Origin of the sequence: Pseudoalteromonas luteoviolacea CPMOR-1, from assembly GCF_001625685.1 — a bacterium.
GTDB lineage: Bacteria > Pseudomonadota > Gammaproteobacteria > Enterobacterales > Alteromonadaceae > Pseudoalteromonas > Pseudoalteromonas luteoviolacea_K.
This window is the reverse complement of record NZ_AUYC01000037.1, coordinates 1-46,533: the sequence shown is the minus strand read 5'-3', so window position 1 is coordinate 46,533 and position 46,533 is coordinate 1. Positions and strand designations below refer to the sequence as shown.

29 protein-coding genes are annotated in these 46,533 nt (G+C 42.3%); 9 read left to right on the top strand and 20 right to left on the bottom strand.

All coding sequences use genetic code 11. The features are described from left to right. Nucleotides 1-378: 378 nt before the first annotated feature. Together N473_RS16470 and N473_RS16465 are read right to left on the bottom strand one after the other, a co-directional pair. A complete protein-coding gene (locus tag N473_RS16470; protein WP_063368882.1) occupies nt 379-11,010 on the bottom strand; it encodes a tlde1 domain-containing protein in 10,632 nt (3,543 codons plus the stop codon). Continuing rightward, on the bottom strand, nt 11,003-12,499 hold the full coding sequence (locus N473_RS16465) for a hypothetical protein (RefSeq protein ID WP_063368881.1): 1,497 nt from the start codon (nt 12,497-12,499) through the stop codon (nt 11,003-11,005). The genes N473_RS16470 and N473_RS16465 overlap by 8 nt, the downstream gene beginning before the upstream one ends. A gap of 1,106 nt (nt 12,500-13,605) precedes the next feature. Here N473_RS16465 and N473_RS16460 point away from each other — a divergent pair. From N473_RS16460 to N473_RS16450, 3 genes are read left to right on the top strand one after another with little or no spacing between them, the layout of a single operon-like run. After that, nucleotides 13,606-14,367 (top strand): metalloregulator ArsR/SmtB family transcription factor, encoded by a 762-nt coding sequence (locus tag N473_RS16460; protein WP_063368880.1) that lies wholly within the window; start codon nt 13,606-13,608, stop codon nt 14,365-14,367. An 11-nt stretch (nt 14,368-14,378) separates the two neighbouring features. Beyond that, entirely contained in the window at nt 14,379-15,410 is a 1,032-nt protein-coding gene (gene arsB / locus N473_RS16455; protein ID WP_063368879.1) for an ACR3 family arsenite efflux transporter, read from the top strand. A gap of 9 nt (nt 15,411-15,419) precedes the next feature. Continuing rightward, nucleotides 15,420-15,908 (top strand): dual specificity protein phosphatase family protein, encoded by a 489-nt coding sequence (locus N473_RS16450; protein ID WP_063368878.1) that lies wholly within the window; start codon nt 15,420-15,422, stop codon nt 15,906-15,908. Nucleotides 15,909-16,038: 130 nt separating this feature from the next. On the opposite strand, the gene N473_RS16445 is transcribed toward N473_RS16450, so the two are convergent. Further along, a complete protein-coding gene (locus tag N473_RS16445) occupies nt 16,039-17,373 on the bottom strand; it encodes a fibrinogen-like YCDxxxxGGGW domain-containing protein (protein ID WP_063368877.1) in 1,335 nt (444 codons plus the stop codon). Between the two features lie 308 nt (nt 17,374-17,681). Continuing rightward, nucleotides 17,682-18,125 (bottom strand): helix-turn-helix domain-containing protein, encoded by a 444-nt coding sequence (locus tag N473_RS16440; RefSeq protein WP_063368876.1) that lies wholly within the window; start codon nt 18,123-18,125, stop codon nt 17,682-17,684. Between the two features lie 248 nt (nt 18,126-18,373). Here N473_RS16440 and N473_RS16435 point away from each other — a divergent pair, with 248 nt between their 5' ends. Then, complete coding sequence (locus N473_RS16435) at nt 18,374-19,537, top strand: DUF819 domain-containing protein (RefSeq protein WP_063368875.1); 1,164 nt, start codon at nt 18,374-18,376, stop codon at nt 19,535-19,537. A 190-nt stretch (nt 19,538-19,727) separates the two neighbouring features. Here N473_RS16435 and N473_RS16430 read toward each other — a convergent pair whose 3' ends face one another. From N473_RS16430 to N473_RS16410, 5 genes are all read right to left on the bottom strand, one after another. Then, on the bottom strand, nt 19,728-21,008 hold the full coding sequence (locus N473_RS16430; RefSeq protein ID WP_063368874.1) for a hypothetical protein: 1,281 nt from the start codon (nt 21,006-21,008) through the stop codon (nt 19,728-19,730). A gap of 310 nt (nt 21,009-21,318) precedes the next feature. Beyond that, nucleotides 21,319-22,290 carry a glutathione S-transferase family protein gene (locus N473_RS16425; RefSeq protein ID WP_063368873.1) on the bottom strand — a complete coding sequence of 324 codons (972 nt, stop codon included), beginning with the start codon at nt 22,288-22,290 and terminating at the stop codon, nt 21,319-21,321. 87 nt (nt 22,291-22,377) lie between these two features. Further along, a complete protein-coding gene (locus N473_RS16420; protein WP_063368872.1) occupies nt 22,378-22,797 on the bottom strand; it encodes a DoxX family protein in 420 nt (139 codons plus the stop codon). Nucleotides 22,798-23,039: 242 nt separating this feature from the next. Beyond that, a complete protein-coding gene (locus tag N473_RS16415; RefSeq protein ID WP_063368871.1) occupies nt 23,040-23,759 on the bottom strand; it encodes a DUF4397 domain-containing protein in 720 nt (239 codons plus the stop codon). Nucleotides 23,760-23,906: 147 nt separating this feature from the next. Next, nucleotides 23,907-24,191 (bottom strand): putative quinol monooxygenase, encoded by a 285-nt coding sequence (locus N473_RS16410; protein ID WP_063368870.1) that lies wholly within the window; start codon nt 24,189-24,191, stop codon nt 23,907-23,909. A 102-nt stretch (nt 24,192-24,293) separates the two neighbouring features. On the opposite strand from N473_RS16410, the gene N473_RS16405 reads away from it, so the two are divergent. Then, the gene (locus N473_RS16405; RefSeq protein ID WP_063368869.1) at nt 24,294-25,172 is read left to right on the top strand and encodes a LysR family transcriptional regulator; all 879 of its coding nucleotides are present in this window, start codon (nt 24,294-24,296) and stop codon (nt 25,170-25,172) included. On the opposite strand, the gene N473_RS16400 is transcribed toward N473_RS16405, so the two are convergent. Further along, on the bottom strand, nt 25,169-26,089 hold the full coding sequence (locus tag N473_RS16400; RefSeq protein ID WP_063368868.1) for a hydrogen peroxide-inducible genes activator: 921 nt from the start codon (nt 26,087-26,089) through the stop codon (nt 25,169-25,171). The genes N473_RS16405 and N473_RS16400 overlap by 4 nt on opposite strands. Nucleotides 26,090-26,386: 297 nt before the next feature. Here N473_RS16400 and katG point away from each other — a divergent pair, with 297 nt between their 5' ends. Beyond that, a complete protein-coding gene (gene katG / locus N473_RS16395; RefSeq protein ID WP_063368867.1) occupies nt 26,387-28,600 on the top strand; it encodes a catalase/peroxidase HPI in 2,214 nt (737 codons plus the stop codon). A gap of 63 nt (nt 28,601-28,663) precedes the next feature. Here katG and N473_RS16390 read toward each other — a convergent pair whose 3' ends face one another. Then, on the bottom strand, nt 28,664-29,167 hold the full coding sequence (locus N473_RS16390; protein ID WP_063368866.1) for an RNA methyltransferase: 504 nt from the start codon (nt 29,165-29,167) through the stop codon (nt 28,664-28,666). Nucleotides 29,168-29,554: 387 nt separating this feature from the next. On the opposite strand from N473_RS16390, the gene N473_RS26315 reads away from it, so the two are divergent. Continuing rightward, nucleotides 29,555-29,722 carry a hypothetical protein gene (locus N473_RS26315; protein WP_155735641.1) on the top strand — a complete coding sequence of 56 codons (168 nt, stop codon included), beginning with the start codon at nt 29,555-29,557 and terminating at the stop codon, nt 29,720-29,722. Nucleotides 29,723-29,879: 157 nt separating this feature from the next. Here N473_RS26315 and N473_RS16385 read toward each other — a convergent pair whose 3' ends face one another. From N473_RS16385 to N473_RS16370, 4 genes are read right to left on the bottom strand one after another with little or no spacing between them, the layout of a single operon-like run. After that, nucleotides 29,880-30,395 carry a GNAT family N-acetyltransferase gene (locus N473_RS16385; protein ID WP_063368865.1) on the bottom strand — a complete coding sequence of 172 codons (516 nt, stop codon included), beginning with the start codon at nt 30,393-30,395 and terminating at the stop codon, nt 29,880-29,882. A 45-nt stretch (nt 30,396-30,440) separates the two neighbouring features. Then, nucleotides 30,441-30,887, bottom strand: coding sequence for a methyltransferase family protein (locus N473_RS16380; protein ID WP_063368864.1), 447 nt, complete (start codon nt 30,885-30,887; stop codon nt 30,441-30,443). A gap of 55 nt (nt 30,888-30,942) precedes the next feature. Continuing rightward, entirely contained in the window at nt 30,943-31,536 is a 594-nt protein-coding gene (locus N473_RS16375) for a Crp/Fnr family transcriptional regulator (protein WP_063368863.1), read from the bottom strand. Next, the gene (locus N473_RS16370; RefSeq protein ID WP_196766426.1) at nt 31,537-32,001 is read right to left on the bottom strand and encodes a GNAT family N-acetyltransferase; all 465 of its coding nucleotides are present in this window, start codon (nt 31,999-32,001) and stop codon (nt 31,537-31,539) included. 310 nt (nt 32,002-32,311) lie between these two features. Between N473_RS16370 and N473_RS16365 the strand changes: the two genes are divergently transcribed. Then, nucleotides 32,312-35,683 carry a methyl-accepting chemotaxis protein gene (locus N473_RS16365; protein WP_063368862.1) on the top strand — a complete coding sequence of 1,124 codons (3,372 nt, stop codon included), beginning with the start codon at nt 32,312-32,314 and terminating at the stop codon, nt 35,681-35,683. Nucleotides 35,684-35,824: 141 nt separating this feature from the next. Then, nucleotides 35,825-36,994, top strand: coding sequence for a MerR family transcriptional regulator (locus tag N473_RS16360; protein ID WP_063368861.1), 1,170 nt, complete (start codon nt 35,825-35,827; stop codon nt 36,992-36,994). Nucleotides 36,995-37,034: 40 nt separating this feature from the next. Here the strand turns inward: N473_RS16360 and N473_RS16355 are convergent, their stop codons facing one another. The 5 genes from N473_RS16355 to N473_RS16335 form a co-directional block, all read right to left on the bottom strand. Beyond that, nucleotides 37,035-37,442 (bottom strand): ASCH domain-containing protein, encoded by a 408-nt coding sequence (locus N473_RS16355; protein ID WP_063368860.1) that lies wholly within the window; start codon nt 37,440-37,442, stop codon nt 37,035-37,037. A 388-nt stretch (nt 37,443-37,830) separates the two neighbouring features. Then, nucleotides 37,831-38,448, bottom strand: a complete 618-nt coding sequence (locus tag N473_RS16350; protein ID WP_063368859.1) for a DsbA family protein — start codon at nt 38,446-38,448, stop codon at nt 37,831-37,833. A 186-nt stretch (nt 38,449-38,634) separates the two neighbouring features. Further along, nucleotides 38,635-41,637 (bottom strand): FAD-binding and (Fe-S)-binding domain-containing protein, encoded by a 3,003-nt coding sequence (locus N473_RS16345; protein ID WP_063368858.1) that lies wholly within the window; start codon nt 41,635-41,637, stop codon nt 38,635-38,637. Nucleotides 41,638-41,799: 162 nt separating this feature from the next. Further along, nucleotides 41,800-44,730 (bottom strand): chondroitinase family polysaccharide lyase, encoded by a 2,931-nt coding sequence (locus N473_RS16340; RefSeq protein WP_081221229.1) that lies wholly within the window; start codon nt 44,728-44,730, stop codon nt 41,800-41,802. 431 nt (nt 44,731-45,161) lie between these two features. Beyond that, a complete protein-coding gene (locus tag N473_RS16335; protein WP_063368857.1) occupies nt 45,162-46,394 on the bottom strand; it encodes an aspartyl protease family protein in 1,233 nt (410 codons plus the stop codon). Between the last annotated feature and the right edge of the window lie 139 nt (nt 46,395-46,533).

Genomic DNA, 46,533 nt, shown 5'->3' with positions numbered 1-46,533 from the left:
GATGGGTGTCATGTTTATTTTTGTTTATTTTCATGTTTATTTCTATGTTTATTTCTACGGAATTAGTTGACCACAACAAAGTGACCATAAATAGAAAAGCCCCAGCAAGTGTACTGGGGGCTTTGGAACAGGTGCCTTTTATATTTTACTTATAATTTTCTTAAAAAAAGAATATGGTATTAATAGTATTATAAGAGTTACTATAAACATCTCTATCTCTTTAAGGGTATAATATCGTTCACCATCACTCAACATAAAATAAGCTAAAACATCTGGTGGACCAGTAAACCCTTCATACATCCAAGAACGCCACCATATAAGAGAAATTATATGTGATATCAGCACCAGCAAAACTAAATAAAAAAATTTTTTCATTTATTACTCCACCGTTAAAGTTCCAAAGTACGTTATATCAAGCCCTGGGATTGCACTATTAGGAGAATTTAACAGGTACTCCCTTGTAAAGTTGAAACTCTCTGAATCATAAAATGTAACGCATCCAGCACTTGCCCCTCCAGGGTGCATCCTAAACAGAGATCTTGTTGTTCCATTTATAACCGTATAATCATCAATGGTACCGTCAATTCTATACAAAGAAAACCATCGGTCTTTACCTCTCAACCAACTGTTCAACCTTCCTATAGGCCCGCCTGAAGCCCTTTCTACAATGTAGTAATCTCCTTTAGGTAGTGGACCGTTGTTTTCCAAGTCAGTTGCATCAGGATCATTTTTATATCCGTTTGTACCTGAAAAAACTTTCATTTTTTTACCATTTGGTAACTCTAAATAAGTAACATCCTCTCCATTTAATGTCATTTTTAATCTAGGCGGTATTATTTTTTCATTTAATGACTGAGCTGCTTTTAATGCCCCAGATGTAACATAATGATTCATCGCAAACTGAAACGCAGCCGTACTCGCACCATTGGCAAATTTACCGCCTGTGATTTCTGATACTGTACCACCAATTACAGCCGACACAATGGTACCTGATATTAGTTCATCAGGAATATAATTTCCGACTTGAGCACCTTTCGTTATCCCTGCACTGATAAACCCATGCCCGAATTTACCACCTTTTAAATCCGAAATTACACCGCCAGCCGAAGCATGCGCAAGTATCTTAATTGCTCCATGGGCTTTTATAGTCGCTTGCCCAATACCCAAAAAGGTCATAGACGTTGCGGCTCCAGTTAGCCCTCCCTGAAGAGTGCCTGTTGATATAACTCCTGAAGCGAATCCTGTCGTACCAGCTATTACATAAGCTTTAGCAAATGTTCCCGCGCCAGCAATCGCCGCTTTAAGCGCTTCTAATGCATAATATCCGCCAACCGCAGCTAATCCTATCGCCGCTATCGTCCGCCAGTTCTTCTTAACAAACTTCCCAAGCTTCTTAAACAAATACCCACTCGGATCCGTATATGACAGCGGATTATTCAGCACATAACTATATCGGTTATAGTTCTGCAAATTACTCGGCGCTTGCACAAACGGATCCGCCTGCATAAATCGGCCAGTATCTGCATCGTAGATCCGACCATTCATATGAATGATCCGCGTATCATCACCAAATTTGACCGGTTCATGGCCTGTATACGCCCTTTGATTACTCGCAACCGTCCAAAACAGTCCGGTTTCAGGAGCCCAGTCTAACTTGTCTACCGCATTCGTTGGCATTAGGATTTCTGTCTGTTTGCCAAAAGCATCATAGCTAAAGCGCTTTAGCAGCTTGCCACTGTTATTGACGACTGCAACCACAGAGCCTTGATGATCGGTAAACAACCATTGCACACTCTCTTGCCCATTTTCATGATAAGTTTTGACCGCATCATTGCCGATACTACGACGTATATACGTTTGATTAGACAAAGCCTCAGAACGAAATTCTGTGACTATTTCAAGGGCACCAACGTAGTATGTGGTTTTATCGCTTTCGTCACGTCTAAATCGTCGATTATTGGCATCGTAATAAAACTGAACCAGCGCATTATTCACAACAATGAGCATCGCCTTATTACGTGAAGAATACAACACTTCGCGTTGAGACTCTGTCACGCCATTGTTTGTCAGTGTTGCATAGGTTTGATTGCCATTGCTATCATATTCAAACAGTTCAACACGCTGACCTTTTTCACGCTTTGAAATCGCATGTGGCTTTGTGTTTTCATATTTTTGTGTCCAACCAGACTTGGCCGTGAGGTTACCATTGTCATCATAAGCATATTCAACCGCTCCATTAACCGTCGTGATCCGGTTTAACTTATCATAGCCAAACCTTGTGGTCTCAATTTCTCCTCCGTCTAAATTGAACGCTCTAGATGTGAGGTTACCAAGTCCATCAAATTCATAGCTGTGAGATTGAATATAGTCATAGCCGCCTCCTACGTTTAAAGTGCTGAGGAAACCGTTATCACTGTAATCAACAGACATGGCAAAGCGACCTTTGTTGTAATGAGTCACACGTCCAGCGCCATCTTCTTGCGAAAATAGATAATAGATGGCACCGTTAACACCTTCGCGTGCTTCTTGCTTTTTAGCAACTTGCCCGGCTCGATAAGTGAAGTGAATACCTTGTGCTTCTATGTATTCATTTCTCTGCTTTAGACGGCGATAATCATCAAACTGCTGAAATACGCGACCAAATTCATCAAATGTCGTCAGCTGTACAACACAGTGACTGTCAATAACCGACGCCAAATTGGCTGATATTCGAACATCTTTGCTTGAAGGCTCATACGACACATTGTCTGCACTCTTGCAGTCGATCGCCGTTCTATCAAGGTCAGTTACAGAAGCAACCCCCCGACCAAAGTCATCGTAGATGTAGCTTTTTAACCAATCAACAGTATATTCATGGGATAGACGATGCTTTTTGGTGCTGTCATACACCCATGTAGCAACATTTCCTGTATTGACGGTGTGCGTTTTTTTACGGCCAATGTCATCATATTCAAATACATGAATATTACCGTTGGCGTCTTCTTGCTCTATCAATTCACCAAACGCATTGTAGGTGTAGTGCCACGCACCACTATCTAGATCGGTTTGGCTACTCTTTAACCCAGTGAGTAAATTATAGCTATTGACGATAAGCACTTTATCACCGTCAGCACTCGACTTAACGCTTTCTACTTGGCCAAGGATATTGTAGGTGTATGTTAACGTATGCCCATTATTATCCGTCTCAGTGACTTTTTCGCCAAAGCTGTTGAAGGTCGTCGTTTGCGTTTGTTCATAACCTGGGATATTACCCGATACCTTACTGGTTGCCGTTCGATCCAACTTTGTCAGTTTTGTGACAAGGCCTGTTTGATTGTCTGTCACTTTAACTGGGTTATCAAATACATCAAAAACGGTCTCTGTACTTGGTAAGCTCGCTGGGATCAGCTTAACCACTCGGCCCCATGCATCATAATGCTGCTCGGAGTGCACCCACTGCCCGCCAACCGTTAGAACTTTAGAGCCAATTTCTCGACCTTGCTTATCTAAAAATTGTTGGCTCAACAGCTCGGTATTTTTATAGCTGTTAATGGCTACTGCACAGTTATTTACATCAAATGGACATGCTGCTCTTAATTTATATTGCTGTGCACCGGTCGCTGAATAATGACCAATGGCGTTACCAAAGTCATCGTATTTGAGATACTGACGCACCCCATCAGTATTTGATGTTTCTGTGGCTTGTCCAAACTTGTTATATCTATGTACATTTAAAGTTCGAAATAAGCCATTCTCCTTGGTTTTGACATATCGTCCATCAGCATCATAGTTAGTGACTTCTATGCGTTTGGCATTGCCTTTACAGCCCGTCGTTTTACCTATGCTTTCTTTACTAACGACATTGCCAACCACGTCATAGCCATAGCTCGTTTTTAGATACTCATCACATCCGCCATTGGGGTTTATTACTTCTGATTCAAGCATGCCTTCAAGGTGTGTCGAGGTGTAATACGTAAATTCACTCTCCTTAACCAAAGTCACGTCATTGTTTAAATCATCTTTACGTGTTGTTGTGACACGCGCAGTGTGCAACCGCCCTAATTCAGTCCAATCTGTATTCGTATAATAGGTGTTTTCGGTCTTCACTGACGATAAAAATTGCCCACCTGTGCCATTTATAAAGTCACTCGCATTCAGTGCGTCGTAGCGGCTTACGGTGATGTTGCTCACATTGGCAAATTTGTCTTGCTCAGTCACTGTGGTGCTACAGTCATAACCCGAAATTCCATAGTCAACGGCACCTTGAAAACTGATATCCACCCTCGCAGAGCACTCACGGCTAGTGTGGGCATACACAGCAAAGTAGTCAGGCACCATATCATCTTTATATACGCAAGTGCCTGTTGAGTTATCACATCCATTGACATGGTATTGATAGTCATTCTTTGCGTCGCTTATGACCAAGTTAGTATTGTTCACGTACATGGTTTTAACGGTACGTGTAGGCATACCAACAAATGGGAATATTTGACTGTACTCGGTTCTGGTTTTAAAGGTCATGCCATCTTTTTGGGTTGTGGTTGTCAACGCCTCAAACCCCAACGACCCTCTGCCACCAAATTGAATACGCGCACCTTCATAATGGTAATCCACAGCGAGATCCACATGAGATGTCACATCATTTATCGTTTGCTGTGATCCGGTAGTCACGCGCTTAACCAAATAGGCACTGCCATATAAATCATCTACGCGCGTATTGGTTTGCGCCGCCAGTAGCTCCGTTTTACTGTGGTTCCCCAATGTATATATTTCTGGATCAGATGTTAGCCCGTACTTAATCTGAGTTTGGTTGCCATACCCTTGGGTGATCTGTCGCAATTTAGCTGCGGGATCTGCACTGTATATCGCTTCTTTAACTTTAAGTTGATCACCCACATTCATTATCAGTTCATCGACACCATCATGATCATAATCTAAAAAGAAAATACTATCCGTTGCCGACAGCTGGGTGCCCAAATCATAGGCAGGTCTTGGGTCGCGTAGCTTAAAGGTAGCGCTTGCAGGCTCCCAGTCGTAGCGATATAAATGATAACTTTGGCTTGTCTGGTCAAAGCCCGTTACATACAACTCAGCAATCCCATCCCTATCTAGATCCGCTTGTATAGGCGCAATATGGGTGTCTTCTGGGTTAATATTTATCCCGCTTGGTGCTTCTAGAACTATTTCCCTACTTTTCGCGATGGCACTACCCGAATACGGTTTGAGCAGTGAAAATGCCCATTGTTTGTTGGCATTCACATAACCCAAATCAACAATGCCATCGCCATTGATGTCCATTGGCATCAACCGACTATGTACAATGTAAAGTGCTTTACTATCACCAAATTTATGCTTATCAGTACCTGAGTCATATTGGTTGAAATGCACAAACACGACGTCCTCTTTATCTTGAGTGCTACACCCTGACACAGAGCACTTTGATGTCATCACATCGGCGAGTCCGTCAAAGTTCACATCCAATAAATAAAACGGTTTATCGTCATTAATGTAATTCAATGAGACCGCCTCTGGAAAAGACGAGAAGTCTTTAACACTTTGGCTCCAAGTTTGCTTGAAAGTGTTATAACCTTGACCACCGGTGTAAAGCAGATCAGAGAAACCATCACCGTTGAGATCCCCAAGCCTCAGTTGATGCATTGAAGGACTGCCAACTATGGAGGCTCTGTGCCATTGCCTGCCGTCATAAGTAAAGTATTCCCACTTATTCGCAGCGTCACTTCTTGAGTTTGCGGTTCTAATTAATAGCCCTTGTCGACCGTCATCTTCTTTATCTAGCGCCAGCATCTCAATGTTGTCATCTGTGTTATTGGTATCGATTAAACTACAGCGTGAGACGGAGTGAGACTCAAAAATACACAGCTGGTGCTGACGTGGATCAGAGGTTTGGTTCAAGCTGACCAATGACGGTTTGCCATTACCTAGCAAGTCCACAAATGAGGTCGCCACCACTTTTTTACCAGTTGGTGCGCTGACCAGCGTCACAGGTACAAATAAGTCTGGCTCGGCTAAGCTCTGTGTATAGTCAAATACCACCGGCTTTTTACACACTTCCAATCTATTGCTGGCGCATTCTCTGACGCTTTTTAACAACCGAACATTATTTGTTGCATATTCAAAATTTAGATCTATGTGGCTGAGAATTTCATTGCCTTTATAAATTGAAATATTAGCCAACTCAGCTTGCGACACCATTTCTTCATGTGTCGGTGAATAGTCATATGCTAGCTGTCGAGCTTCCCCTTTTTGATATCTAAATTGAACACTGAACTTGTCTGTTCCATCAATGTTGCCACTGTACTCAATTTTGCTCAGCACGGTTTCAAGCTTACCTAACACCGACAGGTCTTTACTTCCTTTACTGTAGTGATAATGCACAATGTTATGAGCATTCCCCTCACCCAGTGCAGCAATGCGATCCATACTTTGACGAAGCAACCAACCGTAAGATGACGTGCCGCCTAGTTCACTTTCTGGCGAGCCACCGTAAATACGCTTACTGCCATCTTTACCATAGACTGCGAACTGTTTAGTACCCGATAGCTCAGGGGCCTCTACGACCACCTTTATTTGTGAGTCAATTTCACTGCGGTATTGCGCACCAACTTCCCCCTCTAACACATTATTCGTCAGAATAAGTCGACTACCATCTAAACAATACCTGTCATGCCCATCAAGCCATGGCTTAATTGCTTCAAACTTGCCATCGTGTATTTTGGTTTGTCTACAGCGTGTTATACTTGACCCTGCAGACAACTGCCAACCAAATGCCACAGATGAATACCCAGACTGACTGTTATAAGTCAATGCAACCTCTGGCGTAACACCTGCAATGCCCTTAGGCAATGGTAAAGGGATTGAGTAGGTTGCCGCACCTTGCTCATTGACTCTAAAATTTCCGGCGGTGGTGGCTAAGCTATGATGCTGTGCAAGTTGCTCAGCACTGGGGCCCTGATAATTTGCAGCCCTGCTTGGCGCTGACAGAGGATGAATTTGACCTTGGATCGTACTACTTGAAATTTCAATCACCTGCGTGGCAGAGGGCCTAGAGCAAGCGCGATGAATTCGGGTTTGACCATCTAACGTAATTTCTTTCTCAATACAGGCTTTAGCAAAAAACGTATGACTTCCATTGGGGTAAACCAAGCTGGTCGTCGCGGTTTTGTTACTGGCCGGCACCACCATTGGACCCGTATTATCCGCTGGATTATGAAGTTCGAAATAGTCTACATTTTTACCGTATTCAAGAAACACCGACAGCTTGCCTGCCTCAGCTTGATTTAAAGTAAGACTTGGCGTCGTAAGCAAACCATCTGTTGGGTCCATTTTGTTTGACCCCAATGCAGATTCCATCCAATCACTTACGCCATCACCGTCAGAGTCAGTTGTTAACTCACACTGATTTTGATCATGACAGATACCGTAGTAGTAAAATAGTGAGCTTCTGACTACCGGCTTGTATCGTTCGGACACTTCTATAGATTCGTTCATCAACTTAATAATAAACTCCGCTCTTGAAAGACCTCCGTTGAGCTCATTGATCCAATGCGAGCGGCTAAAACCTAAAACCTCTTGCCTTACTGCAAAAAAGATTGCGTGACTAATTGAGTCATAAAAATTGGCATTGGTTAGGCTTTCAGGGTGATTACGCTTTCCTTCTGTAGATTGCAGCATTGCATCAGCAACCTCTCGCAAAGTCACGTTGTGGTAGCGTACCGCATAAGTTAAAAATGATAACTCAGAGCGGCTCAATTCACGTTCTAGAACGGTATAGCCCAATTTCAGCAGTGTATATGTTGCCTCATGATCAGCATCCTGAGGCACCCAACCTGTTGGAAAGTCTTTCTTAAAACCATCAAGCAACGGAGAACGCTGTAGATCGCCCCAGTTGAGCTTATCAAGTCCAGCACTGCCTCGCTTTATCACATGCAGCTGATCGCCTGAAGTCGTCACCCAGATTTCATTGTCGCCCACCATCATGGGCTTTTGAATTGTACGTGCTCCTAATTTGTATACATATTTCGTTCTACCATCTAATGCATTTAGAGCATATAAAGCACCGTCATTAGAGCCATAAAATAGCGTGGCATCAGTTTGCTTGCTACCCACTAATAGGCCTTCAGCTTCTATCGCACCCTGCGTGGTATTTTTCCATAGTTGTGTACCATTTTGGTTCCAGGCATAGATACTGTGATCACGAGAACCGGCAAAAATAACATCAGTACCAATACTCGCTGTCGTGACGACTGCGCGTGAAGACAATAATCCGCCTGTTGTATTACACCACCTACGAGTTTGCTCAACAAAAGCACATAATTGATTACCCATACCCGCATAGATCTGACCACTCTTTCCCAATGTTGGGGTATGGTTAAGCGGGTCGATAACATCGCCGATATTCTCACCCGTGCTGTATTCGACAATGGGGCTATTAATAAACTTGTTTTTTACACCCACAGAAATCCCACCCTGATGGTAGGCATCTTTCACATCGGTAGGTAAATTTCTAATCCTCAAAACTTGAACATCGTTCGCACTTGTGGAAAGCGTCACATTACTGGTTGCAATTTTATGCGGGATCGCTGTCAGGTTTTCTTGAATAAAGATCTGCCCTTGCTGATGAAAGCCTGTGCCGTGTATTTCTAAGCAGTCACCCGTTGTACATATTTTTGCGAAACTAATTACAGGCGGGGCATGTTGAAGCGTTAGCGTCTGTCCTCGTGTACATTTATTTGCATTGTTTACATTACACGAACTGATCCGATATTTTACCTCGTGTTGTATCTCAGGGTTTTGGATCTGGAATGACCTGTTTCTGGTGTTTGATAACAGCGTTCGCCAAGGCCCCGAAGCAACTTGGCTCTCTAGCTTGAATCTCACAGAGCTGCTATTTTGGTCTTCAGCTCCCCAAGTCAAGGTGTAAGGACCACTTGGCACTTTAGTTGAATTCGTAAACGATGGCGGTAATGGCAAGCCCCCTTCGTTATTATTGGTATAGGCCACACACACGTGTTTAATGAGGAGGTAGTTTGTACTGCTCGATAAGTTTCCATTATACGCGACAGCGCAATAGGTAAAGGTATGATTGAAAGTATCAGACGATTTACGTATTTCTTTTTCAATCTTGCGGCCATCACTGCTAAAACGAACACCTTGCAACTGCGTCCATTGCTCCGGGTCATTTAGATTGATGCCTGTTTTATTGTTTGCGCGTTCAAAGATTAAATACTCATCAGCAAAGTTGACCGGCGGCATGAGTAGAGTAAAGTGCCCCGGAGCGTCTGCACTGGGGGTGATCCGGAGTCTAGGCGTAGTCGGTGCCACTGACTCAATGGTAAAATGATAGTCGCCTACACTCTCATACCTAACCTCGGTATTATTGACTTCTATGCGTGCTCGAACTTTAAAAGTTTGTTTATCACTGAGTGTGTAACCGGGTCTCCATTTTATGGGAAATACACTGGTTGCTCCCTTTTCAGGCAAACTTCCTGGATTGACTACCTTGGCGACCTCAATATCTTGCTCTGCACTTTTATACAGCTCAATGGCATGAATTTTTGCGCCTTGGTGTGCGCTGCTCAAGGCCCCCAATTTCACATGATAGGTGTAAGTCGTATTTCGATTGTGAATGGTTCCACTTGTCGGCGGATCATCTAACAAAATTCCTACAGGCACAAAAACCGTTAGACCTACTGAACTGGGCACCCATTCATTTATTGCATTGTCCTTAGCTAATATCACCACAGTATGCTGTGCTGTAACGTTGCTTGATGGGGCTTTAAAGGAAAGCGAGTACTTCCCGTTTTCGTAAACTAAACCCCCAGATTTGTCTTGGTTACTAGGGCAAGATGTAATATCTGACTGTGAACCTGGCACAACACAGACTTGTAACTTTTCTTTCGCTACCCGCGCGCCGGCATCCCACGCCTTAAAGGTTAGAGTGACTGTTTCATTGCTGGTTACAAATTCGTTACTTAAGGTTATATCGGTAATGCTTGGTAAAGACGCTGTCTTAAGGTTGATAGCATTTGATGTGCCACTGCCTGAGTGTGCAATAAACGTCGTATTGTCATTAACAGAAAAGCTCTCATAGCAAGAAGTCTGTTTTTTGTTGCTGCTCTCAAAACATGGGAGCCTTTCTGAGATACCCGCTAAAGTCAGTGTCCCCGCTTTTGCAGTCTTGTCGTTTATTATTACACTGCTTGGCCAGTTATAAGACTGAGCATCTGAGTCGTTAATTTTGACGACCGCATGAATATCTGTACCGACAGCTACAACACTGTTATTCGCGAGCTCCTTGCCTTCGGCATCATACACTTTTAATGTTACTTGCGATGGCGTGTCTGCTTCTCTCGCTTGACGCACAGCTATAGTTGTGGATTCACTGACATGAATATCATTGGTGGCTTTAACCGTGTAATACACAGTATTATCATAACCAACCGTGATATTCTCTACCTGTTCTGAACTCAAATTGGGGTTTAAAGCTCTGCGATAACCACCGTTTAGACAAGCACCTACTGCATTACTTTGGCACAAAGAGAATGATTCAATCTGGTTAGTTGTGTCCGTTGCGCGTGCGGTTAAGGTAACTTTAGTGTCATCATTTGCATCACGAGTATGCCCAAAAGCGACACTCGGCTTTGAGTAAGGTTTAACAACAAGCGTTCTGCTACACACAACAGGTTCCAAATTCGAGCCATGGTCCCACTTATGTGTAGAGATGAACCGGTAGCTCCCAACGCCAAAGTCGCGCGTCGTTTGATAGATATGACTGTTTGGCGCCGTGATGGTCGTCACCGTACCATTCGCGATCATCATGACATCAGTAAATCTCGATGCCATTCTCGAGTCAGCTAACTCGACCGTCACTCTCTTGGACGTCGTACCGCTATCAAGACCTACGGTTTTTACACCACCAAAACAGTATTGTTGTTTACTCGCCGAGCTTGCTTGAACAGTAAAACCAATACACATCAATAAATACAAACATAGGGTGTTAAATTTACTCATGCTGATCTCCTGACTGTTCAGCAACATCTAGCACAGTGGCAGTCCACTCCACTTCAAACATGTTGTTATTTTTTGCCGACTCCTCGTTCAACTGTGCCAATTCCATCTTAGAAAGCGCCCTTAATGGCACTGTTACGGAAAAGAGGCTTGGAGGGTCTATAGGTCCAGTGATGGGCCCTCCCGGATTACCACCCGGGTTCCCCCCCGGACCGCCGGGGTTAATTGGTTCAGCACCTCCTCCACTACTACTATTCGAAAACCTAATAGCGGTTAATTTAGTTACTTGTGAATGGGTGTCTTGATATTGAAAGTAGACTCGACCGCTTCTACGATTGATGGCAGGAGTCGCAATAATAGGCTTACCCAACATAGTCGCTGGTAAATTTGATGTTTTACGCAATTCAACCAAATTGAGCGCGTATTGAAGCACTCGTCCTTTATGACTGACAAAAATAATACTCGTATCGACTTTGCGAGTGCCTTGATAAAGATCCATTGCAACCGCCCCAGCTATCACTGCATCGGTCGTTGTTTTACAAGATTTTCGTGTAGAATACCCTACATGCAAAGAACACACTTCTCCTGAGCCGTCCATCTTACTGATACCAAAATACATATTGCTCTGCTCTACAAGGGGCTTGTTGACGAGTTTTCCGCCCAAAGGCAGTGACCAAACTAACTCTGGCGTAGGCTTTGAATAATCGATTTTATGTAGGTTACTAGACTTATCAGCGACAAATAAATAACGCTCATTGCCTCTGACCAAAGTGCGCGGAATAATATCTATACCCATATTGCGTAGTGGCATTAAAAAACCACTGTCATTAACGGGGTCTTCAATCTTGGCATGTTTATATATTAATGTACTTGATCGCGTTTGAACGCTACCAACACCCATCGATTGTATAGTGAACTTGGTATTTTCATTTATTCGTACTGGTACGCTGCCATTTGGTGGTAAATTAGTTAAATAAACTCTGCCATTTTTTAACAAGTTAACCGTATGCGCTCCACTACTTTTCCAACGTATTCTCGAGGATTCCCAAGGATAAACAGCGCCTTTGCTATACGAAAACTCTTCCACCGTATGTAAGTATATTGAGGCAGGTATACGATCGGCTATCATACCGTCAGAACATCCAAACCGATTACATGGCACCACTAAATACCTTACATTAGAATGAGGATTCGTAATTTCAATGGAATTTGTATAGGTTTTATACTGAGGAATAAAAAGGTCGCTTGATTGACTAAATCCAGTACCGGGCCCTTGTCCATATCTCGCTTGATATATGGTATCTCCAGAATAGGCCATCACAGAGTATTCAGTTGCACCTTCAACTTTTGTCCATGATAACTTGTCTTTTACACCTTTTACGTGAAATGCCAATTCATTATCTGATAATCGAGGTTTTTGAGAAGAAAAACCTAAACATGAAAAACTAATTAATGAAAACAGCGCAATATTTGCACACTTTAATTTTAACAACTTTTACTGCTCCCTATAATAAAAGTTGCAACAAATTAACACAAAACAACATATTAAAAAATAAAAAACATAAATAAAACAAAATATTAAAATAATTATATTCTACTCATAAAATTGATATTCATCTCAAATAAAATCTCTCTAAATTAAAATTAATACCAAATAACCCTTGTACAAGGTAACTTTTATGATAACCAGTTAAGCAAAATGTAATTTATATTACTTATTAAGCATCACTAAAAACACACGCTGCGCTTACCACGAGCTTCGCCAAATTCTGCGCACTTCCTCTTAAAACCAGACGTTGGGGTTATGTCGCAGGCGTGCACACCGAAAAAAGAAGCCGTAAGTGAGGCTGCTTAGAAGTTATCAAGTGGAAGTAATTGGATAATATTATTCACTGGCGTTTATTCGTACTCTGCATAAATTTATACCTCATGAATAAGCGCTGCGCAGGTGTTACTTTTCAATAACGCACCTTGATTCTGACTCAAACTCAGTCACAGAACAGTGTGATTTATGCCTTATTTAATAATACGAGCTATACGAATTAGCCTTACGGACGTTTTGTAATACACCATATGTATGACAAATACCCTCCCTCCTAACACTTAAACACCAGACAATCAATATGAAGGTTATGTTTTAGTATAAAGTCATGGTTAATATATGCACTTTTAATCAAGTTAACTTGATGAATGAATTAAAATCACACTATTATTTTGGCCAGGTTTATTAATGTCCGTACTTAACTATGCTTCAAAAATATGAATAGGTTTATATCTAACCTCATTACAGGTTAAATAAACACCAAAGTTAAGTGCAATAAGCTGCTCGTCACTGTGAATTACTTCACTCTATAATAAGTTGTTAAACACAATATCGGCTCAAGCAGTCAATATTACCCCTCCCTTTATACTCCGCTGCATTCGCTCTGATTGCCCTCTCTATGTGCCACAACGCTCAACCTATCAACTCAAAAAGCTATCGATGGTGACCCACATACGGCATATAAAAGACAACGTAGCCAAAACGCTTGCGACCATTACATAACGAAGTTAGTATATAACAAATTTATTATATGCAATTTAGAAATAGGCAACGATATGAAGGTTCTATTTTTATGCACTGAGAATTCAGCGCGATCTCTGATGGCTGAAGTATTGCTAAAACACCATGGTAAAGGTCAATATGATGTTTACAGTGCTGGTACTCACCCAACTGGCGCTGATCCTCGTACTCTCGCAGCTATCGCACATTTTGGGCTGAATAACCAAGGCTTGGCTTCACAACATGTAGATGAATTCTCAAATATGCATTTCGACTATGTGATAACCTTGTGCGCAAGCGCGACCAAAGAATGTGAAGGTCGTGTCAATGGCGTTAATTGCCTTGCTTGGGATATTGCAGAGCCTAAGTCTCGCCAATGTGACCATCCATTTGAAAAGACTTTGCAAGAGATCAATGAAAAGATCCAGTCTCTATTTATTGAAAATGCCACACAAAAACCGGCAACAATTCACCCTACAGCATTTTATAAAGCGCTGGCCGATGAAACTCGCTTAAAAACCCTACTCATCATTGCCGTTGAAAAAGAAGCCTGTGTGTGCGAACTGATGACGGCACTAGACGAGTCGAGCCAACCAAAAGTATCTCGACATCTCGCGCAGCTGCGAAAAATAGGGATCTTGTCAGATAGAAAATACCATCAATGGGTTTTCTATTCTCTCAACCCCACTTTACCGGAGTGGATGAAACACGTCATTACATCGACCGTGATCAATGAACCCAGCTTCATAGAAAAAGAGCTCAGTAGATTGAACGCCATGGGCGATCGCCCTACTCGTTTTGCAAACTTGTGTAACTAAGGAGTTCGTCTGTGGGTATATTTGAACGCTACCTATCTGTTTGGGTTGCTGCCAGTATTGTGTTCGGGGTTGGGCTAGGCTTGGTTTATCCCCCTCTATTCGAACTCATTGCGACCATGACTTATGCCAATGTTAATTTGGTTATCGCTGTGTTTATCTGGGTCATGATTTACCCCATGATGGTGCAAATTGACTTCTCAACCATCCGAGAAGTCGGTAAAAATCCGCAAGGATTAATCCTCACCGTGGTGATCAATTGGCTCGTAAAACCTTTCACAATGGCTGCGCTTGGTTGGTTATTTTTTGAGGGCGTTTTTGCCAATTATGTCAATCCAGAAACGGCACAGTCGTACATCGCTGGTATGATTTTATTGGGTGTTGCTCCATGTACCGCCATGGTGTTTGTGTGGTCCCAACTGACAAAAGGCGATGCCAACTATACCTTAGTGCAAGTGTCTGTTAACGACGTGATTATGATCTTCGCATTTGCGCCCATTGCAGGCTTATTACTCGGTGTATCTGATATTCATGTGCCATGGGATACATTGCTTATGTCTGTTGTACTATATGTGCTGTTACCCCTAATAGCGGGTATCTTCACACGAAAACGGTTAAATGCATCAGGCCAAAATGAAACCGCCATTAACGCCTTGCTCGCCAAATTGAAGCCTTTTTCAGTAATAGGGTTGTTGGCCACGGTCGTGCTGTTGTTTGGTTTTCAGGCCAATACCATCATCACACAGCCGATGAACATCATTTTGATAGCCATCCCCCTTATTTTGCAAACCTATGGCATATTTTTCATCGCTTATTTTGCAGCACTCAAACTCAAATTAAAACACAACATCGCCGCACCCGCTTGCCTCATTGGCACGTCAAACTTCTTTGAGTTGGCGGTCGCTGTGGCAATATCTTTATTTGGATTACATTCAGGTGCAGCACTTGCCACCGTGGTCGGCGTATTGGTTGAAGTCCCTGTGATGTTATCTTTGGTCGCAATTGTTAATAAAACCAAACACTGGTTTAACCCACAAACCCATTGAGAGGCAATTATGCAAACTCACCCATTTGATAAGCTAACACTGGAAAATGGCGGCGAATTTATATTTACTCCGTGTCCAGGCACAAAAGAGGCCACCTTAAAAGCGTCGGTCAGCCAACTGAAACACGCAGGCGCAGAGGCCATCATCACCTTAATGTATGACAGTGAGCTACAAAATAACAATGCACAAAACCTCGCGTTAGAGTGCAAGGAGCAAGGCGTCACGTGGTTTCAATTTCCACTTCCCGATGACGATGCGCCTAATCAAGATTTCATCGACGCATTTAATCATCACTATAATGAAGTCATTGATATCATTAATCGTCAAGGTACCGTCGCTGTGCACTGTAAAGGTGGCTCTGGCAGAACAGGACTGGTGATTGGCCTATTAATGAAACGGCTGGGGTACACACATTCAGACATCATCACGCAAGTGCAATCAATCAGACCCAAAGCACTCAAACACCCAGCACAAATGTCATTTTTTGAGCACTTTTAATGACTAATTTACTATCAATTTAAGAGTCAATAGCCACTTTAGTTGACCAAAAATAAAAAAGCCAAGTAAGCAATACGCTTTACTTGGCTTCTCATGTGCACACTCAAAACAAGCATGCTGACATTGAGTTTTACTTGATGTAATACTCTACGATACCCGCAGTATAACCACCGCTAAACTCCCACTTGCTGAACGCACCTGTGAAGTTATAAACATGTGACCAACCAATATTTAGGATTGCTTCACTGTAGTCACCGCCTGAACCACCACAACCAGATCTTTCTGTGTGCCAGAAACGACCATATGGCGCAGGGTTATTAGCCAGTGAGTCTGTTTGGTTAAGTGAGATACAAGACGCATTCAGTAGCGCATCTTTTTCTACGATACCAACCTTGCCAGCACCATCAACAAACATAATGCCGTATTGCATGCTGTCTCTAACTGCTTGCCAGTTTGCATCAGTCATCACACCAAAACCATCGTGCTTAACAACATCAACCGCATCAACTGATTTTAGTGATGTATTATGTGTCGCGAATAAAGTCCAGCCGCCAGACTCTTTTTCCATATTACAATATACTTCAATTGGCGCTGAGTTCGCTGGAGTAATTGTATAGTAACCGCTTGCTACTAATGGGTTTTGAGTTTGAATTGCTGCACACGAGCTACCAGTCGGTGCTTGAGCAAAATCATTTGCCAATCTCGGGGTAACTGTATCACGACCAAAAGCAGTCACATCTTGCGCAAATACATGTCTGCCAAACTTCATGACATTAACATGCTCTACAATGTGCGTAAGTTCAGTGTCTTTCGACTGCTCTTCTTGCAGATACAATCCATACGTCGCTTCAGTTGCTGCTGAATGGTCAAGTTTTACTTGATCAATGATGAAATCGTTACCACCGATTGAACCCGTATTGTTTGGCGCGTAGATAGCTAGGTATGCAACTGTTTCTTGCGCTGGTAGGTTTGAGGCTGCTTCTTCACCTTGCTTTAATGCAACAAAGCCGTGCTGCGTCACACCGTGTACGCGAGTTACATAGACTTTTGCATTGTCGTTTGATTGACCCGTTAAGAAAATATGCGGTGTATGGTCAAACTTCTCAGAGAAGTTTATTGTGTTTTCACCGTTACCTAGTTTAAAGGTACCAACTTCAATGATTGTGCCATCAGCCAGAGCTTGACGACCAGCAGGCAGCGATAGAATTGCCAGATCTTCAGCAACGTGTGCACCGTCAAGATATGGCCATTCTTGGAATTTAATTTCAACACCACCAGCAGATTGCTGCAAAGCGATAATACCAGCGTCAGCTTCTTTGTCTGAAGGTGCACTTGTGAATACTAGATTACCGTTAGTGTGATTTACTACGTTCCAAGCATCGCTTGCAGAAACTTCAGCGTACTCGTTAACAGCCATCGCGCTTGTGCACGCAAATAAAGAAAGCCATAGGGTATTTTTAAGCATCATCATCTCCTTTAAATGATACAATTTATTAGTGTGTCAATGAACAAGGTTTATTTACTTATCAACAGTAAAGCTAAATTCATATATTTATTATTCTTACTTACAACATTAGCCAAGCTCAACAGAAACGAAGCAAAACATTGATTTAGAACAAAATATATTTAAACACCGAGCTCATAAGCACCAATAATACCCCTCCCCTTCAGAAATAAAATAGTATTAATTTATTATTTTCAATGATTAAATTCATATAATTCACTTTACCCACTAATATGCTTTTTGTTGTATAAAACTAGCTAATATTTGACCTAATCCCATATGGTATATTTATCTCCTTGCCACTTTAACAACGTAAATAAATACCCCGTTATCAACATGAATAAGCCCCCTATCAAAGCGGCTTCACTCACAATGCCTAAAGTACAAAACATAAAACCAAAACCATGACTTATAGACTCGACGCGTCTTGCCGTTTTACGTTTGGGCCTAATTTGTAAGAAGTTAAGCGTAAACCACACCTTTAATATCAATGGTAACTCTTTCCAATTGTCTTTACTTTGTTTCATTGTAAACCTCACCTGATTCAACGCTTCAATACTGACATTTAGTGCAGCTGCAAGACATTTCTGTGACTCTAAACTTGCATTGGCACCAGCTTCAATGCGCTGAATAGTCCGTACATTTAAACCTGACATATTCGCGAGCTGTTCTTGAGATAAGCTGCGGCTTAACCTAAGTTGTTTTAAAATCATATTTTTACCTCAATAAACTGTAATGAGAGCATAATAAACCCACTCCCTTACGGTGACGACAATACCTCGACTCTAACCCGACATTAACACGACTGGGCAACGACACCTTAAAATTAGCATAGTAATCAGTGGCTTTGATAATTTTAAAATTTAACATTCGTAACATATATCAGTGAATTTACATCGTTTTTTTTGCAAAATTCAGCTAGCATAGCTGGCAATTCATAATAATTAGAATAGAGGGAAGTATGATCCAAGATGGTTTTGCGTTTATCGCATTCTTAATGTTTGTATCAAGTGTAATAATTTGGGGTGAGGATAAATATAAAAACGGGCCTTTTTTCAAGTATGTACCAGCTGTTATTATTATCTATTTTTCAGCCATGGTCATGTCAACTTTAGGCGTTTGGGAAATGACCGAGTCTGTTAAACAAGCTCGCTCGGAAGTCAAAACAGCGATTTTACCAGCCATGATCTTTTTGATGTTACTGAGGGCTGATTTAAGAGATATTGTAAAACTGGGACCAAAGCTATTGGGGACATTTTTCGCGGCAACATTAAGTATTGTTCTTGGATTCATTGTCTCGTTCGCGCTATTCCAAAGTTACTTAAATGACAATGCTGCGCTCACGTTTGGTGCCTTAGCAGGCAGTTGGATTGGGGGCACACAAAACATGGTTGCGGTCCAACAATCTTTAGGACTCAATGATGCTGGTATGGGTTATACACTGCTCATCGATTCTATTGATTATGCAATGTGGATTATGTTTTTATTGGCACTCGTGCCATTTGCACACAAATTTAATGCGTGGACCAAAGCAGATACCAGCACACTGGACGATCTACAAGAAAAGCTCACCTTATCCAATGACAAAATCAGAAAAGAAACCACGTTTCCAGATATGATGCTTTTATTAGGGAGTGCCTTTGGCCTCTCAGCACTGGCGATTTATGTCTCAGGTTTGTTACCTCACAACGCCGTACTAACAGGCACGACATGGAGCATCATGATAGTGACCCTTGTTGGCGTGATTTGTGCGATGACACCACTTGGCAAGCTACCTGGCTCACCACAACTTTCGAATGTCTTACTGTATACTTTAGTCGGTCTGATTGCAGCCAATGCAGACTTTGCTGAGCTGACCCAAGCACCCGCATACATTTTAGCGGGCTTTGTAATTCTGCTGATCCATGGCGTGATCCTGACCACCATAGCCAAAATTTTCAAGCTGGATCTCTTTACCTGTGGCATTGCGTCGCTCGCAAATATTGGAGGGGTTGCTTCATCACCCGTGCTCGCAGCAGCGTATAGCCAAACGTTAGTACCTGTTGCAATCTTAATGGCGTTAATGGGCGTCATCATTGGTACTGGTGCAGGTATTGGGGTAGCTATGTTGCTACAAGCTATGTAAGCCTGTATAAGGTTGCAGTGAGTAAACATGCTCATAGCAACCTTCTTTGTCGAACTAACCAGTTAAAGCACTGAGTTCCTCGACTTTTGTGTTTTGAGGCGCAGTACAGTTATCACTAAGTGAGTCCCCTGCGCTTCAATCCAAAGTTTGTGCTTTGGAAATAAATGTTCGCTTCCAAAGCACCTCCTTGTTATTTCACCTCAATACGTATTTGTGTATTTCCGTTGTCAATCTCGCCCACGCCTTTAGAAGCAACAGCTTTATAGTCTGAGCCACGCACTTTTCTAATGTATGTGTAATTGCCACCATCCGCATATGTGCCCCGGTGTTGCCAACTGCCGTTAACACGCAGGTGTCGCTGTATATCACCGCCGAAGTATGGCTGATGATTATTCCCATTGACTAAGACCTCATTAACTGCCCATGCATGGCGGTCGGTTAAGTATGTTGCGCCAGAGTAATTATGATTGGTTGGAGTAATGGTACTTACGGCTATTTTATTAGCAGATTGAATATCCAATTCTTTCACATAACGTGACCCTTTAGTCGGATCAAAAGACGTGCTTTCGGTAAATAAAACATGCACACCACCACCTGTGCCAGGCTCTTCCGCTACAATATCTTTTACATAAATATAAGTTCCATTTGCTTCTGAGTCGTAAACCAAAGTCCGAGGGTCGTTCTCAGCCAGCGGCAATGTGAGTTTTTCACCTTTGATGTTATACCAATCTGAGTTATACGTGTACGACTTAATCACGTGAATGTTTGAGCGGCGATCTAAGTCATAATTAGGATGGTAGTTATACGCGATAAAAATTTGCCCATCATCATTGGTATCACTCACCGCATAATGACCACCTTCAGCTAATTTATATTCATGACCATTCCTTTCAAACCACAGTGTTCTCACTGCCTTTTGGCCTACATATTCGTAACGAGTGAATACCACAAGGCGATTCGAAGAATTATCTAAATGTAATTGTGGGTATGACTGATTAAAGTTACCGTGATCTGGAAGCCCTTTGATCTTTTGAAACTGAGTACCATAGGGCGTTGTTGACTTGTACAAGTGCCCACTTCGATACTTAGGTCCAAGCCCACGCGAAGACAGTTGCACATAAACATAACCTCTTGTATCAATGTCGACAACTGCATTGGTATGTGGGTCATCCCAATTGCTCTCAGTGTGAACTTTTATCTTTTGATTGTAGTTTTTCACTACATAAGTGACTAAATTACCGTTTTCGTTATTGGAAAACACCTCAAAATGATTGTTGTTTTTCTCCACTGCAACAGGAATATGTTTATGAGTATAAGTACCTGTCGCACCGCAATACTTGGGTACTCCATTGAATAGCTGCTTTGTTAAACAAAAATAACTCGACTGGTAACCACTGTCATAAACATGAATGTTTGACGCTAAACTTGTTGCCGATGACAACATCATCATAAAACCAACTGAATATTTCATAAAATCTCCTTTTTTGAAATTTTATATTTACACCTCTCATGTTAAAAAACAAATACAAATTATGAATTATTTAATTAAAAATAGAATAAGGTTTTAACTCCAGATAAATCTATTGAAAAAATCACACTAATATACAGTCTAAAACATCACTAAAGAGTTTTTATTGCACCTTAAAAAACTATGTTTATTAATTAGTCAGAAATATAAAAGCGTTGTTATTAAATCAAAAAATATAAACCTAAAAAATTGAAAAATAATTTCTTAAATATCAAAAGAGCCATCTCTGGCTCTTGTCGTATTGTCGTTATTATCAGCCACGATTATGTGGGCGGGCGTAATCGATATCCGGTCCATTGGGCACGACTTGCGTAGGATTGATCATAGTATGGCTAAAGTAGTAATGACGTTTAATATGATAAAAATCAACTGTCTCAGCGACGCCTGGGTATTGATATAATTCTCTGACGTAATTAGATAAATTTGGATAACTCTCAATTGTGCGCTGATTACATTTAAAGTGACCAACATACACCGCATCAAATCTTATCAAGGTGGTAAACAAACGCCAGTCGGCTTCTGTTAATGTATCACCAACTAAGTATCTATTTTCACTTAGAATATTTTCTACTTTATCTAGCGCATCAAATAGTTTGTCATACGCTTGGTTATAAGCCTCTTGGCTGGTGGCAAACCCTGTGCGATATACCCCGTTATTTATCGAGTCATAGATAAAATCATTAATATCATCAATTTGAGCCTGTAAAGCACTTGGATAAAAATCTAATGTATTGCCTGTCAGTGCATCAAATGCACTGTTAAACATACGAATGATCTCAGATGACTCATTACTCACGATACGCTGTAATTGTTTATCCCATAAGACAGGCACTGTCACTCGACCGCTATAATCAGCTTTATTTTTGGTGTAGATCTGATGCATAAAGCTGCTGTCAAATAATGCATCGCCTGTGCTACCGGTTGCTTTATCAAACGTCCAACCTTGTTCTAACATGTCAGGGCTCACCACAGATACATCAATGTAGTCCTCTAACCCTTTAAGCTTTCTAAATATCAGTGTGCGGTGCGCCCAAGGACAAGCGAGTGATACAAACAAGTGATAACGGCCTTTTTCTGCCTTAAAACCTGCTTCTCCACTTAGGCCTGCTTCGCCATCAGAGGTAACCCAATTTCGTAACTGGGCAGCTTCACGCTTAAATTCACCATTACTTGATTTAGTATCGTACCACTTGTCTTGCCAATGTCCGTTAACCAATAAACCCATTTTTTGCTCCTAACCTATGCTTAAATATGTATTTGCAACTGCTGACATAGCAGTTCAAAGTTTGGCCCAAATTTGGGCCATCGCCATTTATGCTGATTTAGCTAACTTGTGGTCGACACTAAAGCGACCTGCACCAGCAGAGGCTAAGGCTAAAAAGCCGCCTGCCATAGCAATGTTTTTAAAGAACATAAAAAACTGCATTTGATCCGCAAGGTTATTGTGAAACATCAACGCACTCACTACACAGAATCCAGCAAAGGCCAATGCGGTTAACTGGGTTAACGCCCCCGCTAAGATAAATAACCCGCCAATCAGCTCAAACGCAATCACTAACGGGAGTAAAAACTCAGGTAAACCACCCGAGGCAAGATACTGCGCGTTGCCCTCAAAGTATTGGATTTTATTCATCCCCGCCAAAATAAAGATAACAGATAAGCCAACTCGACCAAGCAAGTTTGCTGCATTCGATAGATGGTCATTATTAGAAATGATATTGAGTAAATTCATGATGTTCTCCAACGCTTTAAATTTGTTTTATTGGCATATTTGCCTGACTTGCTAACAAGTTTACTATCTAATTAGAGAATTAAAATTTGTAAAAATAGAGGTTTTCATTCTATAAAAAAGAATAAAAATACATAAAACAACGCAGGACCATTGGGGGAGATAACCTTAAATCCCTGTTCAAAATACAAAAAGCGGCATGTTGCCGCTTTTAAATCATCTTAATCATAGGCCAGTGTCATTCGCTACTGTGCTTTAGGCGAGACTTTGAACGATTTGATATTGCCTTCGTTTTCAGATGTGGTGGTAATATAAGCAAGATGGATATCTCCTGCCTCTGGCGACAAGGTCACCTTTGCAATGGGCGTATCTGTATTAGCACCTTGACCGGCCTTGACGACAATTAACTCATTTAAATCGACCGATAAGTCCATAAACTGAGTAGCATCACCATACTCCAAGTTTTCGGCTAATTTTTTGTCACCCATATACACATCCACTTTGCCCATATCAGCAACGTAAGTATGGATGACAATCACACGATATTTACTCTGCGCAACTTCTGCATCGTCGATTTTCACCGCGTCTAGCTGGGCCGCTTGCGCAGAATCATTGTCTAATCGACCATAGCTATAAACAACATAATCGCCATGTTCGGAAAATCTAAAACGCGTCGACGAAATTGCCACCTCTTTGGAATTACCCTCTACGGCATAAAATGTAAACACATTGCCATCCGATTCATCTTGAACTAGCAGTTTTTCTGCCGACTTAGCGCCGAATAACAACCCATTTTCATCAGACAGTGACACCTCTTCATGGCCTTTTTCAAACTCCCAATACACATCCATTTCACTGTTCACCAAGTTAATTGCACTGACATCAGCAGTGTAAGTGTCGTCATTGTTGCACCCAGCTAAAACAGATACCGCAACAGATAAAACCAATCCAGTTATTAATTTCACAATACTCTCCTCAAAGTGGCGTTGTGGGAAGTATATTGCTCACGGTCAGTGCGAGTTGTTATTGAATGTTATTTTTCAATACTTTGATGTAGCTGAGGGTTACAGAAAGCATTAAAGCGTAACGATACCCTGCAAAAAAGACATAATTTAAGCACTGAGCTTACTGATAGGCTGACAAGAAAGAATACACGTATGCTGTTTAGCAAAATAGGCTTGAGTATGAGGCGCATCATAATGACGCTTTAAATCTGCTTCACAGTGCCACGCTTCCCACAAATAAAACACACCCGGCTCGTCATGAGCATGATAGATTTCAAAATAGATACAGCCGGGTTCGTTGATTGTGTGCGCTCTCAAAATATTCAGTTCAGCCGTAATTTCTGAAATATTGCCGTGATTTGCCATTAACTTGGCAACAATGTAATAGCTCATAGGGTGTCCTTTTTAAATTGTATCAATAAAGAACAACTATCATAACCAGCATCATATACGTAAACTATACAAACAAATGCGAACTAACTTTACATATATGTAATGCTATTAAATGACCTCTACCTTTTCTCTATCATTGTCGACTGTGGCAGCTTAAGCCGCGCAGCCAAACAATTAAATACCACTGTCGCGACTGTTTCCCGCAGGCTTTGCGCACTCGAAGCGCACATCGGACAGCCACTGCTAAACAGACATGCACGGGGCATACATGTCACGCAGGCAGGAGAACAGTTATATCGGCAATATGCAGTGGATTTACAGACGATTCAAACTCAGCTCACAGAGTTCAAATCACACTCTCAGTTGATCAGCGGGCGACTAAAGGTTTTGGCACCGAGTAACTTGGCCACAACTGCGCTGGCAGATTTTTGGCCAGAGTTTATGCGCACTTATCCTGACCTACAACTCGATATCCAGACCAGTAATCATATCCAAGATATTGCCGAGCAAGGCGCTGATTGCGCAATTCGTGTTGGCCATTTACCAAGCTCTAGCTTAGTGCAAAAACGCCTTGGCACCATAGAGAGTAAACTGGTTGCTGCACCTGAACACTCAGATATCACCTGTGTGACTGAATTATCTGAACATACTTTTGCCATTTCACAGCAGGTCAATAACCTTACGCTCTCTCATCCGAAGCAAGGAGACTATAAGGTAACCGTCACACCAACGCACTTTTGCAACGACATAGCACTACTTAAAGCCATGGTAAAAAGTGGCCGATGCATCGCATTGCTACCATTGAGTGAAGCATCAAGCTGTTTGCAAAATGGCACACTCAAAACAGTCCTGCCACACTGGTCTGGTGTTGAGCGTCCTGTATATTTGGTGACAACTTCTCGCAAAAACCCGTCACCGAAAGTGAGGGCATTTTCTGACATGCTAAAACAGTTTATCGCGCAACAACCTTGGGCCAGTTAAATACTGCAATAACTCATTGCGCAATGTTTGTCGAGCGCCTGCTCAAACAACTTTTGCAATAGGGTAATATCATTGGTGCGCACGTAATTAGGCCGAACAACCAGTGCGATAGTGCGGTGCGGGCCCGGCTCATTAAGGTGTAACGCCACCAGCTCAGACTCGCCTTTTATCAGTTGATCAAGCGCCATTTGCGGCACTAAGGTGGTGCCCATTTTTCCAGCAACCATCTGGATCAGTGTGTGTAAGCTTGTACTATCAAAGGTTGTGTCTTTTTGCTCTTGTGGCAAATTACACGCACTCAAGGCATGCTCTTTTAAGCAATGGCCGTCTTTAAGTAACATAAGTTTGGCAATATCAAATTGGTCGCTGGTGATCTCTTGCAGCCCTGCCCCGCTCTCATCTTTGTGACTCACCCAGTAAAAATCCTCTTGCCAGAAGTTAAACGCCATTAGCCCATCAATTTGATAAGGCAAAGCTAAAATGGCGGCATCTAATTCGCCTTGGCGCAGCATATCCGTTAAGACATGAGACTGCTCTTCTATGATCTTTAACTTAAAATCAGGGTATTGCTGACGTACATCCGGCAAAACTTTAGGCAGTAAAAATGGGCCAATGGTCGGGATCACACCTATCTTCATCGGTCTGCAAAGCGGCGACTTATCTACTTGTGAAAGCATCATAAACTCATCGACTTCCAGCTTAATTTTGCGCGCCTTATCCAGTAAAACCTTGCCTTGCTCAGTCACAAACACATGCTTATTATTGCGCTCAAAAATCACCGTCCCTAACTGTTTTTCAAGTTCATGTATCGCGGTACTTAAGGTCGATTGAGACACATGGCATGCATCCGCCGCCTTTTTAAAGTGCAGTGTTTTTTCTACCGCAAGTGCATAGATGATTTGTTTTATTGAGACCATTCGAACGTTCTTTTTTATTGATTGTTTTTTCTATTTTAATCAATTGCACGTTAAGTGCACCCACCCAACTGTTCACATTTTCACCACCCTTTACGCTCAGTCTAGTTTAACTGTAAATAAAGATAATAAATTCAATGTTATACATATTTTTTGATGTGCTTTTTTTATACATTCTAAAAAACTGATAATTATCATTAAATTATTCAATTTTTCATTTAACATCCGTCTACTTAGGCTCTAAAAGGTCACCACTCAGACAGCATTGAGCTGATTAATGTAACCCTATTGGAGTAAATTATGCGTACTCAACTGATGACGTTAGCCTCGGGCATCGCAATGGCACTTTCTAGTGCAGCGATTGCAGCGCCCAGTGCAACCCAAATTAAAACCAACCAGTTCTGGTGGCCAGAACAATTAGATCTCAGCCCGCTTAGGCAACATGACATAAACTCAAACCCCTATGGTAAAGACTTTGACTACAGAGCCGAGTTTATAAAACTCGATTTAGCGCAAGTTAAAGCCGACATTGAAAAGACCCTCACTGACTCTCAAGACTGGTGGCCGGCAGATTGGGGACACTACGGGCCACTGATGATCCGTATGGCATGGCACAGCGCAGGCGTCTACCGCGTGCACGACGGTAGAGGCGGTGCTGCTGGCGGCCAGCAGCGCTTCAACCCGCTCAACAGTTGGCCCGATAATGCCAATTTAGATAAAGCCAGACGCTTATTGTGGCCTGTTAAGCAAAAATACGGTAAGCAGCTATCTTGGGCTGACTTGATGGTATTGGCTGGTAATGTGTCATTAGAGTCTATGGGCTTCAAAACCTTCGGCTTTGCCGGTGGTCGAAGCGATGACTGGGAACCTGATCTCGTCTACTGGGGCCCAGAAACTACATTTTTAGCCGATAAGCGACGCGATAAAAAAGGCAAACTCAAAGGCCCATTGGCGGCGGTTGAAATGGGCCTTATCTATGTCAATCCAGAAGGTCCGCATGGCAAGCCCGATCCCTTATTGGCAGCCGACGACATTCGCCTTTCGTTTGGCCGTATGGCAATGAATGACGAAGAAATCGTAGCGCTCATCGCAGGTGGCCACACCTTTGGCAAAGCCCATGGTGCGAAAAAACCTGGAAATTGTGTTGGTAAGGAACCTGCCGCTGCGCCAACAGAGCAACAGGGCTTTGGCTGGAAAAACAAATGCGGCACTGGCAAAGGCGCAGATACCAGTACCAGTGGCTTAGAAGGCGCGTGGACAGTCACACCAACTCGTTGGTCTACAAACTACTTGGACAACCTAATGAATTTTAATTGGGTGCAAACCAAAAGCCCAGCTGGCGCAATACAATGGATCCCAGATAATCCAGCAGCCGCCAACTTAGTGCCTGATGCACATATCAAAGGGAAACGCAGTGCCCCGATTATGTTTACCACTGATCTTGCACTCAAAGAAGATCCTGCGTTTCGTAAAATTGTCGAGCGATTCCGCGCAGATCCGAAAGAGTACGAACTGGCATTTGCCAAAGCTTGGTTTAAACTCACGCACAGAGATATGGGTCCAAGAGCACGTTACCTTGGCAATGAAATACCAAGCGAAGTACTGACATGGCAAGACCCTATTCCTGAACATAACGGTAAAAAAATCACGCAAAGTGACATCAAGACACTACAAATTGCAATCAAGCGCACAGGTCTCAGTAACGCTGATTTAATTGAAACTGCATGGGCAGCTGCATCCAGTCATCGTGTTACAGATATGCGAGGCGGCGCAAATGGCGCGCGGATCCGACTCGCTCCACAAAACAACTGGACAGTAAACAATCCGCGCCAGCTCAAACAAGTGCTCGCACAGCTTGAGCAAGTTAAAGCGCAATTTAACAAACGCTCAAAACGTCAAGTATCTCTGGCCGATGTCATTGTACTTGCAGGTAAAACCGGTATTGAAGGTGCACTTAGAAATGCCAATATGCCAAAAACAGTGCCATTTAGCCCAGGACGCACCGATGCCTCTCAAGCACAAACAGACGTTATATCATTCAGCTTTTTAGAGCCTAAAGCCGACGCGTTTAGAAACTATTACCATGACTCAGCCTTTATGTCGCCAACAAGAATGTTGGTAGATAAGGCAAACATGCTTGGGCTATCGGTTCCTGAGATGACGGTGCTACTGGGTGGTATGCGTGTGCTGGAAACCAATACGGATAACTCAAGCACTGGTGTACTGACGCATACTCCGGGCAGCTTAGACAATGCCTTTTTTGTCAACTTGCTGGACATGCGCACGCAGTGGAGAAAGTCAGACACACAACCTGGTATGTACTTGGGTTATGAGCGAAAAACAGGAAAACAGCAGTGGCAAGCAAGCGCGGTTGACCTTATTTTTGGCTCTAATTCAGAGCTCAGAGCCATAGCAGAAGTATATGCATCCGATGATGCTAAGCAAAAGTTTGCCGATGACTTTATAAAAGTCTGGGTCAAAGTGATGCGCTTAGACCGCTTTGACTTGATGTAAAACACAAAAGCCGCATTTAATCGCGGCTTTCTCTCATCCGAATGTCATCACTCTCTGGATGCTCTATCCAACAATTAAACGATTATTAGTATCTCGGCTTGTTAAGATCTGCGCCGCATCAAAATTAGTCGCACGCTTGGCCATACGATCGTATAAAAGTACATTCACGGTGGCAGCCAAATTCATGCATCCAGTTGTCGGCACGTATACAACCGCATCAGCAGCATCGACAATATCTTGTGGCAAACTGCCATCCTCAGGACCAAACACATACAGCGCGTTCTCAGGATGAACGAAATGCGGTAATGGCGTCGCGCCTTCTACCAGTTCAACGCACACCAAAGCGCGCCCTGATACTTTTAAGCTCACTAGGTCATCGACTTGTTGAATTGGGATATTCTCAGCTACATTTTTTGTGTCTGTGTGATATTTTGCAGCTTTTGCGTAGCGGTTACCGTTAAAATACACCGCCTGTGCTCCATAGCACCCAGCAGCACGTAACACACCACCAACATTGGTTGGCGACTTAGGGTTCACCAAGCCTATCGCTGCAAATGTTTCACTCATACTATTCACTCTTAATGTATAGGCAGTACAACTACCAAAAAATTCGACGGGCGATTGTACCATGTGCGAAATTTTGTGCCACTCAGATAAAAAACGTCAATTTACGTAAATTGGCAATAATTTGTAACATTTACGATTCCATCAACTCTCGCCAACACGTCTAAGAACTTATTGATTTTTCAACGAGAAACAAAGCATATAAAACAAATAATTAAATCATGCCATAAAAACATCAGTTAACCCTCATAAAACATCAACTAAGGCCAACAATCACAACGTTGTTCATCGACAAATATGAATGTAACAGTTCATGTATTTGCATTGAATTTGCATTCGAGATTGACTAATTTTGAAAAGGTACAATCCAGTACAATCAAGGAGATAACTATGAAATTAACAATCAAAAAAAATAAAATTAAGAACCTTTCTAGCAAGCCTTCTTTAGGACTAGAGGCAACACCACATGTTGCAGGTGGCATGAAACAAATAGAGACCCGAGAGCCGTGTCGTTCCATATGGGCATGTACTCACCCTCAAGCTTGTCTCACTGATTAAGTAAAAGATCTGAATTTGCGGCCACAAATTCGATTCACCAAGCGACCTTTTGAGCTCACGGTCGCTATTATAGGAATATTAACAATGCAGCCTATCTGATGTCAGCATGTCAAATCCCAGTGCCAACCACTCAGATCGCACTGCATTCACGTGGAACTTAAACATACTCAGCGCGCTTAAGCACATACACATGCTCGTCACACGCTTCCCCTTGGTGCAAAGCGGTTTTTCGCGTGATGTGTTTTAACCCAAATCCGGCTTTTTCCATCACTCTAATCGAAGCTTGGTTAGGTGACGAGACCGGATTATACAAGGCTTGAAGTGACGTTTTTTCAAAAAACTTCGCGATAAAAAGCACCACAGCATGCGTGCCAATGCCGTTACCCCAAAAGCATTCCCCAAGCCAATATCCAAGCTCAGCGTCCTGTGGTGAAGATAAATCATCAGGTAAATAAGCACCGATCACCCCACAAAACTGGCCATCATACTCAATCGCATAGTTCAGCGCATTTTGGCTTTGCCCGACCTCTAGCCACCACTTTGCATCCTGAGGTGTATAGGGCTTTGGTAGTCTATCCGACAAATACCGGATGACGTTAGGGTTATTTAAGTGATTAACCAATTCAACCCCATCTGTTGGCTCTAACGGCCTAAGTACCACATTTTTATTCATTCTGCTTCAAGGCATTTATTTAGCCTCATGTCCTCTATGATTAATTTATATCCATCTTCTTACTTGGCAACAGTATCGCTCGTATACCGCACCAAATTTTCGTCGCATTGCTTGCTCTTCAAAGCGGATATACCAACGATCTGTCACAATAACAAATGTTAGCCACCCACACACAGACATTACGCCAGCACCGAGCGACACAGCCGCACCAAACAAAGAGATGGCAAAACCCAAGTACATCGGGTTGCGAGAAAACTTAAATGCCCCTTGGGTCACCAGCTTGTCTGGCTCACCAAAAGTCATGACATTGGTGCCTTCACGTATAAAGCGCTTTTTCGCTCCGACAGCCAATAACAACCCAAATAAAAACAGTGGTATGCCCGCCAAGTTGTATGGATAAACGATATAATGCGTGGCGTCTAAGCGCCAGCACAATACCGCCATATTGATTAAGATGATCGCATATAAAAACGGGGGTAAAAGCTTTTGCATGTATTTGCTCCTAAAAAGAAGCACTTTACCTGCCCTACCGAGACTGCGCCTTAACTTATGTTAAGCCCATTTTTTTACGTATTCTAGATAAGCTTACATCTGTTATACCAAGGTACATCGCAACCTGATTCAGAGCAATGTGCTCACTGTCTTGACCAAACTCTATTAAAAATTGCTCATATCTTTGCTGCGCATTGAGCAGCAAAAAACTCGCTTCTCGCTTTTCTTTTTTTAATGCTAAGCGTTCATAAACCTTTCTTACAAATTCACTCCAGTTACTATTTTTCTGAGATAACGTGACTAGGTTTTGGTAAGAAATCGATGCGATATGGCACTCACTCAAAGCTTGTGCGTAAAAAGGACTCGGGCTGTGCTCAATTAATGAAGCTATGCTTGTGAATGCACCGCCTTGCTTGACTAAAGACTTGTTAAACTCTTTCCCGTTGACATCAATGTAATAATAACGACCAATACCGGCGAGTAAAAAGTGCACATCTTGAACCATATCTTGGCTTTTAAACAGATGTGATTTTGCGCGATAGGTTTTAAACTCAAAGACATCCAAAACTGCAGCTATTTCACTGACTTTGAAGGGCACCAACTGTGTCAAAACTTTCGTTAACAGTGCAGCACTGTCATACCCCTGCATTTAATCCACACACCTTTGACTTGGCGCAGAGTTGCTTTTTACAAACAATAATGTCTTGTGCTCGTAAATTTCATTGCACCAATGGTGTTTGCTGAGCACCATGTCTGGTACCTCCACATCGTTTACTTCATCAAAACCAAATTTTTTATAAAACGAAGCCAGATGCGCAAAAGGTAAACAATATACATGTCGATACTGTAATGCGTTTTCAACTAAAAACGTCACGATTTTATCGGCAAGTCCAACGCCTCTAAAGTCTGGGTGCACATACATGCCCCCCAGCTCTGCATCAAACTCAGTGATTTTTTGTATTCGGCCAACACCCACCTTCTGATCATCAATTAACGCAATGGCAATCATATCCGACTCGAAGTTTGACAACTTAAACCCGACCCGTTGATACTGCTCATTTACCCAATGAATTTCATCTTGGGTTGCTTTTCTTATTGTTATATTGATGTCCACAGTTTGTTTGCTCCTAAAACAAATACATCCGACTAATTGAATATCATACACTCGATCCAAATACCAGCACTGCAACAAAATGCCAAGCGCTTTAAAATGGTTTGCTACACACCTAAGATAAATTTAAGCACTTATTATTTAAACACTTTAAATGAAATAACCCTAGTATTCCCTAGAATGGATAGACCATTTTTAAAGCAAAAGTGAGCTTCTATTGCTAATAATAAAACGCATTGTGATTTAGCTTCTATACTTGTTGTCAGGACTTTTTCTATTTCTCGCATCATCTGCGGACTAAGGGAATTTGAATATGGCTAAATCCAAGCAACTCACTATTTTTTCTACGCTGCACGCTAAGTTGATAGCTGCCTTTTCAGCGGTGATGATCACCCTCGCCGTGATTGGCTTTATTTCTTATTTTGCCTTGAAAATGGCTTCTGACGGATTTAAAGATTACCGTGAATTAGCCCGCGATAGTAACCTCGCGGGCATTTTACAATCAAATATGCTCATGGTTCGCATGAATGTAAAAGACTTTCTGTTGACTGGCAGTGATAAAGACATTCGCCAATACGACGAATACTTTACTCAAGTAGAAACCCTGCTCAAAGAGGCTACGCGTGAAATTAACAAGCCCGAGCGGGCACAAATGGTGAAACAGCTCACCACAAAAATCGCAACGTATAACGAGACATTTAACCAAATAAAAGCTTATCGAACACAGCGCAATGACCTAGTATTTAATCAACTGAACGTCATTGGTCCGCAAATGGAGCGAGAGCTGACCAAGCTGATGTTCAGTGCATCGGAAAGTAACAATACACAACTCGCCTACTTGACAGGCGTTGCCATGCGCAACCTATTACTAGGTCGCCTTTATGTGATCAAGTACTTAGAAAGTAATGACGAAAGCGCTGACCAAAGGGTAAAGCAAGAGTTCAGCGCCTTTGAACAGCAAATGGATTTAATCGAACAACTCACCAATACGGTCGCAAACCGCGCTTTAATTGCGCAAGTCAGAACACTCGAAGCTGACTACAAACAAGCTTATCTGAGTGTGCATGACATCATTGTGGATCGTAATGATAAAGTCACCAATACCCTAGATGTGCTGGGGCCACAATTTGCAAAACTGGTCGATGAATTAAAGCTCTCCGTTAAAAACGACCAAGATAAACTGGGTCCAAAACTCAAAGAGGCGAATGAATCAGCAGTCAGTAACATCATGATCACCTTTGTCATTGCGCTTTTCCTCAGTGGCTGCATTGTGTTTGTCCTGACTCGAAATGTGATGGCGCAGCTTGGCAAGGACCCGAATGAACTAGAAAATGTTGCATTGGCTATTGCCCGGGGAGACCTTGATGAAAAATATGACGAACGAGTACCAAAAGGTGTGTTTAAGTCGATGATGGCCATGCGGGATAGCTTACGCCAGATGCGGGAAAAAGAGCGTGAAGAAAAACGTATTGCCAGTGCCAATGCCCGTATTAAAAGTGCGCTAGATAACGCCAGTGCGTGTGTGATGATCACCAATACACAAAATCAGGTTATTTATCTTAATGATGCTATTTACACCATGTTTAACCAAGCCAGCGACGAGATTCGAACCATCCATAATCACTTTAATAGCCAAGCATTACTCAACCACTCACTCAGCCAATCACTACCGACTTTTTCAGAGATTGAAAACGCCGTCCACGGGCTGAGCGACAGCTACAACAGCGAACTGAAAATTGCCAGCAGGACATTTGATATCGTCGCAAGCCCCGTCATCGTAGACGGGAAAACCGTTGGTCTTGTGTATGAGTGGGAAGATAAAACCGAGTGGCTGGCAAGCGAAATAGAAAAAGCAAGAGTGGCATCTGAAAACGCCCGTGTAAAATATGCACTTGACGGGTCATCTGGTCAGGTCATGATCACTGATGATAACTATAACGTCATCTACCTCAATGGTGCACTGGAGCACATGTTTAATGATGCTGCCAGCGACATAACCCAAGAATTGATGGATTTTAGCCCCACTAATATCAAACATAATGCACTGGATCATTACTTCACTCACTTCACCAACTTGTTGAGTGAGTTTAATGGACTCACAACAAGCCACCAAAGCGAATTTGTCATTGCTGGGCGCACATTCAGTGTCGTGGCCAGTCCTGTCAATGTAGACGGTGAACGTGTAGGTACCGTTATTGAGTGGCAAGACAAAACGCAGTGGTTAGCACTTGAGCGTGAAAAGTCTAGGGTGGCTTCTGAGAATGCGCGCGTCAAGTATGCACTCGATAGCGTATCTGGAAACGTGATGATAGCCGACCCTGAACTGAATATTATATATGCTAACAATGCAATACAAACCATGATGTTAGAGTCTGAGCAAGACATACGACGACATGTTGGCGCGTTTGAAGCAAACAATTTAATTGGCTTTGCCATTCATGACTTTTACCTTGAACCTGAGCAACAAAAACTCGTATTTGAAAACCTAAACGATACACACCGTAGCGTAGAACAGATAGGTGACAAGGTGTTCGCATTGACGGCTAACCCCATTGAAGTGGACGGTAAACGTATCGGTACTGTGCTTGAGTGGGTAGACCGTACCGCTGAAGTGAATATCGAAAAAGAAATTGACGACATTGTGCAAGCCGCTTCACAGGGAGACTTAAGCAAGAAAATTGACCCCACTGGCAAGTCTGGTTTCTTTGGTAACTTAAGCCAAGGCCTCAATGACTTATTAGGCACCGTTGAAGTGGCACTAGACGACGTGATGCAAATGTTGGGCTCTCTGGCTCATGGCGATCTCACTAAGCGCATCAATAACGAATATCATGGTAAATTTGGCAAGCTCAAAGAAGATACCAATGCGACAGCAGAAAAACTCACCGAGATTATTTCGAGTATTCGCACCTCAGCGAGCAGCATTTCACAAAGTGCCAATGAAATCGCCCAAGGTAATATGGATTTAAGTCAACGAACGGAAGAGCAAGCTTCAAGCCTCGAAGAAACATCGGCCAGTATGGATGCCATGACTGACGGTGTGAAACAAAGTAGTAAACGTGCCGAAAACGCCAATGAATTATCACTCGATGCGGAGCGCAGAGCAGAGCAAGGCGGCCAAGTAGTGAATATGGCAGTGACCGCAATGAAAGAGATCAGTGACTCAAGTAAGGAAATTTCAGAGATCATCGGTGTCATAGATGAAATTGCTTTCCAAACAAATTTATTGGCACTCAATGCTGCTGTTGAAGCGGCCAGAGCGGGTGAGCAAGGCCGAGGATTTGCAGTCGTCGCGGGTGAAGTTAGAAACCTCGCACAACGTTCATCCGAAGCCGCCAAGGAGATAAAAGATTTAATCCGAGATAGCCAAACCAAAGTTGAAGAAGGTACATCTTTAGTCAACAAATCTGGGGAGACCTTATTAGAAATCGTAGAGGCCACCTCAAAAGTGCGCGTTATGATGCAAGACTTAGCAGAATCTTCGAAGCAGCAATCTGACGGAATTGTGCAGGTCAATAGCGCAATCACTCAAATGGATGAAATGACACAACAAAATGCAGCACTGGTCGAGGAAGCCACAGCCGCAGGTCAATCGATGGCTGACCAAGCGCATAATATGAATAAGACGATGGACTTTTTTACTATAGATCAAAGAAGTACCGGACTGAGGACCCTCGCGTCCTAGTTGATAGTATGAAACCAGGGGCACTCGCCCCTTTTTTCTTTTTCCACATCACTGTGTTTAATCCGCTTTAAAACCAAGCTTGACCTGTCTATAACTTTATACTTTAAAGTCAGCACGCATTTGTTTAATGAGATTAAGTCTATGTACAAAATATCAGAGCTTGCCAAACGAGTTGGGCTCTCACGTACCGCTCTACTCTATTATGAGAAACAACAACTGATCAGTGGAAAACGACTTGCCAATGGCTATCGAATATATAGTGAAAAAGACATTCAACGTGTGCACTTAATTCAAAAGCTACTCGCAGGTGGACTTACCATTAAAGAATGTAAATCCTGCCTTGATGCAAAAATTGAAAAACACCGTTTGCGCGACAGACTCTCTGCGTTAAATAACGAGATTGAGCAAAAAAAACAAGCTCGCGACTTATTAGCCGCAATATTGGGCGATGCGCCACAACGTCATTGGCACGAAGAACTCAACACGCTGGCGCCTGATGCGCATCTGAGTTGGTTAATGCAGCAAGGCTTTAATGAAAAAGAAGCCCTTAGATTAAAATGGTTATCAAAAGATATGAATGAACACGAATTATATATGGCTGACTTTATGACCATATTTGCGCCTCTTGCGCGCTGGGCACCTGGCAGTCATGAAGACACCCTTAAAGCTTTGTCGCATGTACCCTTAACACCCAATCTTATAGCCGATATTGGTTGCGGAAAAGGCTACGCGACTCAGTTGCTGGCAACCCACACTCATGCCAATATTATTGCTATCGATAATGAGCAAAGCGCACTCGATGCATTGGTTGATAGTTTTACTCAAGATGGTCTTATAGATCGGCTTCAAACGGACTGTACCAGCATGACAGAACTAAACATAGCGCAAAGCAGTATCGACCTTATATGGTCAGAAGGCAGCGCCTATATCATGGGCGTACCAAATGCACTTAAGAAGTGGCGACCAAAGCTTAAGCCCAATGGCGTATTGGTGTTTAGTGACATGGTATGGCATACGGCAAAACCAAGCCCGCAAGCTCAGGGGTTTTGGGCCAAAGAATATCCCGATATACAATCCGTTGAAGTCAGACTTAAGCAAATATCTGAACTTGGATATAAAGTCATCGTACATTTCCCGCAAAGCACACAAGCCTGGCAAAACTACTACGGACCTTTGCGCGCGCGCACAATGGAACTACAGGTTACAATGGCACATTCTCAAGCACTACAAGATATTCATAACGAAGTAGAAATATGTACTGAGTATGCCAATGAGTTTGGCTACCATATGTTTATTTTACAAAAGTGCTAACCCTATCTAGGCGCTAAACGCGCCTTTTTTATAATTGACTTTAGAATATCTCAACCACTTCAAAATATTCACATACTAATTCCATATCAGGGGCAAACCCACCATTTCGCTCAAAATATGCCTGATGATCTTTACGCCAGCCAGCTAAGTCAGCATTTTCCCCCTCTGCAAGCGCAAAGGCTTCATCGACATCTTCAAATCGAGTGATATCTACCTTAACAATTTTGATCGCTGCGACAGGCTTATTTAGCCAAGTCTCTACAATGTAAACTTGTCCAATATCGGGGATTGCTTCTTCACCTAACTCATAGGCACTCAACGCATCGCAAGTTGCCACTTTGGCACCACTTACAATGAGCGCAGTCAGTTCATCACATAAATGCTGACTATCGCCAAATTTACACGCAACTGCATCGGGGTACCTGGCCTTTATTTTGGATGGATTCATTATTTTTCTTCTTATCAAAACGTATATCTAGTAAAAATGGTGGGGATTAAACCGGTTTACGGTTATGAAACCCGACGTAAAAGTCCTTAAACAAATTAGGCAGTATTGCCCAGTAATGTGCATTTTCTTTCTAGGTACTTGCCAGAATACGTTATCAGTAAACGACACATCAATACACTCTTGTATTTCATGATTGTCAATGATGCATTTATTTTCGAGGTACTCAAATATATTTATATATTGATTGCTTTCGCTACACTTTCAAACCAGCTATGCACATATTCAGGGTCAAGATCTCCTCAGCAAAATATATGCGCTCTATTTGCTTTTTGAATCAACTCAAAAAAGCGTTGCCTGAACTCCTGATACATGGCGAGTACATGATAAGTCATTGCGCTTTTAATATTTGATTGAAGCGCGCTGTCAATTCCTCTTCTTGGCAATACCCCAAGGTCAGTGCAAAAGCATGATTTTCTTCATTCACATAAAACAGTGCGGGGAACCCACTAACTTGTAATTGACGGGTAAGCGCCAAGTGCTGTTGCAACTGATTTTCAGTATCTGGTGAATTAAGTGAAGATAAAAATGATGCTTCATCGAGTCCAATTGACACGGCGCATGCTGCCAAAGTCGCATCTAATGACGGGTTAGTGGCTTGTTGGTAATACGCGGCTTGAATCGCCTTTGACATCGCTTCAGCGCTATTTTCCCTCATATTTTGTGCCACAATCACCGCGCGACAAGCTTGGTAAGTAGAACGATAAGGCGTGTTTTGATGCCAGTAATCGTGGTTAAAGGATACTTGGGTTCTTTGTTCTATTTGATGCCAATACGAAGCAATTGTTTCCCTTAAATTTTGCGCCATCGGCTCAGTATTGTCTGGCGCAAGACCGCCCATAATCCACTCTATCTGTGCACTTGGGTGTTGGCTTAAAAATGCCTCTAATTCAGGCTGAAACCCGTAACACCAAGCACACATCGGGTCCATAACATATACAAAACGCATCAATACTTAACTCCATTAATCCAACTCTATCGCCAGAAGATACACACGATCATACAGTAACAACGCTTCCACTGAATTTACAACGTCCATACAGCGCACAGTCAATGTGCGCAAAGTATGGAGCTACTGACGTTTAGCTGATGCCATTAAAAACATCTAGATAAGTCATTCATAAATCAGAAAACGTTACAAATAGTGAGCAATGAACTCCACAGGGTGCTGAGGTTTATGCCCTTCAAAACGTTTTACTTGGCTGCGACAAGAAAATCCTGTTGCGATCACCTTTGATGATTGCACATGAGACTGCCAAGAGGCATTGTACAAGCTGTGAGAGGCCGCCTGATTTTTACTCTCATGACCAAAAGTTCCGGCCATGCCACAACAACCCACATTGGGTGCATCAAGCTGTATACCCAGCGTATTAAAGATATTTTTCCAAGTTGCAGATGCAGCACGTGCATTGGTTTCTTCAGTACAGTGCGCCAGCAAGGTAATTGACTCAGCTACCGACGGCAATTCCAGAGCAGATAAGTCCTGTCGCTGAAGCCACTCATGAATAGTGAGTACGTGAAAGTTTCCTCTTTCGGTCTCGCTCAGTACTTTACGATATTCATCGTCGTACACAAATACTAAAGCAGAATCTAAACCAATCATCGGTATATTTAGGCTTGCTGCGTGTTGTAAAAAAGCGCTGGTGGCTTTGGCCGTCGCTTTAAACTCATGAAGAAACCCTTTTACATGCTGAGTTTTACCATTCTCATGGTAGGGCAATAGCACTGCTTTTTTACCTAGCTTGCCTGTCAATTTGATGGTTGCAGAAATTAACTCAGCTTCATAAAACCAAGTAAACGGATCTAATACAACCAAAACATGATCGTCTTTTTGCGACTGACTAAGCTTACTTAACGCATCGTAGTTATACTTAATGCCTTCAGGTTGTTGGGTACTGAGCAACGGTAAGTCTTGATAGCCCAAGAACCATTGGCTGAGCTTATTAACAAAGTTCGACCCAATCATAGGGTTTAATAGTGATGCACCACGTGACATTGAGGGCAGCAGCTTTTCAATATTACCGACCACATGATCTTTCAGCGCTCTGCCATATTTTTGATGATAAAAATGCAAAAAGTAAGCCCGTGAATTAGGAATATCTACTTTAACTGGGCATGCTGTTGAGCATGCTTTACAAGCCAAGCAAGCATCCATGGCACGTTTTACTTCGTGGTTTAACTGGGCAAGCTCACCCGCTTCTGAAATCTCAACTTGATATTTTTCCACATCAAAATAAGCTGATTGCTGCACAGGCAATTCAACGCCTTGGGCAGCTTGCAGTCGTGCCCACTCCTTAAATAACATGGCTCGCCCTTTAGGTGAATCCCTTCTGTCTTTAGTCACCTTGTATGAAGGGCACATCTGAGCGTTTTCGTTATAATTAAAACACAACCCATTGCCGTTGCAATTCAATGTGTCTTGAAACGAGGTTTTTATATTAATGGGGACAAGCTGATCGTAGCGTGCTCTCAACGGTCCCTCGACACCAGCAAGCGTGGTATCATCCTCAAGCGGCATACATATTTTACCGGGGTTGAGTTTATTGCCTTTATCAAATACGGTTTTGATTTTTCTCAATTCTAAGAATAACTCTGGACCAAAAAAGTCAGGACCATATTCACTGCGAAACCCTTTGCCATGCTCTCCCCAAAATAAGCCACCATATTTTTTAGTCAATTTAGACACTTTATCCGATATGGGTTTTAACATCGCTTGCTGTTTATCATCGCATAAATCTAATGCAGGACGCACGTGTAAAACCCCAGCGTCAACATGACCAAACATACCATAACTTAAATCATGTGCATCCAGTAGCGCTCTAAATTCGGTAATAAAATCAGCCAGATGCTCAGGGGGTACAGCGGTGTCTTCAACAAAGGCAACTGGCTTTTGCGCCCCTTTAGTGTTACCTAAAAGCCCAACGGCTTTTTTGCGCATCGCATAGATTTTTAAAATATCCGTCTTATTGGTGGTGATTGAGTAAGATAAAACACCCGCTGCTTTACTGTCGATAAGCGCATCGAGTTTATCCGTTAATGCAGCGACTTTGGTGTTAATGTCTGACTCATTATTGCCATTAAACTCCACCATGTTTAACCCATCTGAGACGATATCCGCAGGGGTATCTAAAAAATCTGCAACGCTGCGCCAGATCATATCTTCACGGGCAAGATTCAGTACTTTACTGTCCACCGTTTCAACAGAGGTCGAGCGTGCACTTACCAAAAAAGGAGAATGTCTTAGCGCCGAGTCGAAATTATCATAATTAATATTGACCAATGTTTTATATGGCTCAATGGGCAAAATGTTTAACTTGGCTTCTGCAACTACCGCAAGAGAACCTTCACTCCCCGCTATAATGCGACTGAGGTCAAACGTTTCTATATTATCACTGAGCACATTTTTAAGGTCATACCCAGTTAAGAAACGATTTAGTTTTGGAAAAACATCTAAGATTTTACCGCGGTTTTCTACGCAGCTGTTGATCACGTCACGAAAGATATGCCCTTTACGACTGTCCTGACTTGCAATTTTTTGCGCTGCCTGCATAGGCATTTTGTAAGTATCTAACTCATAACCATCAGCTAAAAAGCATTTTAAAGCCAATAAGTGATCACTGGTTTTACCGTACACCAGAGAGCCTTGCCCGGATGCATCGGTGTTGACCATACCGCCCACGGTTGCCCGGTTGCTGGTGGAAAGATCAGGCGCAAAAAAGAATCCCAGTGGTCTTAAAAAATCATTAAGTTGATCTTTGATCACACCGCCTTGTACCCTGACCCACTTTTCCTCGGTATTAACCTCCAAGATCTGACGCATATAGCGCGATAAATCCAATACTATTCCACCGGTGAGCGATTGCCCGTTAGTCCCTGTCCCACCACCACGCGGACCAAAGCAGAGTTGACGAAACTCCCCTTGTTCAGACAGTAGTAAGGCTTTTTGAATGTCATCATTGCTCTTGGCAAATATGACCGCTTGCGGAAATTGCTGGTAGATACTGTTATCTGTTGAATGCACCAAAGTTGTTGAATAACTTGTATCTACTTCCCCTTCAAATCCAGATGCTTTTAAAGCATCTACGTACCTCTTTACAACCTCAGCCAAATCAACACTGGCTTTTTTATCTTGACCCATTTTTGCGCCCCACGACAAAATGATACAATATAACATAACTAACAATTGTCGTAACTAGACTTAAGGCGCGGACAGGCAAAATCAATAAATAAAAAAGCGGCAAGATTGTCATCTTGCCGCTTTCAATTAGTTGGGAGATCTAATTTTAGTAGTGTAGTTGAATTACTCGACTTTGCTTAATTGAATATTAGCAGCTTGGCCAAAAAAGCTTTGTGTAGTGATAACCGTATTACCTTTAACATGCTGATAATCCGAATCATTTGTTTGCCATGTGCCTTTAAGTACAATTTCAATCGGCACAACTGGTGTTGCCTGCGTTTTACTTAACTTCAATTCCGGCGACGACACACTCAGAGCAGCTTTCTTGCCATTTAATTGTACGAGTAACTGCGCTGTCGTACTCACTGAGCGCACAGGACCAAACTTAAAGTTTGTGAAATCAGTACTGCTGTAACCATATAAATTGTTTATGCGATTACGGATATACATGCCGTTTTGGTCAGTTTTTCGTGTATTAAAGTATGGGTAGCGATTCATCTTTTTCGCCAAATCAAGCATTTGATTTGGTGTCGCATCCATTACCAATACATACTCATAGCTTGCGTTAAGCGGCGCTGTACCATGATCAATCCAAGCTTTGGTAAATACGCCCTGTGTCTGCTTTTTAGTCTTATTATGACGAGACGTTTGAGCACCTCGGCTAACATGTACTTGCTCTACATTTTGTAAAAAGTAGCCTACACCATTGTCATCAATTAGCCAATCACCCTTGCCTAGCGTCAAATCAAAGCTATTACTATTAATTTCTTCGCCATTCACCCAGATAGAACGCGGTGTATCACCGACCGCTAACTGGAATAATGTTGTTTCCGTTACATTTTTTCCGTCTAGGTTAGAGATCCCATTACCAGTTAAGAACAACATATTGTCAGCAGCAAACACGTGCTTTTCTGCTACAAAACTCGACTCAAATTTTTCTTTGTCTTGCGGCGCTTGGTGCTTAAACGTAAATAAACTAAATTTATCGTTCAAAGATGTAGAGCCACTCACTCCAGTCTCTGAGCGTAACATCAAACTATGTTTATTTGGGCTCTCAAGCTCGTCTAAACTTAAACGAATAGTCGTTGCGCCTGGGTTTCTATTCCAATCCCAGCCAGCCTCTTGATAACCCAACTCATCCGGCTCACCAAATGGCATCACATGCACGCTGCCATGACTTTGATAACGGCCATAACGGTTATCTTTGCGGTAAATTTCAGACGACCAAACATCTTTATTGTAGCCCTTAATAATTGCCATACGGTCTGCGTGTCTATGAATAACAAATGCACCACCATTATAACTCCAGCTACCTTCCGGTAACTCAGCTGGCGCAATGCTTTTACCGAATAACTGCTCGCCTTTCTCAGTTGACTGCTTTGTTACTTGCAAATAAATGGCTGCAAGCTCTTCATCCAGCTCAGGGTAAGCCAATGCAAGATCGCGTAATCCAGTACTGTAGTGCTTGATCCCCAATTTGCTAAATGGGTGTCTACCCGTCAAAGCAAGTGGTACATATGGGTTTGTATAACGCCAACCAGCCACCATCACTTTTTTCAAGCTATCTAGTGCAGTGTTTTGCAAAGCAAATTCAGTGCCTTTTAAGATATACGCCACCTGCGCAGCGCGCTTAAATGCAGGGAAAGCATAGCCTGCATAATGGCCATAGTGACGCCAAGCAGTACCATCCGGTCTAAAGCCATCATTGTACCCAGAGGGCGTCTGGCTTAATGCCCCAGAAAAGAAATGTGAAAACTGCTTAACCAATGCAACACGCTCTTTGGCATCTGGATTTAGTAACAGTAATGCCAAATGCTGATTAGATAAGGTATTAAAATAATCTAGGTTTGAGCTTTTCTCATTTAATGCCATATCAAAGCTCGATTTAAACTCACGAGAGAACCAAAGCAATGATTCATAAGTCGGCTTAAGTAGACTTTCCTGTTCAAGCTCTTTGGCCATCATCAGTGCCGAGATATACCACCAACGTGTGCTATAACCCCAGTGATGCGTTGTCACCAAACCACTACCAGCCGCATAGCCTTGATCAAGTAGGTGCTTGGTCAGTAAGGTATACATGTTCACAATATCAGACTTATAGCCATCATAAGCACTGTTATGGAAAGCCTTTGCCAAATCTAGCATCAGGTCAGTGTAATCATCTAACTCACGGTACTCTTTCACTAACGCGCTATCTTGGCTGGATAGGTGCTTAGTTTGATAAATTGTTTTTTGGTAACCCATAATTATGTGGCGGCCAGTGATACTGCCATCATCAGCGATACGGATTTTATAGTCATCAAATCGTTTTTGTAGCGATGCAAAGCTACCAGAACGGCCTTTAAATTGGTCAATAAGTTGTTGCTGTACTATTTCAACATCAACTAACTCTGCAAGCGTTGGTTCTGGCAATTCATGACTCATTCCAAAATCAATCTCTGGTAAGTCATAACGCGTAGTGACTTGATGATCTGACCATTGATAACGCTTATCATCGACCGACACCATAATACGGTCAATAAATACAGGCTCAGCGGTTTGCGCTAATGTGCTCGGCGCTTTAAATATTAATTGTGATAAGTTATGTGTCACAGCAGGTTTAAAATCAGCATTCAGTGACACACCAACAGCACGCCAGCCAGTGAAGTTCATATTGACTGGAAGCGTGGTCGTTTGCTCTGAATCTGCATCCGTTAACAATACCTGCATAATGTCATTTACAGCAACTGGATTATAAATCCAAAAAGACAGTACTTGCGTCGCACCTCGGCCATACGCTTTGCTCGCTTGTTTATCAGTCATGCGCACAAAGTCTTGCTCAATGGTAAGCTCATGTGACTTACCCCAATCCCACAACAGTGACTGTTCACCATTAATCGCTCTTTGTTGTGTCAGTCGTGCATCATTGCTGTGAACATTATCAGGGAGTCCATTTCCTTCAAAACTCAAAATTTGCGACTGTAAACTGTGAGCAGATACATTGCTCGCTACACCTAAAGTAAGTGCCGCCAACAGTGACAGTTTAAATTTTGCTTTGTGCATGTTTTGAAGCATGTCGTTTTACACCTATCATTACTTTTTACTAAACCACAAGATAAAAACAATACCTTGGGATTGATTTTCGGCGCGCATAATGCATTATTTGCAATAATGTAGTCAACCGTTCCAAATAAACTGTCATAAAAGTTTAATGAATCAATTTTCAAACCACGTTTCCAAAATAAATTTAGCTATATATATCAGACACTTAAAATTTCACGTTCTTTGAAAAAACAAATAAACCCAAATCAGATACAAATAAAATAAAACGACTCAACCACCAAAGTAGAACATTAAACAAACAATCAAAAGAGTAAGTAACTAACAAAAACAAAAAGACTAAGACATTAGAACCACAAAACGTGAGAGAGTTAAATGTGGAACGATATAACCTCGATGACGCAAGTTAAAGACACAAGCTAAACCTATGCATTGTGTCATTTTTTCTAGAGTTGCTGTAAATTACTGTAGCCTGCAATATGCTGTGCATTAAGCTGATAGCAGGTATCGTTTCTTGTGATACATAATGTATGTTCACCCACAGTTGATGAAAGTGCAATCCAGTCTGTTTGTGACAGCTGTTTCGCATTTATGCCATTAAAACTCACCACTTCATCACCCACCTTGATCCCTGAGCCAAATGCTGCCATATCCGGCATCACATATCTCACCACAAACGCACCGTTGGTCAGCTTTCGTAATTCCAAACCCAGCAGGTTGTATCGTGCTGTAAATTTGACTGATTGATAAGGCTTTAAGTGTAGCGTTAAGTTACTATAGTCAATGACATAGCTAAAATGTGCTAACACCGAGCTACCTAGTACAGACTTACCATCATCGTCCCCTTCTATAAAATTTGTTTTTACATTGGTTAAAGTTAAATCTCCAATTTTAACTTGAGGCACTGTGCCACGCTGATGCACAGTTTGACCGCTTAACCCGAAATCAGAGCCTGTTACCGTCCTACCTTTAAACTCAAGCCCCGCGTCACGCACGTAATAATTGTTGAGCTTAAAATAATGGCGACTGCCAGTATCAAGTACAATTTCTTGCGAAATCATTTGGTTGTTACCCAAGTCAACGTCACTGTCAAAATAGAGTTTACTGAGGAACACTCGCATGGGGATCGTGACATCATCCGGTGTGGGTTGGTAAGGCAGCTTTGAAATGGTGATATTGCCTTTTTGAGCGTCTATATACCACGTAAAGTGTTTTAAAATATCATGACCAAGTACACCATCAAATACCGCCTCATCAGGGCGTAAAAAGTAGTCTGTTTGCGACAGAGGCATATATGCAAAACTCACTTCATCAAAGCTGACATCGCCTAACTTTATTTGACTTACTTGTGTTTGATAAGCCCGAGAGTTTTCACCATCGCCCCATCCGCCTAATTCAAGTGGATACCCTTCTTTTAAACCCAGCGCCTTGACTTTACTTGTATCTTGCAACAGCGAAATCGATGCCCCGGTATCAATCATCATTTTAAAGCCACTGACACCATTAATGGTCATATAAACATAGGGTTTCGCGCTAATGTCGGCAGGTAGCTGCGAATACGATTTACCAGCTTGCCAACTTGGCTCTAGATCATCATTTTCATATTTAAGTCGAATGTAATTTGCGACACTGCAACCACTTAGTACCATAGTGCCCAGAAGAAGGATAATAAGCTTCATTAATCATTCCCTTTTTGTGTTTGAAAGTCATCACTGTACAAAACGGGTTGTGAAGAAAACGTCAAATTCAATTATTACATTAACCAAACCCGTCGTCCTGAACTCGATTCAGGATCCAGTCACTCTTGAGCAATGCATA

Bases quoted from the DNA above. Each gene is read 5' to 3' on its own strand.
- N473_RS16340 (WP_081221229.1), bottom strand. From the start codon at position 44,730: ATGCTTCAAAACATGCACAAAGCAAAATTTAAACTGTCACTGTTGGCG.
- N473_RS16470 (WP_063368882.1), bottom strand. From the start codon at position 11,010: ATGAGTAAATTTAACACCCTATGTTTGTATTTATTGATGTGTATTGGT.
- N473_RS16375 (WP_063368863.1), bottom strand. From the start codon at position 31,536: ATGCAGGGGTATGACAGTGCTGCACTGTTAACGAAAGTTTTGACACAG.
- N473_RS16380 (WP_063368864.1), bottom strand. From the start codon at position 30,887: ATGCAAAAGCTTTTACCCCCGTTTTTATATGCGATCATCTTAATCAAT.
- N473_RS16450 (WP_063368878.1), top strand. From the start codon at position 15,420: ATGCAAACTCACCCATTTGATAAGCTAACACTGGAAAATGGCGGCGAA.
- N473_RS16425 (WP_063368873.1), bottom strand. From the start codon at position 22,290: ATGGGTTTATTGGTTAACGGACATTGGCAAGACAAGTGGTACGATACT.
- N473_RS16405 (WP_063368869.1), top strand. From the start codon at position 24,294: ATGCTATTAAATGACCTCTACCTTTTCTCTATCATTGTCGACTGTGGC.
- N473_RS16345 (WP_063368858.1), bottom strand. From the start codon at position 41,637: ATGGGTCAAGATAAAAAAGCCAGTGTTGATTTGGCTGAGGTTGTAAAG.
- N473_RS16410 (WP_063368870.1), bottom strand. From the start codon at position 24,191: ATGAGCTATTACATTGTTGCCAAGTTAATGGCAAATCACGGCAATATT.
- N473_RS16385 (WP_063368865.1), bottom strand. From the start codon at position 30,395: ATGAATAAAAATGTGGTACTTAGGCCGTTAGAGCCAACAGATGGGGTT.
- N473_RS16355 (WP_063368860.1), bottom strand. From the start codon at position 37,442: ATGAATCCATCCAAAATAAAGGCCAGGTACCCCGATGCAGTTGCGTGT.
- N473_RS16335 (WP_063368857.1), bottom strand. From the start codon at position 46,394: ATGAAGCTTATTATCCTTCTTCTGGGCACTATGGTACTAAGTGGTTGC.
- N473_RS16400 (WP_063368868.1), bottom strand. From the start codon at position 26,089: ATGGTCTCAATAAAACAAATCATCTATGCACTTGCGGTAGAAAAAACA.
- N473_RS16420 (WP_063368872.1), bottom strand. From the start codon at position 22,797: ATGAATTTACTCAATATCATTTCTAATAATGACCATCTATCGAATGCA.
- N473_RS16360 (WP_063368861.1), top strand. From the start codon at position 35,825: ATGTACAAAATATCAGAGCTTGCCAAACGAGTTGGGCTCTCACGTACC.
- N473_RS16350 (WP_063368859.1), bottom strand. From the start codon at position 38,448: ATGCGTTTTGTATATGTTATGGACCCGATGTGTGCTTGGTGTTACGGG.
- N473_RS16430 (WP_063368874.1), bottom strand. From the start codon at position 21,008: ATGAAATATTCAGTTGGTTTTATGATGATGTTGTCATCGGCAACAAGT.
- katG (WP_063368867.1), top strand. From the start codon at position 26,387: ATGCGTACTCAACTGATGACGTTAGCCTCGGGCATCGCAATGGCACTT.
- N473_RS16440 (WP_063368876.1), bottom strand. From the start codon at position 18,125: ATGATTTTAAAACAACTTAGGTTAAGCCGCAGCTTATCTCAAGAACAG.
- N473_RS16390 (WP_063368866.1), bottom strand. From the start codon at position 29,167: ATGAGTGAAACATTTGCAGCGATAGGCTTGGTGAACCCTAAGTCGCCA.
- N473_RS16445 (WP_063368877.1), bottom strand. From the start codon at position 17,373: ATGCTTAAAAATACCCTATGGCTTTCTTTATTTGCGTGCACAAGCGCG.
- N473_RS16460 (WP_063368880.1), top strand. From the start codon at position 13,606: ATGAAGGTTCTATTTTTATGCACTGAGAATTCAGCGCGATCTCTGATG.
- N473_RS16435 (WP_063368875.1), top strand. From the start codon at position 18,374: ATGATCCAAGATGGTTTTGCGTTTATCGCATTCTTAATGTTTGTATCA.
- N473_RS16365 (WP_063368862.1), top strand. From the start codon at position 32,312: ATGGCTAAATCCAAGCAACTCACTATTTTTTCTACGCTGCACGCTAAG.
- N473_RS26315 (WP_155735641.1), top strand. From the start codon at position 29,555: ATGAAATTAACAATCAAAAAAAATAAAATTAAGAACCTTTCTAGCAAG.